This window comes from Streptomyces sp. YIM 121038, from assembly GCF_006088715.1.
GTDB lineage: Bacteria > Actinomycetota > Actinomycetes > Streptomycetales > Streptomycetaceae > Streptomyces.
In genome coordinates, this window is the sequence record NZ_CP030771.1 from 460,106 (window position 1) to 516,502 (window position 56,397).

At 73.1% G+C, this 56,397-nt stretch carries 52 protein-coding genes (2 of these 52 only partly in view); 34 read left to right on the plus strand and 18 right to left on the minus strand.

Annotation, left to right across the window (positions count from 1 at the left end; translation table 11 throughout):
- From panD to asnB, 5 genes are all read left to right on the plus strand, one after another.
- Positions 1 to 339, plus strand: partial view of an aspartate 1-decarboxylase gene (gene panD / locus C9F11_RS01925; RefSeq protein ID WP_138957587.1) — the 3' portion only. 99 nt of this gene lie to the left of the window's left edge; 339 of the gene's 438 nt are visible here — the last part of the coding sequence; its start codon lies off the left edge, out of view; its stop codon occupies positions 337 to 339.
- A complete protein-coding gene (locus tag C9F11_RS01930; protein WP_138957588.1) occupies positions 336 to 1,718 on the plus strand; it encodes a DUF6002 family protein in 1,383 nt (460 codons plus the stop codon). Before panD ends, C9F11_RS01930 begins: the two co-directional genes overlap by 4 nt.
- A 9-nt stretch (positions 1,719 to 1,727) precedes the next feature.
- Positions 1,728 to 2,981: a GNAT family N-acetyltransferase gene (locus tag C9F11_RS01935; RefSeq protein WP_138957589.1), complete on the plus strand. Its 1,254-nt coding sequence runs from the start codon at positions 1,728 to 1,730 to the stop codon at positions 2,979 to 2,981.
- Entirely contained in the window at positions 2,978 to 4,078 is a 1,101-nt protein-coding gene (locus tag C9F11_RS01940; protein ID WP_138957590.1) for a potassium transporter TrkA, read from the plus strand. Before C9F11_RS01935 ends, C9F11_RS01940 begins: the two co-directional genes overlap by 4 nt.
- Positions 4,079 to 4,161: 83 nt before the next feature.
- Entirely contained in the window at positions 4,162 to 5,991 is a 1,830-nt protein-coding gene (asnB, locus tag C9F11_RS01945; protein ID WP_138957591.1) for an asparagine synthase (glutamine-hydrolyzing), read from the plus strand.
- 31 nt (positions 5,992 to 6,022) lie between these two features.
- Here the strand turns inward: asnB and C9F11_RS01950 are convergent, their stop codons facing one another.
- The 3 genes from C9F11_RS01950 to C9F11_RS01960 all read right to left on the minus strand — a co-directional run bounded on the left by C9F11_RS01950 (position 6,023) and on the right by C9F11_RS01960 (position 7,816).
- Positions 6,023 to 6,520: a nucleoside deaminase gene (locus C9F11_RS01950; RefSeq protein ID WP_138957592.1), complete on the minus strand. Its 498-nt coding sequence runs from the start codon at positions 6,518 to 6,520 to the stop codon at positions 6,023 to 6,025.
- A 119-nt stretch (positions 6,521 to 6,639) separates the two neighbouring features.
- Positions 6,640 to 7,110 (minus strand): cyanase, encoded by a 471-nt coding sequence (cynS, locus tag C9F11_RS01955; RefSeq protein ID WP_138957593.1) that lies wholly within the window; start codon positions 7,108 to 7,110, stop codon positions 6,640 to 6,642.
- Positions 7,111 to 7,213: 103 nt separating this feature from the next.
- Positions 7,214 to 7,816 (minus strand): carbonic anhydrase, encoded by a 603-nt coding sequence (locus C9F11_RS01960; protein ID WP_138957594.1) that lies wholly within the window; start codon positions 7,814 to 7,816, stop codon positions 7,214 to 7,216.
- 124 nt (positions 7,817 to 7,940) lie between these two features.
- Between C9F11_RS01960 and cynR the strand changes: the two genes are divergently transcribed.
- Complete coding sequence (gene cynR / locus C9F11_RS01965; protein ID WP_138957595.1) at positions 7,941 to 8,834, plus strand: transcriptional regulator CynR; 894 nt, start codon at positions 7,941 to 7,943, stop codon at positions 8,832 to 8,834.
- A gap of 31 nt (positions 8,835 to 8,865) precedes the next feature.
- Entirely contained in the window at positions 8,866 to 9,810 is a 945-nt protein-coding gene (locus tag C9F11_RS01970; RefSeq protein ID WP_249401551.1) for a PhzF family phenazine biosynthesis protein, read from the plus strand.
- 54 nt (positions 9,811 to 9,864) lie between these two features.
- Here the strand turns inward: C9F11_RS01970 and C9F11_RS01975 are convergent, their stop codons facing one another.
- Together C9F11_RS01975 and C9F11_RS01980 are read right to left on the minus strand one after the other, a co-directional pair.
- A complete protein-coding gene (locus C9F11_RS01975; protein WP_138957596.1) occupies positions 9,865 to 11,172 on the minus strand; it encodes a lanthionine synthetase C family protein in 1,308 nt (435 codons plus the stop codon).
- Positions 11,169 to 14,456, minus strand: coding sequence for a lantibiotic dehydratase (locus tag C9F11_RS01980; protein ID WP_138957597.1), 3,288 nt, complete (start codon positions 14,454 to 14,456; stop codon positions 11,169 to 11,171). Before C9F11_RS01980 ends, C9F11_RS01975 begins: the two co-directional genes overlap by 4 nt.
- Before the next feature lie 197 nt (positions 14,457 to 14,653).
- Here C9F11_RS01980 and C9F11_RS47210 point away from each other — a divergent pair, with 197 nt between their 5' ends.
- The 3 genes from C9F11_RS47210 (at position 14,654) to C9F11_RS01985 (ending at position 16,436) form a co-directional block, all read left to right on the plus strand.
- Positions 14,654 to 14,797 (plus strand): hypothetical protein, encoded by a 144-nt coding sequence (locus C9F11_RS47210; RefSeq protein WP_171075609.1) that lies wholly within the window; start codon positions 14,654 to 14,656, stop codon positions 14,795 to 14,797.
- Positions 14,798 to 15,089: 292 nt separating this feature from the next.
- Positions 15,090 to 15,236 (plus strand): hypothetical protein, encoded by a 147-nt coding sequence (locus tag C9F11_RS47215; RefSeq protein ID WP_171075610.1) that lies wholly within the window; start codon positions 15,090 to 15,092, stop codon positions 15,234 to 15,236.
- Positions 15,237 to 15,305: 69 nt separating this feature from the next.
- Positions 15,306 to 16,436, plus strand: a complete 1,131-nt coding sequence (locus C9F11_RS01985) for an FAD-dependent oxidoreductase (RefSeq protein ID WP_138957598.1) — start codon at positions 15,306 to 15,308, stop codon at positions 16,434 to 16,436.
- A gap of 114 nt (positions 16,437 to 16,550) precedes the next feature.
- Here the strand turns inward: C9F11_RS01985 and C9F11_RS01990 are convergent, their stop codons facing one another.
- Together C9F11_RS01990 and C9F11_RS01995 are read right to left on the minus strand one after the other, a co-directional pair.
- Positions 16,551 to 17,231, minus strand: a complete 681-nt coding sequence (locus tag C9F11_RS01990) for a pyridoxamine 5'-phosphate oxidase family protein (protein ID WP_249401552.1) — start codon at positions 17,229 to 17,231, stop codon at positions 16,551 to 16,553.
- Positions 17,232 to 17,399: 168 nt separating this feature from the next.
- Complete coding sequence (locus C9F11_RS01995; protein WP_138957599.1) at positions 17,400 to 17,981, minus strand: TetR/AcrR family transcriptional regulator; 582 nt, start codon at positions 17,979 to 17,981, stop codon at positions 17,400 to 17,402.
- Between the two features lie 326 nt (positions 17,982 to 18,307).
- On the opposite strand from C9F11_RS01995, the gene C9F11_RS02000 reads away from it, so the two are divergent.
- Entirely contained in the window at positions 18,308 to 19,486 is a 1,179-nt protein-coding gene (locus tag C9F11_RS02000) for an agmatine deiminase family protein (protein ID WP_138957600.1), read from the plus strand.
- Between the two features lie 69 nt (positions 19,487 to 19,555).
- On the opposite strand, the gene C9F11_RS02005 is transcribed toward C9F11_RS02000, so the two are convergent.
- From C9F11_RS02005 to C9F11_RS02020, 4 genes are all read right to left on the minus strand, one after another.
- Positions 19,556 to 21,019, minus strand: coding sequence for a WGR domain-containing protein (locus C9F11_RS02005; protein ID WP_249401553.1), 1,464 nt, complete (start codon positions 21,017 to 21,019; stop codon positions 19,556 to 19,558).
- Between the two features lie 157 nt (positions 21,020 to 21,176).
- Entirely contained in the window at positions 21,177 to 21,470 is a 294-nt protein-coding gene (locus tag C9F11_RS02010) for a hypothetical protein (RefSeq protein WP_138957601.1), read from the minus strand.
- A gap of 231 nt (positions 21,471 to 21,701) precedes the next feature.
- Positions 21,702 to 22,217 carry a DinB family protein gene (locus C9F11_RS02015; protein WP_138957602.1) on the minus strand — a complete coding sequence of 172 codons (516 nt, stop codon included), beginning with the start codon at positions 22,215 to 22,217 and terminating at the stop codon, positions 21,702 to 21,704.
- A gap of 11 nt (positions 22,218 to 22,228) precedes the next feature.
- The gene (locus C9F11_RS02020; protein WP_138957603.1) at positions 22,229 to 23,032 is read right to left on the minus strand and encodes a tRNA-dependent cyclodipeptide synthase; all 804 of its coding nucleotides are present in this window, start codon (positions 23,030 to 23,032) and stop codon (positions 22,229 to 22,231) included.
- A 423-nt stretch (positions 23,033 to 23,455) separates the two neighbouring features.
- Between C9F11_RS02020 and C9F11_RS02025 the strand changes: the two genes are divergently transcribed.
- Positions 23,456 to 24,115: a DUF4360 domain-containing protein gene (locus C9F11_RS02025; RefSeq protein ID WP_138957604.1), complete on the plus strand. Its 660-nt coding sequence runs from the start codon at positions 23,456 to 23,458 to the stop codon at positions 24,113 to 24,115.
- Positions 24,116 to 24,238: 123 nt separating this feature from the next.
- Here C9F11_RS02025 and C9F11_RS02030 read toward each other — a convergent pair whose 3' ends face one another.
- Positions 24,239 to 24,898 (minus strand): DUF1707 domain-containing protein, encoded by a 660-nt coding sequence (locus tag C9F11_RS02030; protein WP_138957605.1) that lies wholly within the window; start codon positions 24,896 to 24,898, stop codon positions 24,239 to 24,241.
- A 287-nt stretch (positions 24,899 to 25,185) separates the two neighbouring features.
- On the opposite strand from C9F11_RS02030, the gene C9F11_RS02035 reads away from it, so the two are divergent.
- From C9F11_RS02035 to C9F11_RS02045, 3 genes are all read left to right on the plus strand, one after another.
- Positions 25,186 to 27,594, plus strand: coding sequence for a hypothetical protein (locus C9F11_RS02035; RefSeq protein ID WP_138957606.1), 2,409 nt, complete (start codon positions 25,186 to 25,188; stop codon positions 27,592 to 27,594).
- Between the two features lie 313 nt (positions 27,595 to 27,907).
- Positions 27,908 to 28,681: a hypothetical protein gene (locus C9F11_RS02040; RefSeq protein ID WP_138957607.1), complete on the plus strand. Its 774-nt coding sequence runs from the start codon at positions 27,908 to 27,910 to the stop codon at positions 28,679 to 28,681.
- 151 nt (positions 28,682 to 28,832) lie between these two features.
- Positions 28,833 to 30,005 carry a serine hydrolase domain-containing protein gene (locus C9F11_RS02045; protein ID WP_212767788.1) on the plus strand — a complete coding sequence of 391 codons (1,173 nt, stop codon included), beginning with the start codon at positions 28,833 to 28,835 and terminating at the stop codon, positions 30,003 to 30,005.
- Between the two features lie 44 nt (positions 30,006 to 30,049).
- Here the strand turns inward: C9F11_RS02045 and C9F11_RS02050 are convergent, their stop codons facing one another.
- The 3 genes from C9F11_RS02050 to C9F11_RS02060 all read right to left on the minus strand — a co-directional run bounded on the left by C9F11_RS02050 (position 30,050) and on the right by C9F11_RS02060 (position 33,321).
- On the minus strand, positions 30,050 to 30,538 hold the full coding sequence (locus tag C9F11_RS02050) for a hypothetical protein (RefSeq protein WP_138957608.1): 489 nt from the start codon (positions 30,536 to 30,538) through the stop codon (positions 30,050 to 30,052).
- Positions 30,539 to 30,664: 126 nt separating this feature from the next.
- Complete coding sequence (locus C9F11_RS02055; protein WP_138957609.1) at positions 30,665 to 31,699, minus strand: sulfotransferase; 1,035 nt, start codon at positions 31,697 to 31,699, stop codon at positions 30,665 to 30,667.
- Positions 31,700 to 31,842: 143 nt separating this feature from the next.
- Positions 31,843 to 33,321, minus strand: coding sequence for an MFS transporter (locus C9F11_RS02060; RefSeq protein ID WP_138957610.1), 1,479 nt, complete (start codon positions 33,319 to 33,321; stop codon positions 31,843 to 31,845).
- Positions 33,322 to 33,553: 232 nt separating this feature from the next.
- Here C9F11_RS02060 and C9F11_RS02065 point away from each other — a divergent pair, with 232 nt between their 5' ends.
- Complete coding sequence (locus C9F11_RS02065; RefSeq protein ID WP_138957611.1) at positions 33,554 to 34,558, plus strand: YdcF family protein; 1,005 nt, start codon at positions 33,554 to 33,556, stop codon at positions 34,556 to 34,558.
- A gap of 48 nt (positions 34,559 to 34,606) precedes the next feature.
- Here the strand turns inward: C9F11_RS02065 and C9F11_RS02070 are convergent, their stop codons facing one another.
- Entirely contained in the window at positions 34,607 to 35,530 is a 924-nt protein-coding gene (locus tag C9F11_RS02070; protein ID WP_138957612.1) for an LLM class flavin-dependent oxidoreductase, read from the minus strand.
- A gap of 109 nt (positions 35,531 to 35,639) precedes the next feature.
- Here C9F11_RS02070 and C9F11_RS02075 point away from each other — a divergent pair, with 109 nt between their 5' ends.
- From C9F11_RS02075 to C9F11_RS02095, 5 genes are all read left to right on the plus strand, one after another.
- On the plus strand, positions 35,640 to 36,080 hold the full coding sequence (locus tag C9F11_RS02075; RefSeq protein ID WP_249401554.1) for a MerR family transcriptional regulator: 441 nt from the start codon (positions 35,640 to 35,642) through the stop codon (positions 36,078 to 36,080).
- Between the two features lie 331 nt (positions 36,081 to 36,411).
- The gene (locus tag C9F11_RS02080) at positions 36,412 to 37,158 is read left to right on the plus strand and encodes a VCBS repeat-containing protein (protein WP_138957613.1); all 747 of its coding nucleotides are present in this window, start codon (positions 36,412 to 36,414) and stop codon (positions 37,156 to 37,158) included.
- Between the two features lie 101 nt (positions 37,159 to 37,259).
- A complete protein-coding gene (locus tag C9F11_RS02085) occupies positions 37,260 to 37,916 on the plus strand; it encodes a response regulator transcription factor (RefSeq protein WP_138957614.1) in 657 nt (218 codons plus the stop codon).
- 160 nt (positions 37,917 to 38,076) lie between these two features.
- Positions 38,077 to 38,754, plus strand: a complete 678-nt coding sequence (locus C9F11_RS02090) for a DUF4255 domain-containing protein (RefSeq protein ID WP_138957615.1) — start codon at positions 38,077 to 38,079, stop codon at positions 38,752 to 38,754.
- On the plus strand, positions 38,751 to 40,778 hold the full coding sequence (locus tag C9F11_RS02095; RefSeq protein ID WP_138957616.1) for an ATP-binding protein: 2,028 nt from the start codon (positions 38,751 to 38,753) through the stop codon (positions 40,776 to 40,778). The genes C9F11_RS02090 and C9F11_RS02095 overlap by 4 nt, the downstream gene beginning before the upstream one ends.
- Positions 40,779 to 40,828: 50 nt before the next feature.
- Here the strand turns inward: C9F11_RS02095 and C9F11_RS02100 are convergent, their stop codons facing one another.
- The gene (locus C9F11_RS02100) at positions 40,829 to 42,232 is read right to left on the minus strand and encodes a hydrolase (RefSeq protein WP_138957617.1); all 1,404 of its coding nucleotides are present in this window, start codon (positions 42,230 to 42,232) and stop codon (positions 40,829 to 40,831) included.
- Positions 42,233 to 42,488: 256 nt separating this feature from the next.
- Here C9F11_RS02100 and C9F11_RS02105 point away from each other — a divergent pair, with 256 nt between their 5' ends.
- From C9F11_RS02105 to C9F11_RS47220, 4 genes are all read left to right on the plus strand, one after another.
- Entirely contained in the window at positions 42,489 to 44,084 is a 1,596-nt protein-coding gene (locus C9F11_RS02105) for a phage tail sheath subtilisin-like domain-containing protein (protein WP_138957618.1), read from the plus strand.
- Positions 44,085 to 44,156: 72 nt separating this feature from the next.
- Complete coding sequence (locus C9F11_RS02110) at positions 44,157 to 44,600, plus strand: phage tail protein (protein ID WP_138957619.1); 444 nt, start codon at positions 44,157 to 44,159, stop codon at positions 44,598 to 44,600.
- Positions 44,600 to 45,106, plus strand: coding sequence for a hypothetical protein (locus tag C9F11_RS02115; RefSeq protein ID WP_138957620.1), 507 nt, complete (start codon positions 44,600 to 44,602; stop codon positions 45,104 to 45,106). The genes C9F11_RS02110 and C9F11_RS02115 overlap by 1 nt, the downstream gene beginning before the upstream one ends.
- On the plus strand, positions 45,103 to 45,261 hold the full coding sequence (locus C9F11_RS47220) for a DUF6760 family protein (protein ID WP_171075611.1): 159 nt from the start codon (positions 45,103 to 45,105) through the stop codon (positions 45,259 to 45,261). The genes C9F11_RS02115 and C9F11_RS47220 overlap by 4 nt, the downstream gene beginning before the upstream one ends.
- 83 nt (positions 45,262 to 45,344) lie before the next feature.
- On the opposite strand, the gene C9F11_RS02120 is transcribed toward C9F11_RS47220, so the two are convergent.
- On the minus strand, positions 45,345 to 46,247 hold the full coding sequence (locus tag C9F11_RS02120) for a hypothetical protein (RefSeq protein ID WP_138957621.1): 903 nt from the start codon (positions 46,245 to 46,247) through the stop codon (positions 45,345 to 45,347).
- A gap of 1,675 nt (positions 46,248 to 47,922) precedes the next feature.
- Here C9F11_RS02120 and C9F11_RS02125 point away from each other — a divergent pair.
- From C9F11_RS02125 to C9F11_RS02165, 9 genes are all read left to right on the plus strand, one after another.
- The gene (locus C9F11_RS02125; RefSeq protein WP_138957622.1) at positions 47,923 to 48,429 is read left to right on the plus strand and encodes an extensin; all 507 of its coding nucleotides are present in this window, start codon (positions 47,923 to 47,925) and stop codon (positions 48,427 to 48,429) included.
- A gap of 52 nt (positions 48,430 to 48,481) precedes the next feature.
- Positions 48,482 to 48,904, plus strand: coding sequence for a phage tail protein (locus C9F11_RS02130; protein WP_138965916.1), 423 nt, complete (start codon positions 48,482 to 48,484; stop codon positions 48,902 to 48,904).
- Between the two features lie 42 nt (positions 48,905 to 48,946).
- On the plus strand, positions 48,947 to 49,666 hold the full coding sequence (locus tag C9F11_RS02135) for a LysM peptidoglycan-binding domain-containing protein (RefSeq protein ID WP_138957623.1): 720 nt from the start codon (positions 48,947 to 48,949) through the stop codon (positions 49,664 to 49,666).
- Positions 49,666 to 51,549: a VgrG-related protein gene (locus tag C9F11_RS02140; protein ID WP_138957624.1), complete on the plus strand. Its 1,884-nt coding sequence runs from the start codon at positions 49,666 to 49,668 to the stop codon at positions 51,547 to 51,549. Before C9F11_RS02135 ends, C9F11_RS02140 begins: the two co-directional genes overlap by 1 nt.
- Positions 51,550 to 51,581: 32 nt before the next feature.
- A complete protein-coding gene (locus C9F11_RS02145) occupies positions 51,582 to 52,031 on the plus strand; it encodes a GPW/gp25 family protein (protein WP_138957625.1) in 450 nt (149 codons plus the stop codon).
- Positions 52,031 to 53,989: a putative baseplate assembly protein gene (locus tag C9F11_RS02150; RefSeq protein ID WP_138957626.1), complete on the plus strand. Its 1,959-nt coding sequence runs from the start codon at positions 52,031 to 52,033 to the stop codon at positions 53,987 to 53,989. The genes C9F11_RS02145 and C9F11_RS02150 overlap by 1 nt, the downstream gene beginning before the upstream one ends.
- Positions 53,990 to 54,017: 28 nt before the next feature.
- Entirely contained in the window at positions 54,018 to 54,575 is a 558-nt protein-coding gene (locus C9F11_RS02155; RefSeq protein WP_138957627.1) for a phage tail protein, read from the plus strand.
- Positions 54,572 to 55,900, plus strand: a complete 1,329-nt coding sequence (locus tag C9F11_RS02160) for a discoidin domain-containing protein (protein ID WP_138957628.1) — start codon at positions 54,572 to 54,574, stop codon at positions 55,898 to 55,900. Before C9F11_RS02155 ends, C9F11_RS02160 begins: the two co-directional genes overlap by 4 nt.
- A gap of 178 nt (positions 55,901 to 56,078) precedes the next feature.
- On the plus strand, positions 56,079 to 56,397 hold the 5' end (the start) of the coding sequence (locus tag C9F11_RS02165) for an FAD/NAD(P)-binding protein (protein ID WP_138957629.1). It continues 1,697 nt past the right edge of the window; only the first 319 of its 2,016 coding nucleotides appear in the window; the start codon lies at positions 56,079 to 56,081; the stop codon falls past the right edge of the window.

A 56,397-nucleotide genomic window follows, 5' to 3' on the forward strand; every position in this document is an offset into this window, starting at 1 on the left:
GACGCGGCCGACCTGTTGCCGGGCGAACAGCTGGACGTCGTCGACATCAACAACGGCAACCGGCTCAGCACGTACGTCATCGAAGGCGAGCGCGGCAGCGGTGTCGTCGGCGTCAACGGCGCCGCGGCACGGCTGATATCGCCCGGCGACCTGGTCATCCTCATCGCCTACAAGACCGTGCCGGAGGACGAGGCACGGCGGTTACGGCCGCACGTCGTGTTCGTCGACGAGGACAACCGGCCGCTGGACATCGGCGCCGACCCCGCCCACGTGCCCACCGCCCCGGCCGCCGCCCCGCTGCTGCGCGGCGACACGCTCGCGCGGGGAGCCGTCCGATGACGACCGCCTACTCCCGGCCCGCCGCCGACACGGCCACGCCCTCGGCCACCGGCGCGGACACCGGCCTCTGCCGCGTCCTCGTCCGGTACTACGACGAACTCGCCGCCACCCTCGACCACACCCGGCGGTCCAGTCGCACGGACGCCTTCAGCCCCGGCTGGGACCTGCCGCCCCTGAGCCCCGCCCTGGAGGTCTTCCTCGCCCCGGCCGCGATCAGCGCTCCGGAGCTGGGGACCTACGGTGACACCCGCCTGACCCTGCTGAACCTGATGCACAACCCGGACACCCGGACCACCAAGACCCTCGCCTCCCTCATGATCGTGGCCCGTGCGGTCGCCCACATCCAGCGCACCGGCGAAGCCGTCATGATCATCACGCCGTCGAGCGCGAACAAGGCCACCGCCCTGCGCGACGCGGTACGACGGGCCCACGAGACCGCCCTGGCCGGTCCCGAGCAGCTGCGCATCGTGTGCGTGCTCCCCGTCGGCTCCTGCCACAAGGTGTGGCGTTCGCCGCTCACCGACGACGAGGCCCTGCGGGCGCGGAACCCGCTCGCCGTGCGTGACACCACGGGCGCCGACGAGGTCAAGAAGCTGGCGCGGGCCGTCGCCGACCAGGAGGCCGACGCCGTGTTCGCGCGGCACGGCGTACGGCTGTGGCACACCCTCGACCTCGACAACTACATCGTGGCCGACACCGCGAGGGCCCTGTTCGAACGCGACCGGCTGCCGTCGGTCCCGCGCGTCCACGCCCACGCCGTCTCCAGTGCCTTCGGGCTGCTGGGCCACTTCTACGGACAGCAGCGGCTCACCGGCCGCGCCTGGCCCGACACCGGAGCCCGGTACTTCCTGGTCCAGCACCTGGACACGGCCGACATGGTGGCCAGTTACCACCGCGGGGCCTTCGACTACCGGCCCGCGTGGCAGTACGAGGACGGCGTCTACACCCAGGACGCGGATCCGCGCTTCCCGCAGCGGGCCTTCGCCCCCGACGAGCGGCTCGACCCCACCTTCTACACCCGCGCCCCCGTGACCTCGACCCGGATGAACGAGATCATCCGGCACCAGGGCGGCGGCGGGATCGTCGTCTCCCTCGCGGAGTGCCTGGACCGCTACCCGTACCTACGGCGTCTGCTCGCCGCCGTGGACGTCGAACTGCCCGCCGATCCACGGCAGTTGCGGGAGTGGTCCCTGGTGATGGCGCTGACGGGCGTCCTCAACGCGCTCGACCGCGGTCTGCTCGACGGACCCGAGGTGCTCGTCCACGGCTCCGGCTCGTACCACGCGGGCCACTACCGGCCGCCCGAGAGCCACCAGGTGCGTCCGGTCACCGGTTACGAGGACCTGCGCGACCTCGTGCACGCCGCGGCGAGCGGCTGAGGGCCCGCCATGACCACGCAGCAGGACGCCGCACGTCCCGCGGTCGCGGCCCCGCCGTCCGGTGCCGCCCGGCCCGGCGGCGGGGCCGCCCCGGCGCCCCCGCATCCGCTCGGCCCCCTGCGGGCCAGGCTCGCCTACTGGTGGAACAACACCCCGTCCCCGGCCGGGCGCGCCGCCCGCCGCGCCGCCGACGGTCTGCCCGGCGGCGCACCGGCGCTCGTCTCCCACACCTCGGCCGACGGTGTGACCATCGCCTACGCCGGCCTCCCCGTCGGCCGCACCAACATCCTGCAACTCCTGGAACAACAGCGGGCGCGGCTCGGATCGCCGACGACGCACCGCACGGCGGCCACCGTCACCCGGCGCGACCTCGCCCCGGGCGTCCGCGGGGACGCCGACCTCCTCGTCCTCGGGGCCGAGGAGCACCGGCTGCGGCGGCTGCCCGACCTCGGCACCGTCACCGCGCCGTTCCGTCTGCACCTCGTCGTGGACGTCCCGGACACCCACGAACAGCTCCAGCGGCTGATCTCCAAGCGGGAACGGTGGCAGTTCCGGCGCGACCAGAGGCAGCGCGGCTGGGTCCTGGAGGAGGACCCGTCCCCGCGGGCCCTCGCGTTCTTCTACGAGCGTCTGCACACGCCGACCATGCGGCACCGGCACGGCGAACGCAGTCGCACCGAACGGTTCGAGGTCGTCCGGCACGCCGTGCTCCCGCGCGGCACGCTGTTCTTCCTCAACGAGGGCGGGACGCGGGTGGCCGGAGCGCTGTGCCACTGGTCGAAGGACCGCCGCACGCTCACCACCCGGCTCCTCGGCGTCCTCGACGGACGCGAGGAGCACTACCGCAGCGGCGCGTTCAAGGCGCTGTACCACCATCTGCTGCGGTGGGCCTGTGAACACGGCGTGCCGCGCGTGGACTTCTTCGGCACCGAGGCGTTCGTCAGCAAGGGGATCTTCCAGTGGAAACGCAGGCTGGGCGCCCGACCCGAGCTGCCCGCGAACCACTTCGCCACCAAGCGCGTGCGGATCTACCCACGGCGCGACACGCCCGCCGTCCGCGACTTCCTCGTGGCCAACCCCCTGCTGCGGATCGGCCCGCGCGGCGGCCCTCTCACACCGGTGTACTTCACCGACGACGACCGCCCGCCCCGCCTCGACCTGAGCGCGCGCTGCCCCGGCCTCGCCGCCCCGGAGACGGTCCACCTGGACACCTTCCTGGCGGCGGACCTGCGGCGATCCAGTCCCCCTGGAGGCTCTGCGTGAACCGGCCGCACGATGTCGTCGTCCTCGGCACCGGCGCCTTCGCGGGCGCCCTGGTACGGGCCCTCGCGCAGCGGGCGAGCGGGCCGACCCGGGTGCACCTCGCGAGCCGGGACCGCGACCGGGCCCGGAACCTCGCCGGGCTCGCGCAGGCGCACGCCGTCCTCGCCGACCGGCCCGTCCGGTTCCGCTGCCACCGCCTCGACGTCGGGGGCGGCGCCGATCTGCGGCCCCTCCTGGCCCGGCAGCAGCCGCACGTCCTGGTGGTCTGCACCTCCGACGTCTCGCCCGCCGAGACGCGGGGGCCCGCCTCCGCCTGGACCGGGCTCGTCCGGGCCGCCGGGTTCGGGGTGACGCTGCCGCTCCAGGCGGCGACGGCGCTGCGGGCCGCGTCCGCGAGCGCCGAGGCGAGCCCCCGTACCGCGGTGGTCAACGCCTGTTTCCCCGACGCCGTCAACCCGCTCCTGTACGCGGCGGGGCTGCCGGTGCGGTGCGGTCTCGGCAACGTCGCCACGCTCGCCGGGCTGCTCCGGCGCGACCTGTTCCTCGGTGACGAGTCACGGCTGAAGGTGCTCGCCCACCACGCCCTGCTGCACAGCCCGCCGGCACCCGCCGACGAGGCCCGGGCCTGGCTCGACGACGAGCCGCTGACCACGACGTACGAACTCCTGGAGCGCGGCCGCCGGCACCCGCGCGCGGACCTCAACGAGATCGGTGCGGTCGCGGGCGCCGTCGTCGTCGACGCGTTCGCACACCCGCGCGCGCCCCGAGCGGCACACGTCCCTGCACCGGATGGGCTCCCCGGCGGCTATCCGGTCCTCCTCACCGGCCACAGCATCGCCCTGCGGCTGCCGCCGGGTCTCTCCGCACGCCAGGCGGTCGCCCGCAACGAGCGGTGGTCCGGCCTCGACGGCGTCACCGTGGACCGGCGCGGCGAGGCCCGCTTCACCCCCACGGCACTGCGAGCGCTGCGCGAGCACTGGCCCGACGCGCCCGCGGCCTTCGCCGCGCGGGACGTCGAGGAGCTGCGCACGCGCCAGCTCGCGCTCCGCGACCGGCTGCGCGGGCTGCCGCAGGCGCCCGTGGCGATCCCCCTCTGACAGCGGCCGGGGCCCTCCCCGTACCGGGGACGCCCGCCCGACACCCAGCGTCCGCCGCACCGGCGGGCGCGGAAAGGACGCCCATGTGCGGCATCGTCGGCTGGACCGACTTCACCCGCGACCTCGGCCGGGAACAGGCCACCCTCCAGCGCATGACGGACACCATGGCCCTGCGGGGCCCGGACGACAGCGGCACCTGGCTCGGCCCGCACACGGCCCTCGGCCACCGGCGCCTGTCCGTCATCGACCTGGAGGGCGGCACCCAGCCGGCCGTCGCCGCGGCGGGCGCGCACCGGGAGCCCGTGGTCCTCGTCTACAGCGGCGAGGTCTACAACTTCCGCGAGCTGCGCACCGAGCTCATGCAGCGCGGTCACCTCTTCACCACGCGCTCGGACACCGAGGTCGTGCTGCACGCGTACCTCGAATGGGGCGCGTCCTGCGTGGACCGGTTCAACGGCATGTTCGCGTTCGCCGTCTGGGACGCCTCGCGCGAGGAGCTCGTCCTCGCCCGCGACCGCATCGGCGTCAAGCCGCTGTACTACTTCGCCTATCCGGGCGGCATCCTCTTCGCCTCCGAGCCCAAGGGCATCTTCACCCACCCCCTCTTCCGGCCCGTCGTCGACGAGGAGAGCCTGCCCGTCCTCTTCAACGCCCGCCTCGCCCTGCCCGGCGAGACGCCGCTGCGCGGGCTGCGCGAGCTGCGGCCCGGACACGTGCTGCGCTTCTCCCGGAGCGGCGGACACGAGTATCCGTACTGGCGTCTGGTCAGCCGTGAGCACCGCGACGACCTCGCCACGACCGTCGCCACGGTACGGGAGCTCATGGAGGACATCGTCGAACGGCAGCTCGTCGCCGACGTGCCGCGCTCGGCGATGCTGTCGGGCGGCCTGGACTCCACCATCATGTCCGCCCTGGCCCACCGGCGCCTGAGCGACGCGGGCGAGGGGCCGCTGCACACCTTCGCCGTGGAATTCGCCGGGGACGACACGGACTTCAGGCCGACGGAGCTGCGGCCCGAGCGCGACGCCCCCTACGCCCGGCTCGCCTCCCGCTACCTCGGCACCCGGCACCACGAGGTCGTCCTGCGCACCGACGACGTGCTCGCGGCCCTGCCGACCGCCCGGCGCGCCCGCGACCTGCCCTCCCTCGGCCAGTTCGACACGTCGATGCACCTGCTGTTCAAGGCCATCCGCGGCGAGTCGACCGTGGCGCTGTCCGGCGAGGCCGCCGACGAGGTCTTCGGCGGCTACCCCTGGTACCACGACGAACGCCTCGTCCGGCGCGACCGCTTCCCCTGGCTCGGGGACGCGCCGCGCCTGGCCGACGCGTTCGCCCCCGACCTGCACCGCCGCGTCCGCCCCGCCGACGCCGAGCACGACCGCTATCTCACCCTCAAGGCGGAGGTGCCCCGGCTGCCCGGCGAGGAGGGGCTCAACGCGCGCATGCGCGAGGTCATGTACTACAGCCTCAAGGGTCCGCTCGCCTATCTCCTGGACCGCAAGGACCGCATGAGCATGGCGGTCGGCCTGGAGGTGCGGGTGCCGTACTGCGACCACCGGCTGATCGAGTACGTGTGGAACGTCCCCTGGGACATGAAGAACGCCGACGGCCGGTGGAAGAGCCTGCTGCGCCTGGCCTTCGCCGACGTGCTGCCGCAGGAGACCCTGGACCGGCCCAAGAGCGGCTACCCCGGGACCCATGACCCCGCCTACAACGCGGACGTCATGCGCTCCATCGACAAGATCCTCAGCGATCCGTCCTCACCCCTGCACGGCGTCTTCGACCCCCAGCGCATCGACGCCCTCACCCGGACCGGCTCCAAGACGATGACCTGGCTCAACTCCAGCCATCTGCTGCTGCCCATCCTGGAGGTGGACGCGTGGATGCGTGCGTACGGGGTCGCTCTCGCCTGAGCGGAGCGCGCTCGCGGGGCGGCGGGCCGGGTCAGGCGGTGGGGGCACCGGCCACGCGGCGCTCGCCGCCGTTGCGCTCCTGCCAGAGCCGGTACACCGCGGTGGCGTCCTCGCGCGCGTCGTGGCGCATCGGCAGGCGCCGCTCGGTGTAGTGCTTGGCGAACTCGGCGTAGAAGGTGTCGAGTTCGAAGTACTTGCGGTCGTCCACGTAGTGGGGCTCGTAGGCGTCGCGGGTGGTGAGGAAGACGACCTCGTCCGGTGAGCAGTAGTAGAGCGAGCCCAGGCACATGGGGCAGGGGTGGGCCAGGACGTAGATGGTGGTGCCGGTCAGGTGCTCGGTGCCCAGCTTCGTGCAGGCCTCGCGGATCGCGAGGATCTCGGCGTGGGCGGTGGGGTCGCCGGTCTGGGCCACCCGGTTCGGGGACTCGGCGAGGATCTCGCCGTCCTTGACGATGACGGTCGCGAAGGGGCGGCCGCCCTCGGCGACGTTCTGCCGGGCGATGTCGATGGTGCGCTGCGCGAAGTCCACGGGAGTCCTCCAGAAGGGAGCGGGTGCTGCCGCGCCCGTTTCCGGGCGGGGCGTGCGGAGAGGGGGCCGGGGCGGGCCTGACGGGGTCGTGGTCCGGCCCGCCCCGGTGTCCGGGCTGCTCAGAAGGGCTTGGTCGGGAGGTACTTGCCGTCCAGGGTGATGACCGCGCGCTCGCCGCCCTCGGGGTCGGCGACCTTCTTCACGTCCAGCTTGAAGTTGATCGCGGAGATGATGCCGTCGCCGAACTCCTCGTGGACCAGGGCCTTGAGGGTGGTGCCGTAGACCTGGAGCATCTCGTAGAAGCGGTAGATCGTCGGGTCGGTCGGGACGCCTCCGGGGATGGAGCCGCGGGTGGGGATGGTCTGCAGCAGCAGCGCCGCGTCGTCGTCCAGGCCGAGCAGTTCGGCGACGGCCTGCGCGGCGGGCTCCGGCAGGGCGTGCTGGCCGAGGACGGCGGCGGTGACGAACGCGACGGACAGGCCCGCGGCGTCGGCGATCTGCTGCCAGGACAGGTCGCGGCGGGTCTTGGCCTCGACCGCGGCGATCGCGAGCTGCTGACGGGCGCTGTTGTCGAACTGGGCGTGCACCATGAGAGGGGTTTCCTTTCGTACGGCCCGTCCCCTGGTTGTCGCGGGGATCGGGCGGAGGGGCCCCGGGGGACCGGGCGGGCCGGGCCGGGAGGGGGAAGGCGGGTCAGGCCGCGAGGGCCGCCGGGCGGGCGTCGGCGGTGAGCTCCTCGACGGTGCCGGTGGGGATGTCGAAGACCCAGCCGTGCAGCCGTACGCTGCCCTCGGCCAGGGCGCGGGCCACCGCGGGGTGGGTGGCCAGGTTCGCCAGCTGTGCGGCGACGTTCTCCCGGATCAGCGCGGCGATCCCGTGGCCGTCGTCGGTGGCCGCCGTACGGGCCCGGGCGGCATCGGCGTGGCGCAGCCATCCGGCGATGGCCGGGGCCCCGCTGAGGTCGTGGCCTTCGGCGAGGGCCGTCATGGCTCCGCAGGCGGAGTGCCCGCAGACGACGACGTCCCGTACGCCGAGGACGGCGACCGCGTACTCGATGCTGGCGGCGACGCCGTCGGCGCCGGGGGTGTGGGCGGGGACGAGGTTGCCCGCGGTGCGGATGACGAACAGTTCGCCGGGGTCGGTCTGGGTGATCAGCTCGGGGACGACGCGGGCGTCGGAGCAGCCGATGAACAGCGTGCCGGGCTGGTGGGTGGTGGCCAGGTGGGCGAAGAGCCCGGCCCTGGCGGGGAAGGCCTCCCGCTGGAACCGGTCGATTCCCTGGGCGAGGTGACGCATGGCCCTGACTCCCTTCGTTCGGTCTGTCGGTCGGGCCGACGTCATTCACTGTGCACGACCTGCACCTATAGCGTCCAAGACCTGCTATCACTCGCTGCTATTGCTCCCATCTATAGTTGGGTGCATGAAGCCGGAACTGCGTCATCTGCGCTACTTGCTCGCGGTCGCCGAGCACGCCAACTTCACCCGCGCCGCCGAGGAGCTGCGCATCGCGCAGCCCACCCTGTCCCAGCAGATCAAGCAGCTGGAGAAGGCGGTGGGCGTCCAGCTCCTGGAGCGCACCGGCCGCACCGTGCGCCTGACCGACGCCGGGGCCACCTACGCCCACTACGCCCGGCGCGCGCTACGGAACCTCGCGGCGGGCGAGCGTGCGGTCCTCGACGTGCGGGACCTCTCGCGCGGGCACCTCCGCCTCGCCGTCACCCCCACCTTCACCGCGTATCTCACGGGACCGCTCGTCGCCGGCTTCTACACCCAGCACCAGGGCATCACCCTGGACGTGCGCGAGATGACCCAGGACCGCATCGAGGCCGACCTCCTGGCCGACCGGCTCGACCTCGGGATCGCCTTCAGCGGCGACCACCTTCCGGGCATCGAGGCCACTGCCCTGTTCACCGAGGCGCTCAGCCTGGTCGTCGGCCCCCACCACCCCGACCTCGGCGCACCCGGGCCCCTGCCCGTCACCGGCCTCGGCGAACGTCATTTCGCGCTGCTCAGCGGGGACTTCGCCACCCGCAGGCACATCGACCAGCACTTCGCCGACCACCACGTGCGGCTGCGCATCGCGCTGGAGGCCAACTCCATCAACGCCCTCACCGAGATCGTGGCGCGCGCCCCGCTGGCCACCGTCCTGCCCGACGCCATCGCCCACGACCACACCCATCTCACCCCCATCCCCCTCACCCCCGCGCTCCCCTCCCGCACGGTCACGCTGCTGCGCCGCGAAAGCACCTATCGGAGCGCCGCGGCCCGTGCCTTCGCCGAGCGGGCCGTCGCATGGGCGCAGGCCCTGACATAGGGCCGCTCCCGCCCCGTCTACGCTACGGCCCATGCCCATGACCGAGGGATCAGCGAACCCCCGCACGAGCAGCCGCGGCCTGCCCGTCGCCGTCGTCAGCGCATGTCTGCGCGACGGGCGCGGCGGGAGCCCGACCGCCGTGGTCGACGGAATGCCTGCCACCGAGGCCGAGCGGCGGCGGATACCGGTCCTCCTCGGCACGTCCCACGCCGTGTTCGTACGCGAGGAGGACCGCGCGGAGGGTCACGAGGGCGGCCTCCCCCCTGTGTCCTTGCGGTTCGCGACCGCTGAGGGTGATCTGCCCGCGTGCGGCCACGGCACGGTCGCCGCGCTCGCGGTCCTCGCGGAACGCGCGGGCACGGCCGAGTACCGAGCCGTGCTCCGCACCGCGCAAGCCACGTTCACCGGCCGCGCGGTGCGCCACCCGGGCGGGCTCGTCGAGGCCGCCTTCGAGACGGACTCGGTCACGCTGCGCGCCGCCGACCCCGCCGAACTCGGGCTCGTCCTGCCCGCCCTGGGTCTCGACGCGGCCGCCGTCGGCGAGGCGTACGTCGCCACCCTCGGACGGCCGCGGATGCTGCTCCCGCTCCCCTCCCGCGAGGCGCTGGCCGGACTCGCCCCCGATCCGGACCGGCTGCGTGCCGCGTGTGACGCGTTCGGGCTGCTCGGCTGTTACGTCCACTGCGAGCCGCACGCCGACGGCCGCACCGCCGCGCGCCTGTTCGCCCCGTCCATCGGCGTCCCGGAAGACATCGCGAACGCCAACAGCACGGCGTGCCTCGCCGCGCTCCTGGCGACCCGCGGGATCGACCGCGTCGCGGTCGACATGGGCGATTCCCTCGGCCACCCCGCCACGATCACCGCGGGCAGCAGGACGGGTCCGCTCGGGCGTCTCGTCCACGTCGGCGGGACGGCGAGGAACGATCGCACACTCGCCCTCGGCTCACCGGACGCTCCGCCGCCTCGGTCCGGGTGATCAGCGCTTTCCGCGCCGCGCTTCCAGGGTGATCGCTCCCAGCGGCTCAGCAGGTCAGCAGAGCATGAGCGCCGCCTGCCACGGCAGTTCGCCGAGCGGGGCGTCGGGGGCCGTCGCGCAATGCAGGGCCAGCGCGGCGCCCGCCGCCCCGTCGAGGAAGCCGGGGCGGTGCACGACGGCGGGGCCGCCGGGCGCGGCGGCGGGCCAGAGGAAGGGGTGCGCCGGATCGGCCGCGCGCGCCAGGGCCTCGGTCAGGTCCGGTACGCGCGAGGCCAGTTCGGCCCCACCCGGCTCGCGGGCCATCAGGGCGACGATCGTGGTGAGCCCCGCCAGGCCGTGGCAGAGCGTGGGGTCGGTGAAGGCCCGGGCTCCGCCCGGCCGGTCGCACACCGCGGCGACCGCGGCGACCGCCCGGCGGTTCCACTCCGGCTCCTTCAGCGCCAGTGCGGCCAGTTGCAGGGCGCGGGCGACGCCGGGCGTGCCGTAGCACCAGCCGGTGCGGGCCTCGGCCAGCGCGGGGCGGCCACCGGAGGCGGCCGCCACCTCCGCGTCCAGCGGGACGATGTTGGGCCATCCGTTGCCGTCGGGGCTGCGGCGGGCAAGCAGCCACCCAACGATGGTGCGGATGGCCTGCTCCTGGCCCGGCACGCGCACGCCCGCGCGGTGGGCGACGGACAGCAGCGCGAGCGGGCCGGGGATGCCGTGGGCCAGGCCGGCGTTGAAGTGCCCGCCGGGGATCCCGTCCGGCTCGCTGAGCAGGATCGGGTCGCCGGTCCACCACCCGGGCACCGTCCTTCCGCCCGGTTCGGTGACCGGGCGGGTGAGCGCGACGAGGTGGGCGAGGACCAGCTCGGTGGTGCCCCGGTGCTCGGGCCCGGCCGCCAGGAGCAGCCGGCCGATGCCGGAGAGCCCGGCGACCACGTCGTACCCGGCCATCCTGGCCCCGCCCCGCGCGGCGGCCGTCCGGGGCGCGTCCTCCGCCACCAGGCGCCGCGCCAGCAGGGCGGCTTGGGCGTCCAGCTTGGTGAGGAGCGCCGCGTACTCGCCGGGCCGGGTCACGGCGGTCCGCGCGGCGAAGGCGACCGCGGGCAGGCCCGCGTACAGGCCCTCCCGCGCGGGCCTGCGCACGCCGGTGACCGCGGCCGACAGATGGGCGTGCGCGACCTTGGCGTACGCGGGCTCGCCGTGCGCCAGCGCCGCGAACAGGAGCGCCACTCCGGGGTGGCCGTCCGCGAGGGACTGCGCGTGCCACAGGGAGCGGGTCTCGGCCAGCTCGGGCGTTTCGGCTGCGGTCACCCGGGCCGCGAGGGCGACCGGGTCGGCGAGACGCTCCGCGAGCCGCGCGACGGGGTTCTCGGTCATGCTCCGGCCCTTTCCCGGTCGAGGTGCGCCTGGACCGCGCCGCGGGCCACGGCCAGGGTCTGCGCCTCGGCCGTACGGTCCGTGCCCAGGCGCCGGTTGCAGTGCATGTGGACGAGGGAGGCGAGCACCGCGTCCGGGGAGACGCTCGGCGCGCCCCGGTCCTCCTCGGCGCGGACCAGGCGTCCGAAGCGCTCCGGCGCCGCGTGGTACGGCTGCGCCGCCGGGTCCGGCACGCCGTCCGGGGTGATCCTGGCGAGCGCCGCCCGCCTGCGTGCCGCGAACGCCTTGTGGTGCCGCTCGCGCTTGGGGTACGTCCCGGTGAGCCAGTGCCGCCAGTCGCCGCCGTAGCCCCGGTGGAAGGCACGTACCAGCTCGGTCACGTCGTACGCGGTGGACAGGATCCGGTCGTCGGCCGGGGTCGCCAGCCGCTCCAGGACCAACTGGCTGTCCGCGTGGAACACCGCCTCGGCACCGGCGAGGAGCGTCGGGCCGCCGTAGCGCTCGGTCTCCGGGGCGTAGCTGTCGAGGCGCAGCCCCCGGGCGAGCCCTTCGGACGACAACTCCCCCACCAGGTCGTGCAGTCGGGGCAGGACGGTGCCGTTGAGCAGCGCCGGGTCGCCGTGCAGGCGCAGCCTCAGGTGCGGGTCCGGGTCGGCGTACCGGATGAAGAACCAGCGGTCGACGCCGGACGGCCCGGCGGGCGGGGAGCCGAGGTCGGCGAGGAAGCGGCGCAACGGCCCGGTCAGGAGCTCGTCCTGGCGTTCGGCGGAGGTGTAGAGCGTCGCGTACAGCCAGGGGCCGCCGGGCGGGATCTCGCCGGTGCCGCGCCGGATCACCGGGCGCGTGGTGCGCGCGGGCGCCTCAGCGGGCTCCGGAAGGCGGGGCGTCAGCGTCACGACGGCCTCCGCCTCGTGGGCGCCGCCGGGGCCGTGCAGCCACCCGCTGTCGGTGTCGTGGCCCAGCGGCAGCTCGTGCACCACGGCCGCGCCGGTCCGCTCGCACGCGCGGCGCAGGATCTCCTGGTGCGCGGGGACGGTGAGGTTGAGGGGGATGCGGTGGTCGCCGATGGTGAGCTGGACGTGGTCGGGCACGTGCCACAGGGCGCGCCACTCGTCGAGGGGCAGGCCGGTCGCGTCCAGGCGCCAGCGGGCCGGGCTGAGGACGGTGCGCCCGGTGCGCACGGCGGGCAGGAACGGCAGGTCCTCCGCCGCGCCCCACTCCCACAGCCGCCACTGCTTGCGGCCGAACGCCGCGGCCTCGATGAGGAAGCGCACCGCGTTGGGCGCGGTCAGTTCGCGGTTGAGCACGTGGAGGGCCGACGGGGTCAGCTCGCGCCCCAGTGCCGCGGACACGATCCGGAAGCCCTCGGAGTCGGCGCCGACGGCGATGTCGTCGAGCGTGAGGTCGGTGACGCCGGGCGCGGCCGGGCCGGGGTGGACGCCGATGGCCAGGCGCGTGTCCAGCCAGGTCGGCACCTGGGCGACGTTGGCGTGCCGGTGGTGCGACGCCTGGTGGTGGACCTGGACGGGCAGCCGTCCGGTGGTCTCGCGCGCGGCGCGTGCCGTGTGCCGGATCGCCTCGGCCTGCGCGGGCGGGAAGAGATGGGCGAAGCGGCCCGTGAAGCCACCGGACGCGGTGGCGGCGCCGACGAGTACGAGCGTGAAGTCGCCCCGGTCCACGGCGGCGGCCGACTCCGCCGCGATCTGTACGACGAGTTCGAGCGAGGACGGCCGTACGGAGTCGGCGGACTCGTCCCGGTCGGTAGCCTCGAAGCCGCGCAGCCGTTCCTCGTCCAGGACGACCTCGCGCGCCCCGCGCGCCTGCGCCTCGGCCGCGAGCCCCAGGAGCAGGCGCTGCCGTGCGGCACTGAGGGGCGCGGGGCCGGGGTCGGGGCGGTGGCTCGGGGGCAGCCGGTATCCGGCCGGGGCGCCCAGGCCGACGTCGGGGTCGAGCAGTTCCTTGACGGGCACGTAGCGCCCGAGGCCGTACCGCTCCACGAAGTCCTGGTGGTACGCGGTCAGCCGGCCGGGCCCCGGGGGCGAGAGGCGCCACAGTGCGGCGGCGGCGCGCTCCAGCTCCTCGGCCACCGAGCGCGAGAGCACGGCGGTGCCGTCCAGACGCAGGTCGACTTGGACGGCGTGGGCCGGGGCGGCCGGGTGCGCCGGGGGTGCGGCGGGGCGCGCGGCCGCGCTGGGGCCCAAGGCCGCGCCGGGAGGTGCGACCGAGTCGGGCCCCGGGGCCGTGTCCGGCCCGGCGCCCGTGTCCGGCCCGGCGCCCGTGCCGGGCCCGGTCGCCGCGTCGGGCCCGGTGCCCGCAAGCTCAAGTGCCCTGCGCCAGGCCGCCCTTCCCTCGCCCAGCGGGGTGCGGCGGTAGTCGGCCAGGGACGCGCGCAGTGCGGCGGTCCACCGGGCGGCGGGCGTGGCGGCCGGGAGCAGCGCCTCGACGTGGGCCAGCGGATCGGGGGCGTCCAGCGGCGGGCGCAGCTCCGTGAGGAGCACCTCGGCGCCGATCAGCTGGGCGACGAGACCGGCCACGGCTCCTTCGGGCGCTCCGGGGAACCGCGCCTCGACCTCCCGGATCAGGTCGCCGCAGGGGACGGGCCGCGCGGCCGCCTCGGTCACGGCGCGGACGACCGGGGTGCAGCGGAGCGTCCGGAACGTGGGCCGGTCGCCGGCCACCCCTCCTGACGGGCCGTCGGACGCGGCGGGGCCCGGGCCCGCCCCAGCCGGGGCGAAGGGCAGGACCAGACGGCCGCCGCGCACGAAGCACAGGCCGTTCACCACCACGCTCAGGCCCCGGTGCACGGCCGGGTCCCGCTCCCACTCTGCGATCAGCCGGGCCAGCCAACCGGCGTCGGGCCGTGCCGCCCTGTGCCCGGCGCCGGTGAGTTCCCCCTTGGTGGCCTCGCCGAAGGAGCCCCACAGGACGCCCGCGAGCAGGCCGAAGGGGGTGGGCCGGGACGCGGCCCTGAGCAGGTAACGGGTCACGGCCCGGTGGGCCTTGCGCAGATCGGACGCGGCTACGGGCGCGTCCGTGAGGACGGCGTCGACCGTGCGGGCGAGCGAAGGGCTGGAGACCTCAAGGGCTTCCCGGAACCTCGCGTCGGCGAGCAGTTCCACGAGGTGGGCCCGGAGTTCACCGGGCTCCGCTCCGGTCTCCCCCGGCCGGGCCGCCGCACCGTCCCGCCAGGTCGCGCGGACCCTCGGCCGGGCCAGGAGCGGCGCCCTCAGGAGCACTCCGTCCGCGCAGCGAAACACCGGTTCCGCGCTCTGGTCACGCCGCATCTCGGCCGCGCCCCCTTACTCGATGCACCATGAAACGGACTGCGGAATTCCCCATTCCGCCTTCCACTGGAATGCCGTCACACTAACTCCGACACGGCCGCCCCGGAACCCCTTGACTCCGTCCGCTATCCGTACCTAGATTCCGATTCTGCCGCCGGAGGGCGGCGATTCGACAGGTTCCAGAGGAAGGAATTCCCATGTCTGAGAACATGACGCAGGACCTCTTCGACATCGACCTCACCGAGACCGCCATCCAGGACGTCGCGTCCGAGAGCGCCGCGGGTGCCATTTCCGGCGAGGAGTCCTGCTTCCGCACCTGTACGACCTGTTCGATCTGCTGACGCAGGCCGGATGGAGGGCCGGTCCCGGTGGTGTCCCGCACCGCCGGGGCCGACCCCTCGGCAATTGCCCTTTCGGGCAGCGCTTTCCGTAATGCGGCGGCAAATAATGCCCTCCTTACATGGGGCATAACCCTATCGATTCGCCTACTGAATCCGCCCGCGAGCCGCAGCGACGGATAAACCCGCGCATGCTTCAGGATTTCCCCTGTGCACTTTTGGGCAGGGCTCCACCCGGGAGCGGGGCGCCGCCGAGCCCGCACTGATCGACGAGTCGGTCGCCAGAGCCGGGCCCGTGGAAGCGGGCGGCGAGCGGGCGTTGGTGACGTACCACCACGGCGTACTGCGCCGGATCGGCCGCTTCGAGGTCGTCGGCGGCCGGATGACGCCGGTCCGGCGGGTGGCCCATCCGGAGAAGTTCGCGCACGCCTGTCACATCTGACGCTCCTGTGTTGTCTCCCTGGCGGACCCATCGGCGGACCCCTCTCGGGATCCGGACCAAGGAGAGAGCATGCATCACATCGTGATCGTCGGCGGCGGCTTCGCGGGCGTCTGGAGCGCCGCCTCGGCCGCCCGGGTGCGCGGCGACGCCGCCATACGGATCACCCTCGTATCGCCCGGCACGGACTTGGTGTTGCGACCGCGTCTGTACGAGGCCGAGCCGGAGCGGGCGCTGGTGCCCCTGAAGCGGATCCTGGAGCCCGTCGGAGTCGAGCACGTCCAGGCCACGGTGACGGAGATCGACACCGCGGGCCGCCGTGTCGTCACCGGCGACGGCGAGGTGCTCGCGTACGACCGTCTGGTGCTCGCGACGGGCAGTCAGCTGATCCGTCCGCAGCTGCCCGGGGCGGAGCGCGTCTTCGACGTCGACACCCTGGACGGGGCCGTCGCCCTCAGGGACCATCTGCGCGGCCGCACCGGCTTCACCGCCGTGGTCGTCGGCGCCGGATTCACCGGCCTGGAGGTCGCCACGGAACTGGCCGGGCGGGGCCGGGTGATCCTGGCGGACCGGAGCGCCGTCGTCGGCCCGGAGCTCGGTGACGGGCCGCGCCCGGCGATCGAGGCGGCCCTCGACCGGCTGGGCGTGGAGCGGCGCCTCGGCACCACCGTGACCGAGGTGAAGGACGGCTCCGTGCGGTGGGCGGACGGCACCTGGAGCGAGGCGGACGCGGTGATCTGGACCGCCGGGCTGCGGGCCAGCCCGCTCACCGCGCACGTCGAGGGCCCCCGGGACCGGCTCGGCCGCCTGGAGGTGGACGCCCGACTGCGGGTTTCCCCCGACGTGTTCGCCGCGGGCGACACGGCCGCGGCACGGCTCGACGCCGGTCACGTCACCGTGCAGAGCTGCCAGTACGCGGTCCCGATGGGAAGGACCGCGGGCCACAACGCCGCCGCCGACCTCCTCGGCCTGCCGCTCATCGACTTCGCCCCCGGGCCGTACGTCACCGACATCGACCTCGGCGGGGCGGGCGCGGTCTTCACCCGGGGCTGGGACCGCCGGGTCGAGTCCACCGGGGCCGACGGGAAGCTCGTCAAGCAGTGGATCATGGAGAAGATCCACCCGCCGGTCGACGACGCCGAGGAGATCCTGAACGCGGCGGCATATGTGTACGTCGTCATTCCCGGAGCCCGCGAACTGTGACGGCTCCCGGAGCCCACGAGCTGTGACGGCCTGAGCCGACGCGCGACGGGAGCAGCCGTCGGCCGCCCGCGGACCTCCGCGCACGGCCCGGCTGCTCCCCGGTCCCGGGGCGCGCTATCCCGCTCGGGTGGTGCCGCGGGCCGCGATGTGCGCGGGCGGGGCGATGCCCTCGGGCAGGAGGGGGTCGGCTTCCGGCTCGCCCCACGTGGAGTTCAGCGGCAGCACGCCCGCCCAGATGCCGAGGGCGGCGTCGGGCCCGTCCCCGTCCTCGGGCGCGCCGGTGCGTATCTTGACCGACGCCTCCTCCAGCGAGAGCGCGAGCAGCGCGGTCGCCGCCAGTTCCTTGCGGTTGGGCCGGCGGGCGTAGTCCCACTGTCCGGGCGCCGCCTGCTCGGTGAGGCGGCGCAGGCCCGCCAGCTTCTCCTGCGGGTCCGTGACGAGGCGCGGGACGCCGTAGACCATCGCGCTGCGGTAGTTCACGCCGTGCTCGAACACGGAGCGGGCGAGCACCAGGCCGTCCACGTGCGTGACGGTCACGCACACCGCCGCCTCGGGCGAGGCGACCAGGCTGCAACTGGCGACGGAGCCATGGAAGTAGAGATTCCGGCCGTCACTGCCGTAGACGGTCGGCACGACCATCGGGACGCCGTCGACGACGACACCGAGATGGCAGACGAATCCGGCCTCCAGGACGGCGTCCAGCAGGGCGCGCTCGCGGCTTCCCTGCTCGCGCAGGCGACGATGGCGGGTACGGGCCGTCTCCGGGAGCACGGACGGCAGTTGTTCGTCGGTCACGTCGCCTCTTTCTCAACGCCACTGTTCGGCACGGGTCGTGGGATTACGATATCCACTGCCACACTTCTGGAGTGCAACGAAATCCGCACCAAGTTCCCCTACCGGGAACGAAATCCCTTCGAGCGACCGTCGCGTCATTCCGGCACCGGCGACGCGGACCGGGTCGCGTCACGGCTGGCCGAGGCGGGCCAGTTCCGCGTCGACGGCTTCCCGGACGAGGCCGCGCGCGTGCTCCAGGGACAGACCGCCGCTCAGCCAGCGCATGCTCAGGCCCTCCAGCAGGGCCGTGAGGCGTTCCGCGGCGGCGGCGAGCGAGGCCGCAGGCACCAGTGGCCGGACCCGCCCGAGCAGCCCGGCCACGTCCTGCACCCAGACCAGGGTCGCCCGGGCCAGGTCCTCGCGCAGAGCCGGGTCGAAGACGGCGCTCGCCCGCAGTTCGCCCCAGGCGGTGCTGTTCTCCCGGACCTCCGGGGTGTCCTGGAACTCGAGGAGGAGCGCCTCGTCCAGTTCCTCCCGGGGGCTGAGCGGCGCGCCGCCCTCGGCGCGCGCGGCGGTGTAGCGCTCGGCCCGCTCGTTGATGAACTCCAGCGTGTGCCGCAGGATGCCCGTGCGGTCCTTGAAGTGGTAGTAGATCAGGCCGGTGGAGACCCCGGCCTCGGCCGCGAGCTCCTCCACGCGGAGCCCGCGGACACCGCGACGGGCGATCACCCGCGCGGCCGCTTCCAGGATCTGAGTACTGCGTGACGCCATGACCATGAACCCTATCCGGACACCTGTCAGCGCCTGTCCCGCGGGCCGCCGGGGCCGTCCGCACCGGCAGTCGCGACTGCCCACGGGGACGGACGCACCCGTGCACCCGCACCAAGAATCACCGGACTGACCTACTTTTCAGTCGAGGCCGGACCGACCGGGCCGCACTCGCCGTCGAGCCTCGACGCACGCCATCGAGAATCACCATAAACTTGGACAGACTATCCCAGTAGTTTGACTGAAAATCCAGTCAGGTCCACAGTGGGGTCACAGTCGCCTGTCCCCCACCACTGGACAGCTCGTCGGTCCACGAATCGGAGCGCACCGTGTCCCACCTCTCCCCCTCCCGTCGCGCGGCCCTGCGCGCCTTCGCCGCGATCGGCGGCGCGCTGGGCCTCGGCGCCACCGCCGCCTGCGGCTCCGACAAGCCCTCACGGACGGGATCCGACACCGGCACCGGTGTCGGCACCAAGCGGGCCAAGGCCACGGACACCGGGCGCCGCTTCGGCGCGGAGTGGGAGAGCCACACGCGCACGTTCATGTCGTGGCCCGCGCTCGCGTCCGTCTGGGAGGAGGACCTGCCGTACGTGCGTGAGGACATCGCCCGCATCGCACGGGCCGTCGGGGAGTACGAGGCCGTCGTGATGATGGCGCGGCCCGACCAGCAGAAGGCGGCGCAGCGGGCGTGCGGCTCGCAGGTCGAGGTCATCCCGCTCGCCGTCGACGACCTGTGGGCCCGCGACACCGTCCCTGTCTTCGTGGAGGAGGACGGCGAGACCGTCGGCGTCGACTTCAACTTCAACGGCTGGGGCGACAAGCAGGAGCACACCAACGACGCCCGCGTGGGACGCACGCTCCTGCGCGAGTACGACATCCCCCGCGTCAAGGCGCCGCTCGTCTCCGAGGGCGGCTCCTTCGAGACCGACGGCGAGGGCACCCTGCTCATCACCGAGAGCTCGATCGTCAACGACAACCGCAACCGCGGCAAGACCCGCGACCAGATCGAGGACGAGCTGCTCGAAACCCTCGGCCTGGAGAAGGTGATCTGGCTGGCGGGCGTCCGCGGCGAGGACATCACGGACGCGCACGTGGACAGCCTCGTCCGGTTCACCGAACCCGGCGTCGTCCTGCTGGACCAGGCGTTCCCCGGCACTCCCCCGGACTCCTGGTCGCGCTCCGCCGACCAGGCGCGGTCGGTGCTGAGCAAGGCCACCGACGCCCGGGGGCGGCGCTTCGAGATCGTCGACCTGCCGCAGCCCGACCTCGACAGGATCACGGGCGAGGGCGACGACTTCGTGTCGACGTACGCCAACTTCTACATCGCCAACGACGCGGTGTTCATGCCGAAGTTCGGCGACCGGAAGGCCGACGACCGCGCGCGCGGCATCCTCCAGGACCACTTCCCCAAGCGGGACGTCGTGCCGGTCCGCATCGACACCATCGCCTCCGGCGGGGGCGGCATCCACTGCTCGACCCACGACGAGCCGGGCAAGCCCGCCGACTGACGGGCCGGGGCATCGGTCCACGGGCGCGGCGTGGTCGCCCGCGCGGGCGGCCACGCCGCGCCCGGCCGGTCACAGGAGCCGCTGGATCTCCCCGCGCACGCGGTAGAACCCGCCCGCCGCCGCGTGCAGGGCGGCCACGGCGTAGCGGGCCCCGGGCTCCCGCATGGCGCGCGGGAACTGGACCCTCCAGGAGGAGTCGTAGCCCTCGGACACCACGTGCACGCGCAGTCGGCCGCCCTCCTGGACGCACTCGACGACGACCGCTCCGGCGGGGGCGTGGGCGACGGTGGTCACCGCGGCCGCCGCGCTGCCCGGCGCGTAGGTGGGCACCGCGGCGGCCAGCTTGACGTCCCGGGCGACCGGGACCGTGCCCTGCTCCGCGGCGGAGACGGCCGCGTCGCTCGCGTCCACGCACACCAGTGAGCCGTCCGTGGTCACCAAGTACAGCCGCTCGTCGTGGTACTGCATGGACAGGGCCGAGCCGCCGCCCGTGCCGAGCTTCCACAGCCGGGTGCCGTCCCGGTCGAAGCAGTACACGGACGAGGCCGCGTCACCGGCGAAGACGAACCGGCCGCCGGGCGAGGTCGCGCAGGAGTACACCGCACTGTCGCAGGCGTACGTGGCCTCGACGGCGCCGGTGGCCTTGGCGAGGCGCTGGACGGCGCGGTGCGCGGTCCCCGCGTACACGGCCTCGTCCTCCTGCCAGCCGAACAGCACACCGCCACGGGTGGAGGTGTGCCACAACTCGCCTCCCCCGTCGGGCGCGTAGGCGGTGACGCCCCGGGAGTGGCCGTGGTAGACGGCCCGGCCGTCGGCGCGGACCATCCAGGCGTGCTCGCCCCCGCTGCGGCGGGCCCACTGGTGCTCGTCCTCGTGGTCGATGACCGTGAGCCGGCCCTCGCGGTCCGACACGTTCAGCAGGCCCTCGTGGATGTCGAGCCAGAAGATGTCGACGTCCGCCGCGATGTCGTACGCGGCGAAGGGCAGCTTCGACGACAGGTCGTACACCCGGCCGTCGTCGCAGCCCGCGTAGATCCAGAAGTCGTCGGCGACCAGGCACTTCACGCCGTCCGGCAGGCTGAACCTGGCCAGGACGCCGCCGTCGTGGTCCAGGGTGTAGACGTCCCCCGACTGGTTGCCGACCCAGCAGTGGTCGGCGTCGACGTGGATGCCGAACGCCGAGGAGCCGGTGCGGAACCGCCACAGGACCGGAGCCACGGACCGCGCGGTGGACGGGGCGGAGGTCACCTGGCGCCGCGTCACCGGACGCGGGGCGCGCTGCCCGGGGATCGCGGGGGCGTACCCCTTGCGGACCTTCTCGCCCACCTTCTTCGCGGCGGCGGCACGGGCCTTCTCCGCCGTGGCGAACGTGGTGCTCTGCGTCTGTCCGTCGGCGCCGATCCTCCCGTACCGCACCGTCACCGACTGGCCCGCGACGGTCACCTCGTAGAACTTGTGCGCGCCCCCGCCGTCCTGCGACAGCTCCAGATACGTCGTCGACTCCGGCGCACCGGACATGGCGGACCCAGACATGGCAGACCCCTCCCCAGAGCGGACCCACGGCCGTTCCGGCGGGTCCCACTGCTCGAACCGTAGGAGGTGCCACTGACAATCGGCCCCGACCGCGCACGCGAACGCGAACGGCCCGGCGCGGGCGCGCCGGGCCGCGGTGGAGCGCTGGGCGGTGCGGTCAGCCGGTGACGACGTTGTGCGCCGGGATGATCTGCGGCTCGCCGTCGGCGTGGCCCAGGTCGGCGAGGATCGGCTGGAGGATCTTGGAGAAGTTCTCGAGCGCCTCCTCGGACTCCCATACGTCGACGACCCGCCAGCCGCCGTCGACCGGCCCGGCCACGTGGGAGATCAGTCCGGGTGCGGGAATGTCGGCGAGCGAGGTGAACTCGCCGCCGTCGGTGAGGCGGTCGATGACGGCGTCGTAGAGCTCCTGTCCGACGCCGGGGATTTCGAAGGTGACGATGATGGCCATGTGGTCCCCCCACTGCCCGTTCATTGGGTCCGCCGCCCGCTCGTGGCGCGCGGCGAGATCGCTCCGGTCGGCGCGACCCCCTCATGCGTACCCGACCCGCCGTCCGGGCGTCGACGGATTGCGGGCGGTGGACCGAGGGAGCTGAGGCGCGCCGGGGGTTCCCGCGCCCCTGGCGAGCCGACTGCCACCCCGGGCGCACGCCGCGCCGTCACCGGGGTCGCGACGGACGGGTCAGTAGTACCCCTTCGTCCCGTCGAGCAGTTCCCTCACGATGTCCGCGTGGCCCGCGTGCCGCCCGGTCTCCTCCACGAGGTGGACGAGCATCCAGCGGAGGTTGGCGCCGCCGGAGCGGAAGCCGCGGTGGCGGCCGACGTCGTCCAGGGAGGCCGCGGCCACGATCTCGTTGCTCCGGGCGCACTGGGCCTCGTACTCCGCGAGCAGCTGTGCCAGCGGGATGCCTTCGGTCCGCCAGTCGGCGTCCTCGTCCGTCTCGTCGAAGGACGGGTTCCGCGTCTCGTCGCCGCCGAGGAAGAGCACCTCGAGCCAGGTGTGTTCGGTCCACCGCATGTGGCGGACGAGCCCGGCCATCGTCATCGCGGGCGAGGTGGGCAGGACGGAGCGGTGCGCGTCCGCCTCGCTCAGGCCCGCGCACTTCCTGCGCAGGATCTGCCGCTGGAGATCCAGCCAGCCGACGAGCGCGGTGCGTTCGTCGGCCAGCAAGGGGGGACGTTCGAGTGAAGAGGTCATGCCCGGGGACGCTAGTTTTCCGGGGCCCCCGCTGTCGCCCGGTTTTCGTCCGGGCGCAGGACGAGATAGCCCTGGTGGGGGCTGGGCGACCAGGGCAGGCGGTGCGCGAAGAGGGCTTCGACGAACGGCGTCGTGCGGTGGTAGACGTACACCGAGGTCTCCACCCCCGCGATCCGCGGGGTGTCGATGAGCAGGGGGATGTCGGCGAGGAAGTACCGCACCGCCTCCTCGACCTGCCCCTCGGCCGGCTCGCCGGGCATGCGGTGGGCTAGCACGCGGCGCGAGGCGTCCAGGCACATGGCACGGAAGGCCGGGTCGGCGGCGAACCAGTGCCGTGCCTGCCGGTGCAGCTCCTGGAAGGCCTCGTTCGCCCGCAGGTGCTCCCAGTCGAGCAGGAACGGGTCGGTGTCCACGTGCCCGGTGGCGAGCCCGGCGGCGGGTCCCGTGGCGTGCCCGGTGGCGTGTCCACCGGTGCGGGCGAGACCGTCGCGGATGCGGTTGCGCATCTTCAGCCCGTTCTCGTGCGCCCGCCTTCTGGCCTTGTCCGCGGCCATGCCCGTAGCGGTGAGGGTGTACTGGGAGGGGCCGTCCGGGAGATGGAAGTGGACCCGCTCGAAGCGGGGCAGCACCCACTGGCAGAGCTCCGCGACGCGTGCGCGCTTGAAGTAGGAGTTGAACGGGCTGATCCCCACGCAGGCGTGCTGGGCCAGCTCGGCGAGGCCGCGGCAGCGGGCGGTGAGCGGTTCGGCGATGAATCCCCCGCGGCTCCCGCGCTCGCCGCAGCCGTCGAAGAGCGCGTTCCGGTCGGTGCTCACCCGCGTACCCTAAGCACCGCATGGCCGCCACGACGGCTGTACCGGGCCGGTGCCCCTCGAATCACGTACTCCCGTACGCCTGCGGGATCCGCACGGGAGGACGGACCGGTTCGACCGGCGGCGCGAGAGCCCCACCAGGAAGCAGACGCCGCGTCTCTCGCGCCCCGTCGCGCACCGGCAGAACGCCCACGGATCTGAAGGCGCTTCCGGCGCCGTACTTGGCCGAACTTCCCCTAGGCACCCGCACTCTTGGTACGTACCATTCGTGTCGCCTGAGGCCCTCAGTCAGCGGGCGGCCCGCTCGTCCCCCATGCCCGCCCGCTTGGCATGCCCCACCTGATTCCTCGTGGGCACATGCCCCCGCTCCTGAAACCGCTCATGTCACCTTCAGGATCCAGGCTCCATCAACGCGATAGGAAAACCATGGCCGGTGGACTTTTCGCGAGCGGCGCGCTGACTGCGTTGTTCGCCATGGCTCTGGCTCCACCCAGCACGTCCCAAGACGTCCCCACGACTCCCCAACCGCCCGCCGAGAGAATCCGGGTCGAGGTCGCCACGGTCAACGGATCAGGCTGTCGGGAAGGCACGGTCGCCGTGGCGGCCGCCCCGGACAACTCGGCGTTCACCGTCACCTACAGCGACTACCTCGCCAGTGCGGGAGAGCAGTCCGATCCCGTCGACTTCCGCAAGAACTGCCAGCTCAGCCTGATCGTGCACGCCCCGGTGGACTACACCTACGCGATCGCCAGCGTCGACTACCGCGGCTATGCCTCACTGCAGTCCGGTGCCAACGGCGTCGAGAAGGCGTCGTACTACTTCCAGGGCTCACCCGACACCACGTCCGAGAGTCACCGATGGCGCGGCCCGTACGCCGACAACTGGCAAGCGACCGACTCGAAACCGTGGGAAGACCTGGACTGGGCGCCGTGCGGCTCCAGGCGGAACCTCAACGTCAACACCGAGCTGCGGGTCCTGCTCGGGTCCTCGGACCCCGGCAGGACGAGCTTCATGACCATGGACTCGACCGACGCCAAGGTCAGCAGCGTCTACCGACTCGCCTGGAAGCCGTGCCCGGGCAAGTAGCCGGCTTCCCCGAGCGCACCAGCGCAGCAGTACCCGTACGACCGCTCGGCGTGGAACTCTGAGCCGAGGGCGAGCGGGAGGCCCCGTCCGCGGGCCGGGTCTCCCGCTCTACCGGTGGTGACCTCACGCGCCCGTGGCCAGGGACGCCGGCCTGCGCAGCAGCCACTGTCCGAACGTCCGGCGCGGAGGCCGCACCACCACGCGGCCGTGCGCCTTCTGACCGACCAGCTCCACCCGCAGGGTGACCGGCGTGCCCGGGTCCGCCGGTGCCTGAAGGTGCTTGACCTTGCTGTGCACCAGGTGCAGCCCGTCCGTATCGACCACGACGCCCGGCCGCGTGATCAGCGTCAGGGTCTTGCCCGTCATGCCTACGTCGATCCGCAGGGTGTCGTGCGTGATCACCGCGTCGGTGAAGTCCAGGGTGACGGCGCAGTACATGACCGCGAGCTCCAGCTTCCGCGGCACCACCCAGCGTCCCGTGCGCTCGATCGCGCCGCTGTGGACCTGCTCGAACCGCACCACGTCCTTGGCCTCCACCGCGGCCGTGTCGGCTCCGGCCGACGCGGGCGGCAGGTCGGCGGTGAGCGCGGCCAGTTCGCTCAAGGTCCGCGCAGACAGGGCGACTTCGAGGCGCTCGTCCAGCTCGTCCCCCGTCAGCAGGCCGTCCCCCGCCGCGACGCGCAGCACCTCCACCACGCGGTCCCGGTCCGCGTGCGAGGCACGCAGCGCGGGCGACGAGCCGGGCCCGGCGGACTTCCCGGTGGGTGAGATCTCTCCCGACATGTTTCCGTCCTGGTCCTGTCGAACGTCTCCGCGCGACACCGGCGGTCACGCGCGTCGAAGGCTAACGCTATATCGCGATAGGGATCCCGGCCAGACCCTGTCGGCGGAAGCCCGCCGGACCCGGCCGGTCTGCCCTCAGGCATGCCCTCAGGGCCCTCCCGGCTTCCGGGCGTGGCTGACTACAACGACGTGGCGAGGGCGGTCCGGACCAGGAGCTGCCGGCCGACCTCGGGAAGGGGCACATTCCGTACGGCTGTGGGCCCGAAGGCGACCGGACGGGACACGTCATGCGGCGGCACGAAGAGCGAAACGAGAACAAGAGCGCGGGCAAGGCGCAGCCGCTGCCCCGGGCGGCGGCCGTGCCTCCCGTCGATGTCGGCCAGGGGCCCATCACCCCGGCGCGGGCCGTGGCGCTGACCGGCCTGGTCGGCAATCACGTGATCGCGCGGATGGTCGACGCCACCCGGGGGTCCCGGGCACCCTCCAGCGGCACCCCGGTCGTGGCCCGGGTCAAGGACAAGAAGGGCAAGGGGAAGGCGTCGGGGAGCGGTGGCGAGGCCTCGTGGGAGCAGCGCGCCAAGGCCATCGCCGAGATCGGCAGACAGCACACCTGTGAGCAGCCGAACAGGTCGTGGGGCCGGGTCCGCGACGAGATCACCGTCCGGTACCCGCGTTCCTACAAGCACCAGCCGGACGAACAGAGCCTCCGGCACATCGCGCGGGCGCTGTACAACGCCGTCGAGCACCAGGAGCGACAGGCCCGGCGGAGGGGCCGGAAGGAGGACGGCAAGCAGGCGAAGCCGCAGGGCGTGCAGATGGTGGGTGACCCGAACCAGGAGGTCCAGGTCATGCTGTACAACGGCCACTTGGTCGTCACCGCCAATCAGGACGCCTCCCTGGACCTGCTCCACCAGTGGCTCCTCGACGACGCCAGGCAGGACGGGGCGACCGCGCAGGACGCGCCGGGCCACCGGCTGCGGGAGGTCCTGACCACCGACTTCAACGACGAGGGCCACGAGGCGGACCTGGAGGAGGACGCGGAGGAGGCACCGGCGGAACGGGGCAAGCGCCCGGCACCGGCGAGCGGTCACACGAGCGCCAAGCGCCGCAGGACGGGCGACGGAGACGCCGGGCGGGCGCCGTCGAAGGGCGAGGACCCCGACCGCGCGTACCGCGACCGGCAGGCGCGCTTGAAGATCGGTGAGGGTCTCCGTCCGTCAGGGCAGGAACAGCCGGGCACGCCGATGGACGTGGACGGCGACGCCGCCGCGCAGACCGGTCCGTTCGTACGGGACAACCGCGCCCTCCAGGCGCTGCGGGGCGTGAAGCACGTGCGCAAGGTCGATGTCTCCAATGAACTCGCGGAGGATCCCGCCTACCGGCAGCACCTGGCCATGCTGCTCTCCGCCAAGGCCTCGGGATATGCGTATCTGCTGTACAACAGCGGATCCGACGGGGTGCAGCACGCGGAGCAGAAGCTGCTGATGATGCTCAACAACGCGGACATCACCGGCGAGAACGCCGAGGGCGACGTGCTGATCCGCGGCCGGAAACGACCGTGTCAGGCCTGCCTCGGTCTTCTGAACTACTTCAAGAACGAGATGGGAATCGACATCCGCTACAACGACAGGGGCAATCACTACTTCATCAACGCCGTCGAAACCGCCACGCAGAGCTTCCCGGGGCAGGACGCGGACACCACGGAGTCCGTGGACGGCCACCTCGGAGAGCAGGTGCGCCACGGCCGCATGTTCGCCGCGGCGCCCAGCGGGGCCACGCCCGCACCCGCCTTCCCCGAAGAGGGAGTTCACGAGCCTGTCGTGGGCGCCGAGGGCGGCATGGAACAGCGCAAGCAGCTCAAGAAGTACACGACGGCGGACGGCAGGACCGGGCGCCTCTATCCGCGCAACGCGGGGCTCAAGGGGCCGCTGGACACCCCTTCCACCAGCGAGGTCGAGGACCCCGCCGCGGCAGGGGGCACCCGGGGCGCCTTGGAGGCCAACTTCCGCCAGCTGTCCCTCCGGGACACGAAGGAGACAGCCGGGACGAGCGCCCTCGAGTCCGCGCCCGACAACAGGGAACAGCGTGCGCGGGAGGAACAGGAAAGGCGGCAGGCACGGTTCGAAGGGGAAATCGTGCCCCAGTTGCGCACAGCGGCCGGTGCGGATTTCTGGAAGGTGGTCGAACAACGCACGGACAGCGGAGGAAAGTTCGGGACGGTCTTTCCCGACGCCCTGCGCCGGAAGATCGAGGAACTGACGAGGGCGGACCCCGAGCTCATCCATCCCATCCGGCAGCGTCTGCGCGTCTCCCTGCCGGCCATGACGAAACAGCTGGGCAGGACCGGTCAGAACACGCGCAAGCTCGCCCGCCCGATGAAGGAGGTCCCGGGGGCGGAAGGCGCGATCGAGGCAGCCATGCCCGAGGGGTTCCGCAGCGGCTGGCTGGAGCTGAAGAGGAAGAACCAGGGAAAGAAGGGCAAGGAGATCGAGAAGTGGAATCCCAAGGAGAATGTCCTCACCGAGGGATTCGACCGCTCGCTGTACGGGATCATGTTCGAGAGTGAGCACCCGGTGTCCGCCAACTCCGTGGCGGACAAGCTGTTCATCCCGCAGGAGACGTTCAAGCGCCGGGTGAAGAAGATGAAGGAGAAGTACGCCCGGGACGAGACCGGGGAGAGTTCCGCCCAGCATTGACGGGGCGAGCGCCGGTGCCGCCCCGGCGGCTCCGCTCCGGCCGCCGACCGGATCAGCGCGGCGGTCAGCCCGGAAATCTCCGGCGCCAGCGCCGCCAACCCGCGATCCGACTCCGCGTCCACCGGCCCGCACCTCCTCGACCGCTACGACCAGGACGGCCTCAGCCCACCGCAGAAGCCCCCTCCGTACAGGCGATCCCGGCACCGCACATCCGAGCGAACGAGGGCCGCCGCCGGTCCTGGCCGGATCGCGCGCTTGTCGGCGTGTCCGCCCCTCGCGACGCTTGCCCTTTCCACCAGGCAGAGGGGGGCGCATGCCGTTCTTCAACAAGGGGCCCGACCACAGCGAGCCGCTGCGGCAGATCCTGCGGGAACTCGGTGAGCTGCGGCAGCGCGTCGACAGCCAGCAGCACGCCGTCGACCAGGCCCGGCAGGACGCCAACGCCGCCATCACCACCGGGCTCGCCGAGATCCGGTCCGTCGTCCGGGACGGGCTCGATCGCGGCAGCGACACCGTCCGCGACCCGCTCACCCGGATCCACGCCGAACTCGTCGCCATCCGCGCCGCCCTCACCGAGCTCAACCGTGCGGGGCCCGCACCACAGCGGCCCCACACCGTGTCCGCGCCCGTCTCCGCGCCCGCGCCCGACGAGGACGATGAGGACGAGGACTACGGCAACGGCAACGGCCATCCGGGCGAGAACGGCAGCGCTCACACCGACCTCCTCCGCAAGGCCGCTGGCATCTCCGCCGCCACGCTCCAAGTGCACCGGGACACCTGGGCGTTCCTCGTGGCGCACGCCGGGCAGGACCGCCACTTCCACATCCCCGGAGCCGTCAAGGAAGAGCACGGGACCGTGACCGTCGACGTGTCCGGCCTCAGCCTCGTCGCCACCCTCACGCGTCTCCGCGACACCCAGCACGCCACAGGGGTCGATCCCGGCACCGCGGCCATCGCCCACCACCTGTACGAGCGCGTCGCCGCCACCGTGCGCTCCCTCGCCGCCACACCACACCCCGACAACCAGCCCGTCACCATCGCCATCGACGACCGCGCGGCACCACCCGACGACCAGGACCGGCCATAGCCGGACGCGCCGAAAGCCGTGGCGCGGCTCCTACGGCTCGTAGGGGTGGCACGGACTTCCGCGTTGGGGCCCCGTAGCCACCCGCGCGGTCGTCGCACACCCGTACACTTCCCCAGTCAAATGATCTTCATCGACCCTGGGGGGACTACGCATGTCCAAGCGTGCGACGCGGAAGAGCCGGGCCTTTCTGCGCGGTGTGGCCGTGGCGATCGGCGCGGCGATGGCCTTCACCTGCGCCACCGGCACCGGGAGCGCGGCCGAGGAGGCCGGCCGGCACGACGCGACCCAGCAGGCCCTCAACGCGCTCGAGCGGGCCGGGATGCCGGGCGTGGCCGCCGAGGTGAGCGGGCCGCGCGGCAAGTGGTTCGGGTCCGCCGGTTACGCCGACACCGCGACCCAGCGCAAGCGCACCCCCGCGGACCACCTGCGGGCGGGCAGCAACACCAAGTCCTTCATCTCCGTGGTCCTCCTCCAGCTGGAGGCCGAGGGCAGGCTGAGCCTGGACGACTCCGTCGAGCGCTGGCTGCCGGGCGTCCTCAAGGGCAACGGCTACGACGGCACCAAGGTGACGGTGCGTCAACTCCTCAACCACACCAGCGGCGTGCACGACATGGTGTCCACGCCGGAGTGGCGGGAGCACATGAACGGCCCCGGCTTCCTCGCCCACCGCTACGACGCCTGGACGCCGCAGCAGATCGTCGGTCTCGCGCTCACATACAAGCCCGACTTCGAGCCCGGCACCGGCTGGAACTACTCCAACACCAACTTCGTGCTCGCGGGCATGGTCATCGAGAAGGTCACGGGAAACACCTACGCGCACGAGGCCGAGCGGCGCATCCTCAAGCGCCTGAAGCTGCGCGGGACGAGCTTCCCCGGCACCGACCCCAAGATGCCCGCCCCGTACGCGGTCGGGTACTCCAAGCTGTACGCGGCGAACCCCGGGCCCGAGATCTACGACGCCACCGAGTACAACCCGGCGTGGTCGGGCGCGACCGGCGAGATCATCAGCACCACGGGCGACCTCAACCGCTACTACAGCGCGCTCCTCAAGGGTGAGCTGCTGCCTGCCGCCCAGCAGCGCGAGCTCCTGGACACGGTCAAGACGGGCACCTTCTTCGACTACGGCGCCGGGCTCATCGTCCGCACCCTGTCGTGCGGCGTGAAGGTCTACGGCCACGACGGCATCGTCTGGGGCTCCCTGACCAGCACGGCGACCACGGCCGACGGCAAGCACACCCTGACCTTCCACCTCAACGGCGACTGGCTGGAGGACGGCAAGCCCTACGAGGACGTCTTCGAAGCGGAGTTCTGCGCGAAGGGCTGACCACAGGCCGATGCCCGGGGGGTCCCGGGCATCGGCGCGGTCAGTCAGATGCCCATGGAGGCCATCTCCATGGCGGTCCGGTAGTTCCGGGCCACGTTCACGACACAGATGCGGTAGGTGCGGTTCTCCTTGACGACGAGGAAGTAGTCGCGCAGCTGCTTCCAGTAGTTGCGCAGGTAGCTGAGCCCCGGCAGGAACGCCGGGGGTCTGGGCACGAGCGCGAACGCCTCGGAACAGCGCAGGATCTCACCGGTGGCCTGGGACAGCACGTCGGCGACGTCGGTGTTCATGTCCCAGCCCGCGGCCTGGTCCGGCCAGATCGCGGCGGCGATCTGCCGCAGCTGCTCCTGCTCCTCGGGCGGCAGGGAGCCGAGCGGGACGCGCTGTTCCGTCGCCGGGCCCGCCGCCGTCGTGGCGCCGTGCGCCGCCGTCGTGTCGGCCGCGCTCGCGACCGAGGCCGTGCCGGTGGCCAGCAGGCCGCCGACGACCAGGGCCGCGACGGCGGGTACCAGACGGGTCCGCTGCATGCTCATCTCTTGCTCCTTCGTTTCGATCCGCTGCACGTGCCAGCCGACCGTCACACGCAGGCGTGGGCGGAGCAACGGGATCTTCCGCCGCTGTCCGAGAATCGCCCTGCAAAAGGCGCTCGCGCGTCCGGCTCACCGGCCCCGGTGCCCCGCCAGGACGCGGGTGCCCGCGGCGCAGCTCTCCCTCAGCTCGTCGAACTCCGCGTCCGTCAGCGCCCGGGCGGAGCCGCGCCGACCGTGGTCGAGCAGCGCGCAGGCGCCGTCCAGCCACTGCGGGAGCGGTGCGACACCGACGAACGCGGCCAGCCGGGTCAGCTCTTCGCGGGGAGCGTCGAGGAGGTCCTCGTAGGCGAGCGTGGCCCGCTGATCGGCGGGGAGCCGGTCCAGGAACTCCGCGCCCTCGGTGACGAGTTCCGACCACAGGCGGCCGAACGTCCGCAGGGGGATGGGCCGGTCGCGTACGAGAGCGGCCTCGAAGCGGTCCCCGAGCAGCGGCGAGAGGTCCGCGGGCAGCGCGCGTACGTGTGCCTCGGTCAGGTCGGCGAGGTCCTCGACGCCCGCCCTCGCCTTGATCTCGCGCAGCAGGGAGATCGCGCGGTAGCCGGTGTGGCGGCTCATGGACAGGGCGCAGTCCGGGCCGTCGCGGAACAGGTGCACGAACCGTGCCTGCGGGAAGGCGGCCCGCAGCACGGGTGCCCGGCCGGTCGAGTAGCCGGAGCGCTCCACGACGGCGGTGCGTCCGAACCGCGCGCGGAGCAGGTCGAACAGCGCCTCGTGGTGTTCGGCGGCGGTGCGCTCGGGCCAGGGGGCGACCGCCGCGCCGAGCTCGTCGAGGAGGCCGTCGGGGTCGTCGGTGAGGTGGGGCAGGACCATGAGGGAGAGCGCGGGGATGCCGGTGGTCTCCGACGCGTACCGTCCGGGGCGGCGCGTGTAGAGGAACTCCGGCAGCGGCACCCCGCTGCGGATCATCCGCTCGAAGTGCGGGGCGGGCCGGAACAGCGCCTGCCAGAACTCCTCACCGGTCACTTTCCCTTCGGGGAAGGCCGCGTCGCCCACGGAGGCCACGAACTCGTTGAGGCTGAGGACGTCCGGGTGCGAGTTGAGGATGCGGGACAACGCGGTCGAGCCGCTGCGGCCGGTACCGATGACGAAGCTCAAGGTGCGCACGGTCACTCTCCTGGAGCATGGGGACATGGATGACACCACCCGCCAGTGATCCTCCCCCGCCCCGCCCTCGCCCACCCGCTCCGGCGGGGTTGCGCACGCGGCGCGCCGAGCGGCCGGGACCTCCGTCGGGGCACCGAGGGGGATCAGCTCCGCGCGCCCGTCGGGGCCGCGGTCGACAGGGGGGCCGCGATGTCCTCCAGGGAGCGGCGTTCGGCGTTGACGGCCAGGGCCGCGGCCGCCAGACCGGCCAGGGTCATCAGGGCGGCACCGATCCGGAAGGCGAGGGCCGTGTCCGCGACGACGCCCGTCTCGGTCAGCTTCGAGAAGAGCAGGGGGCCGCTGATGCCGCCCGCCGCGGTGCCGATGGCGTAGAAGAAGGCGATGGCCATGGCGCGGGTCTCCATCGGGAAGATCTCGCTCGCGGTGAGGTAGGCCGAACTGGCCCCGGCGGAGGCGAAGAAGAGGACCGCGCACCAGCACGCCGTGAGGGTCTTCGCGGTGAGGTGCCCGCCGTCGAAGAGCCAGGCGGTGCCGAAGAGCAGCAGCCCGGAGAGCACGTACGTACCGGAGATCATGACGCGGCGGCCGAGCGTGTCGAAGAGGGGGCCCAGGAGCAGCGGCCCGAGGAAGTTGCCGACCGCCATCACGGCGAAGTAGTAGCCCGTCGAGCCGCTCGGCACGTCGTAGAACGTGGTGAGGATCGCGCCGAAGCCGAACGTGATCGCGTTGTACAGGAAGGCCTGGCCGATGAAGAGCGAGAAGCTGAGGGCGGCGCGCTTGCGGTAGGTGGACAGGACGGTGCGGGCGATGACGCCGAAGCCGATGCCCGCGCGCGGATGGACGGTGATCTCGCCCTCGGCTGCCGGGAGCGGGCGGCCCGTCTCGGCCGTGATCCGCTCCTCGATGTCGGTGACCAGTTCCTCCGCCTCCTCGCCGCGGCCGTGCAGGAACAGCCAGCGCGGGCTCTCCGGCACGTTCCGCCGCACCAGCAGGATCACCAGGCCGAGGACGACGCCGAGGGCGAAGGTCAGCCGCCAGCCGACGTTCATCGCGAAGAGGTCGGTGTCGAGCGCGAGCACCGAGAGGAGGGCACCGCCCACCGCGCCCAGCCAGAAGCTGCCGTTGATGACGAGGTCGACGCGGCCCCGGTACCGGGACGGGATGAGCTCGTCGACGGCGGAGTTGATGGCCGCGTACTCGCCGCCGATGCCGAAGCCGGTGAGGAAGCGGAAGGCGAAGAACCACCAGCTGGAGAAGGACACCGCGGTCAGCGCCGTCGCCACCAGATACACGGCGAGGGTGATCAGGAAGAGCTTCTTGCGGCCGTAGCGGTCGGTGAGCCAGCCGAAGAACAGCGCGCCCGAGCAGGCGCCCGCCACGTACAGGGCCGCGGCGATGCCCGTCACCTGCGCCGCGCTGACGGGCAGTCCGCTGCCCTCCTCGGACAGGCGGCTCGCGATGCTGCCGACGACCGTCACCTCCAGGCCGTCCAGGATCCACACGGTGCCGAGCCCGATGACGACCGTCCAGTGCCAGCGCGACCACGGCAGCCGGTCGAGGCGCGCGGGCACGGAGGTCGTGATCGTGCCGGCCCGCGCGTCCACCGGGTCGTCCGTCGCCATCGCCGCCTCCTTCGTCCGCGCGGCCGGGAACCTGCTGTCCGGTGTCCCCGGGCCGCGCCCCGTCCGCCGCGCAGCACCGCGTTCCCGCTGCGCCCCTGTGCACACGTCCCCGGAGACCGTACGCCGGACAAAGGTGACAACCTACGACATCCGCCCCGCCCTCCCGGGCCCGTGGCGGTGGTGTGCTGCGGGAACGGCCGTCGGCTCGTGCCGGGCCGCCTACGCTGTGCGCGTGTGGGTATACGCGCCGGCCGTGCTGCTCTTCCTGGTCTTCTGTTGGCGGGTGCTGCGTGAGCGCCGGAAGTTCAGCAACGCGGTCCTCCTGGGTCTCACCGCGCTCAGCGCCCTCGTCGCGTGGGTCGCGGAGCTGATCAGGTCCGGTTCGGCCTCGGGGACGCTCGTCGCCGGGGCGTTCCTCGCGGTCGGGGCCCTCGGCATCCTGCTGCTCACGTGTCTGCTCTTCCTCAACGGCCTGCAGATGGTGCGCAAGGAGGGCCGCAGCCTCACGAACCTGTTCTCGCTGATGGCCGCGGTGGCGGTGCTCTCGGTCATCGCCCTGCTGATCACGGCGGCGGTGGCGGGGACGCCGGTGCTGCTCGGCGTGGGTGCGACGGCCCTCGGCCTGACCTGCTACCTCTCGTTCCTGTTCCTGTGCTTCGTCGGCTACTCCTTCCTCTACGGCCGTCTCTACGTCCGCCGCAAGGCCGACTACGTGGTCGTGCTCGGCTCGGGCCTGATCGGCGGGTCCACCGTTCCGCCCCTGCTCGCGAGCCGTCTCGACCGGGCCCGGGAGGTGCACGCGCGGCTCACCAGGCGCGGCAACTCCCCGGCCGTGATCACCTCGGGCGGGCAGGGGCCCGACGAGGACCTGCCGGAGTCCCACGCCATGGCCGCCTATCTGACGGACCGGGGCTTCCCCGAGGACCTGATCCAGCGGGAGGACAAGTCGACGACGACGGAGGAGAACCTCCGGTTCAGCAAGGCGATCATGGAGAAGGCGAACCCCGACTACCGGTGCGTCATCGTCACGAACAACTACCACGCCTTCCGCGCCGCCCTCACCGCCCGGCGGATGGGGATCCGGGGGCAGGTGGTGGGCTCGCCCACCGCCACGTACTTCTGGCCGAACGCGACCATCCGCGAGTTCACCGCCCTGCTCGCCGCCTACAGACGGACCAACGCCGCCGTCCTGCTGCTGTTCGTCGTCGGGGGCGTGCTCGTGTGGGCGACGCGCTGACGGCCGCCGTGCCGGGCCGTTCCCACTCCGGGGAGCGGGTGCGCCGGCTCAGCACAGCAGGAGCTCCCGGGTGCGGGCGAGCAGGTCGTACTGCCGACGCAGGCCCCCGCCGGACAGATTGACGACGAAGGTGCTCGCACCCTCCCCGCGGTACTGGTCGAGCCGCTCGGCCAGCAGCTCGGGAGGGCCACTGACGACCAGGCGGGCAGCCTGCTGCTCGGACAGCCCCTCCTCCCCTGTCAGCGAGCGCAGATGGCGGACCAGGCGCCGCCTCTCCCGACGGTTCTCCTCGGGGTCGCTGCCCAGGGCGGCGAAGACCGTGGTACCGACCTCGGGTGCCCGCGTGCCCGCTTCGGCCGCCAGCTCGGCCAGCCTGCCGACCCGCTCGCCAAGGCGCACGGGTTCGAGCAGCGACGCGAGCCAGCCGACGCCGTGGTCCAGGGCGCGCCGCAGCGCGCGGTCGGACATGCCGCCCACCCACACCGGTGGCGCGGGAACAGCGGGGTCCAGCGTCAGCACCGGCCCGTCCGGCTCGGTCAGCAAGGCCGTCGGCCTGCCCGCGAACAGCTCGGGCAGCGCCCGCAGCACCGCATCGGTCCTGCGGCCGCGCCCGGCGAACGGGACCCCGCCGAGGGGCCAGTCCTCGGGGTGGACGCCCGCACCGACCCCCAGGACCACGCGGTTGCCGGACAGGTACTGCAGCGACGACAGCTGTTTGGCCGCCCAGGCCTGCGGCCGCAGCGCCAGGAGCATGACGGCGAAGCCGATCCGCACGCGCTCGGTGGCCGCGGCGGCCGCGCTCAGCGCGACCACGCTCTCCAGGAACGGGGTACGCGCGCACAGGCGGTCGCCCGCCCACACCGCGTCCAGGCCGACCTGCTCGGCGTGGCGGGCCAGGGCGGGGATCTCCCGGAGGCTCCCTTCGCCACGCGCCGCGAAGGTCGGAAGGCAGACTCCAAGTTTTATCGACATAGGGATCCTCATTCGTGAGCGCGGCCGCGGTCGGCAACGGGAGCGGCGGCCTCCGGCGTTCGGTCAGGCGACCTTGCCCGCTCAACCGGGGTTGAGTTCAACTGGCGCGATGAACGACCTGGCTTCGCTTGGCGCGATGAACGGCCTGGCTTCGATCCGGCGCGTCGCCGACCACTTCGACCTGCCCGTGTCCACGCTGCACTACTGGGAGCGCCGCGGACTCCTCACGCCCCACCGGCGCTCCGGGCAGCGCCACTACAGCGCCGATCAGTGCTACCGGATCGCGCTCATCCGGCTGTGGCGGAGCACCGGGCGGATGTCCCTCGACGAGATCGGCGCGCTCCTCGCCGCGCACGCGGAGACTCCCCACTGGCGGGAGACGGTCACCGCCCGACTGGCCGCCATCGAGTCCGAGATGGCCCGTCTGGACGTCGCCCGCGCCTATCTGCGCGGCCTGCTGACGTGCTCCCGCGAGGACGCGCTCGAGCACTGCGCGGGCTTCCGCGCCCTGGTGCCGCTCCCGGTGGACGCTCCCCTCAAACAGAGTTAGAGCACCTCGCGGCAGGACTGGTTGCCTGAGGTGCGGGAAGCTTGTGAAGCCGATCTTCCGCTGTTCTTCCGCTGTTCTTCGCGCGGTGCGAAGCGTCCCACGCCCGCATTCCAGGCGACTCGCGTTTCCCCTGGCCAGGGCCTGTTTTGGCGTTCCACTGTCCCCAACTTCCCGGCGTTCCTGGCGGTCGGGGCAGGTGAGCGCACATGCTCGAAGGGTGCTCATCGGACGGGTCCCTACGTCCGGCGTCGGGCTTCCTCACCGCACGGGACGCGGGGCGAAGCCCGGTTCGGGAGCACGACAGAGCAGCAATCACTTGAGGAGTTCGTAGATGTTTCGCAAGCGCTCACGTCTGATCGCCGCGCCGGTCGCGGCTGTCGCCCTGACCCTGACGGTCGCCGGTTACCAGGCCAGCGCGGCCGGGTCGTCGGGTTCGGGCGACGCGGAACGGTCGGGCGCGGCCGCTCGGGCGGCGGCCGCGTGTCTGTCCGGCACCACGACGCTGCTCGGCGACCTCGACGGCGACGGCCGGGCGGACAGGATCAGCAACCCCGGCCACACCGGCACCAAGATGACCGTCCAGTGGGGCAAGGCCGACGGCACGTTCGGCAGCAAGCAGAACGTCAGCAAGCTCGTCGGCGCGCGCACCGGAGAGGTCGCGACCGCCGCTGTCGCCGACTTCCAGAACGACGGCAAGCTGGACGTCGTCGTCAACATCGTCAAGCCGTCCGGCGTGGACGACCCCGCGACGGCCCGCGTCGCGGACTACCGTCCCGGGCCGCTCAAGCGCTCCAACCTGAGCTCCACGCGCACCCGGCACCTGGACATCGGCGACTCCACCGAGGTCAAGGAGCTCCGGGTCGCCAACTACGGCGGCGACGCGTACCCGGACCTCGCGCTCCTCAGCAACGCCGGTGACGGCGTCTGGGAGCGGAACGTGCGCCTGACGAAGGCCAGCAGCGGACCGGGCAAGTACGACTACGAGCAGCAGCAGCGGTACGGCGCCACGGGCACCCCGGCCGAGCCGCCGTCCATGCCCAAGAGCGGCTGGAAGCACTTCTACAAGCCCTGCTCCTGACCCCCACGGGCGCCGCCGGCCTTCCGGGCACCGGCGGCGCCCGGCCCCAGCTGCGGTCGCAGCCGCGGTCGCAGCCGCAGTCGCTGAATTGAGGATTCCGATTGTCCACCTCGTCCCCGGCCCCCGTGACCTCCGCACCGAAGCCGAACCGGGTCCGGATCACCGTCACCGCTCCCGATCCGATCAGCCGCGAGGGAGTCCTCAGCCAGCTGCGCCGCTACCCCGAGATCGAACTGTCCGAGGACCCCGGTCCCGCCACGGTCGCCCTGCTCATCGAGGACGTGCTCGACGAGGGCGCGCTCGCCCGGCTGCGCCGCACCGTGCGCAGCGAGGGCACGCGCGCCGTGCTCGTCGTGGGCACGGTCCGCGAGCACGAGCTCCTGGACGTCATCGAATGCGGCGTCGGCGCCATCGTCTGGCGCCGCGAGGCCACCGCCCGCCGTCTCGTGCAGGCCGTACTCACCGCCGCCAAGGGCGGTGGGGACTTACCCGCTGACCTGCTGGGACGGCTCATCAGCCAGGTGGGACGCCTGCACCGGGGCTGCGCCGACCAGCCGGGCGGCTTCCTCGGGCTCACCCAGCGCGAGGTGGACGTCGTACGGCTCGTCGCCGAGGGCCTCGACACCTCGGAGATCGCCCTCAAGCTGTCGTACTCCGAACGCACCGTCAAGAACGTCATGCACGGCCTCACCACCCGGCTGCACCTGCGCAACCGGGCGCACGCGGTGGCCTACGCGCTCCGCGAGGGCTACATCTGACCGGCCGGGCCATCCGGGCCGCCCCTGGGGGCAGCCGCACTGCCCCGCCGCCGTCCCCGCCGTGCCTGCGATCCGGTGAGCGCGGGGAGCACCATCGAGGGCCGGGCCCGAACAGTCGGCAGGGCGCGGACGCCGGGCGGGAGCGCGAGAGTGATGCAGAGTGATTCATGAGGTGGACGAGGTCCTCAAGGGCCTCATCGGCGGGGGGACGCTCGCCGGTTCCGGCATCGACGTCTCCTTCGACGTGCCCACCCGCGACTGGGCGGCCCGGCGCAACGCTCCCGTGGTCAACGCCTACTTGTACGACATCCGGGAGGACGTCTCGCGGCGCCAGCGCGGCCGTACGGCGCTGCGGGACGACCGGGCCGTCGTCGTGCGCCACCGCAGGCCCCCGCGCTGGTTCCGGCTCTCCTACCTGGTGACGGCCTGGACGAAGACGCCGCAGGACGAGCACCGGCTGCTGTCCGCGGTCCTGGCGACGCTGCTGCCCCACGAGCTGGTCCCCGCCGACGAACTGCCGGGCGCGCTCGGGCGCCTCGGCCTCGCGGTGCCGATGGCGGTGGGCGACTTCCCTACGGAGGCCCGCTCCCTCGCCGACGTCTGGTCCGCGCTCGGCGGCGAACTCAAGCCTTCCGTGGACCTCGCGGTGACGGTCCCGTTCCCGGCCTACCCCGACTACGACGCGGGTCCCCCGGTCACGGAGGGCGCGACGGTCCGGGTGAGCGGGATGGACGGCACCCCGGCCGCCTCCACGGAGCGCGCCCATCGGCCCCACCAGGTGGCGGCCGCCCGCGCCGCGCACGAGCAGGCGGCGGGGAGCCGCACGGAGCAGCCATGAGCACCTCGTCCCTGGGCACCCCGTCGCCCGCGGCCGAGCGCCCCGGCGCCCCGGATCCGGCGCGCCTCCTGCTCGGCCGCCTCGCCGCGCTGCGGCAGTCGGTCACGGCCCTGGTCGCGCACCGCTCCGCCGACGACCCCACCGCGCACGACCCACTGCGCGGCCTGTACGTGTCCCAGGAGGCCGTGAGCCGACTGCTGCGCGCCCCGCAGGCCGCGCCACCCGACGGGGACGTACGCCTTGACGGCCCGGACGGCGGCCCCGACGACCGCCTCGCCCGCACGGCCGCCCGCCTCGGCCTCACCGACCTCGACACCGCCGTGCTGCTCATCGCCCTCGCGCCCGACCTCGACCGCGCCTTCGAGCCGCTCTACGGCTACCTCAACGACGACGTGAGCCGCCGCCGCGCCACCGTGGGGCTCGCCCTCGACCTGTGCGGCACGCCCGCGCAGCTGCCGGGCGCGCGCGCCCGTTTCCATCCGTCGGGGCCGCTGCGTGCCCTGGGGCTCGTGACCGTCGAGGACGCCGACCGCCCGCTGCTCACCCGCTCGTTGCGTGTTCCGGACCGGATCACCGCCCATCTGCTGGGCGACGACACACCGGACGCCGCGCTCCTCGGCCTCCTGCGGGGCCTGCCGGATCCGCGGTCCGCCGGGCATGACGACGAGCCGTTCGTGCGGCGGCTCGCCGCCCGGCTGAGCGACGGGCCCGTGCGCGCCTATCTGCGGGAGCACCGCGCGGGCGACGCACAGGCCGCTCTCGCCTCCGCCCTGCACGCGGCGGGGCTCGGCGCGCTGTCCTTCTCCGGCTGCGCGGACCGCGTGCCCGAGCTGCTGCGGGAGGCCCGCCTCAGCGGCCGCGCGGTCGTGGTGTGCGGCCTGCCGGAGCACCCCGGCCCGATGGTGGCCGAGCTGACCGCGGCCGCGGACGTGACCGTGCTGCTCACCGACCCCCGCCCCTACGACCCGCAGTGGTCCGCGCACGACCCGCTGGTGCTCCAGGCCCCCCGGCACGCGGCGGGAGGGACGGTCGCCTGGCGGGCCGCGCTCGGCCCGGACGCCGACGGGTTCGACCTGGCCGCCACCGTCGCCCCGTACCACCTGGGGGGTGAGCGCATCGCCAGGGCCGCGCGCGCGGCCCTGGCCCTGGCCGCGTTCGACGGGGCCCCGCTCGCCGCCTGCCACGTGCGGCTCGCCGCGCGGCAGCAGTCGGCGTCGGGGCTCGAACAGCACGCCCGGCGGATCCGTCCCGCGGTGGACTGGGGCGACCTGGTCCTGCCCGACGCGCCCCTCGCCCAGCTGCGGGAGCTCTCCCTGCGCGCCCGCCACCGCGACCGGGTGCTCGGCGACTGGCGGCTCAGCGCGGGCGGCGGCCGGGGGCACGGCGTGCTCGGGCTGTTCGCGGGCGAGTCCGGCACCGGCAAGACCCTGTCCGCGGAGGTGATCGCCGCCGACCTCGGTGTCGACCTGTACGTGGTCCAGCTGTCCTCGATCGTGGACAAGTACGTCGGCGAGACCGAGAAGAACCTCGAACGGATCTTCACGGAGGCCGACCGCACGGACGCCGTGCTCCTCTTCGACGAGGCCGACGCCGTCTTCGGCAAGCGCTCGGAGGTCAAGGACGCCCACGACCGGTACGCCAACATGGAGAGCGCCTACCTGTTGCAGCGCCTGGAGTCCTTCGACGGCATCGCCCTGCTGACCACCAATCTGCGGGCCAACATCGACGACGCGTTCACCCGCCGTCTCGACCTGGTGGTCGACTTCCCCTTCCCGGACGCCGGTCAGCGGCTCGCGCTGTGGCGGCACGGGCTGTCGCACGTGCCCCGCGCCGAGGGCATCGACGTCGGCTCCCTGGCCGAGGAGTTCGAGCTGGCGGGCGGTTCGATCCGCAGCGCGGTGGTCACCGCCGCCTATCTCGCCGCGGGCCGGGACGGGCCGGTCGCGGCGGCCGACCTGTGGGAGGGCGCCCGCCGCGAGTACCGCAAGGCGGGGCGCCTGGTGCCGGGGGAAGCGAGCTGGTGAGGGGGCGGACGGCTGCCGTCCGCCCCCTCACCCGTGCGCAGCGGGCCGGATCAGGCCCTGAGGCGGATGCCCTCCAGCTGGCGGTCCTCCTCCATCGGCGCGCCCGCGTAGAAGTCCTTGCCCTCCGGGGTGCACACCTCCTGGATCCACTCCGTGTCCTTCGCGTACGCCTCGAAGCACACGGAGCCGTCGGGGACGCTGATGCTGAACCCCTCCATGGGGTGGTTCGAGTCCTTGTCCCCGATGTACAGGTCCTCCGTGTCCCCCGCGTTCTTCCAGTCGTCCCCCGCGCGCCAGTGCTCGGTCACGTAGGCGGCGGTGGCGTTGACGCCGCCCGTGCCGGACACCGCGATGTTGAGGGACCGGATCGGCTTGTCCTCGCCCACGGTTCCGGCCTCGGCCCCGTCGCACACCGGGTCCTGCCAGCCGTCGTCCTGCACGTAGGCGCGGTAGCAGATGTGCCGGCCCTCGCCGTTCGCGGCGAGTTCACGCACCGCGTCGGCCGCGGTCCGCTCCTCGGGCTCGTCCTCCTCGGAGTCGTCTCCCCCGCCGCCTCCACCGCCGTCCTCCGGCTTCTCCTTCGGGCTCTCCTCGGGCTTGTCCGCGGGTTCGTCGTCCTTCTTGTCGGACGGCGGCGGCGCGCTGCTGATGGGGGCGGAGGGGCTGACCGGCTTGATCTTCCCGGCCTCCACGGGCTTCTCCCGCGCCACGCTCTTCACCTGCGGCTGGTACGAGATCCAGATCATCACGAAGGCGATGGCCACCGCGACGAGCAGCCCGAAGGTGGTGGCCAGCCAGCCCGGCAGGATCCCGCGCTGCACGAAAGTGCCGTCCACGTCCTTCGGTTCGGCCCCGGAGCGCCGCACCGAGAGCACGTACGGCTGCTCCTGCTTGGATCCGAACCAGGTGATCTGCCGGGGCCGCAGCGTGACGTTCACGAAGGCGGCCCGACCCGGCTCGATCTGGACGTTGCCCGGCTGGAGGTCGTAGGAGATCCGGTCCCCGGTGTCGCTGCCGCCGAGGGACGCGGTCACCTTGGTGTTGCCGAGGTTGTCCACGGCGAGCTTGGGCCGTCCCCGGAACCGCCCCTTCACCGTCGGCGGCACCAGCTCGGCGCGCACCTCGGAGAAGGGGGTGATGGTGAGGTTGCCCTCGGGGACGACGACGGCGTCCGGATGTTCCGTCGGCGTGACCCGTACCGCGTACGGATTCGGGCCGGCGGTCGCGTCCGGCGTACGCGGCGGTGCGAACGTCAGCTCCACGGTGCCGGTCGTCCCCGGGTAGAGCCGCAGCGTTCTCGGCTCGACCGTGGTCCAGGGGGCGAGGTCACCCACCGGTTCGAAGTGGTACTCGTCGACGATGTCACCGGTGTTGCGCACCCGCAGCCGCACCGTGGTGCTGTCTCCGGGGTCAACGGTCGCAGAAGCAGGTTCCAAAGAGGTCCAAAGGCTCACGCCCCGACGCTAGGAGGGGCCGCTGCCCCCGTCAGGAGGCGGCCGGGCAGACCCCGTTGCCCCCAGGGGCGGTGGTGGGTGCCCCTGGCCGCGTCCCGCTCCCCCGCCGCCCCGAACGGCACGGCGGACGGGGAACGCGCGACGTGCCCCTGAGGGCAGGGGAGTTGCCCGGCGTCCGGCACTCGAGGACGTTTCGGCGACGGCATGCACCCGTCAGGGTGAAGAGGTCCCGTCTCGTACCCGAGGAGAGCAGAGCATGCCGTCCTACCTGTCGCCCGGCGTCTACGTCGAGGAGGTGGCCAGCGGTTCGCGCCCGATCGAGGGAGTGGGCACCTCCGTGGCGGCCTTCGTCGGGCTCGCGCCGACCGGACCGCTGAACGAGCCGACCCTGGTGACGAACTGGACCCAGTACGTCACCTCCTTCGGTGACTTCACCGACGGGTACTACCTGGCCCACGCCGTGTACGGCTTCTTCAACAACGGCGGATCCGCCGCGTACGTGGTGCGGGTCGGTGGCTGTGCAGAGGGCGGCGCCGGTGACGGCGGGGCCCCCGCCGAGGTGGCCGGGGCGGCGGCTCCGGCGGCCCTGCCCGCCGCCGAGCCCCGGCAGCTGGGCACGTTCTCCGTGACGGCCACGGCCCGGGGCGCGCACGGTCCGCTGACGGTGGAGGTCGCCGACGCCGAGGGCGAGGGCCCCGCCGAGCGCTTCAGGCTCGTCGTCAAGGACGGCGACAAGCCGGTCGAGACGCTCGACGTCAGCGCCAAGAAGGGCAACCGGTCCTACGTCGTCACCCAGGTGAAGGAGCGCTCCAAGCTCATCACCGTGACGGAGGCGGCACCCGCGGCGCAGCTCGCCCGCCCCGAGAACCAGACCGTCACGCTGGCCCTGCCCCCGGCCCCCGCCGCCGCGCCCGCCCCCGTCGAGCAGGACGCGACGGCGCACCCCGGCCCGGCGCAGTACCTCGGCGACTCCGCGGACCGCACCGGCTTCGGCGGCCTGGAGGCCATCGACGAGATCTCCATGGTCGCGGTCCCCGACCTCATGGCCGCCTACCAGCAGGGCACCATCGACCTGGAGGCCGTCAAGGCCGTGCAGCTCGGGCTCATCGCCCACTGCGAGCTGATGGGCGACCGCGTCGCCGTCATCGACCCGCCACCGAGCCTGAATGCCCGTCAGATCCGGGTGTGGCGCCAGGAGACGGCGGGTTACGACTCCAAGTACGCGGCCCTGTACTACCCCTGGGTGAAGACCTTCGACCCGGCCACGGGCCGGGCCCGGCTGATGCCGCCGAGCGGCCACGTCGCGGGCATCTGGGCCCGCAACGACTCCGAGCGGGGTGTGCACAAGGCGCCCGCCAACGAGGTCGTGCGCGGAGCCGTCGACCTGGAACTCCAGATCACCCGGGGCGAGCAGGACCTCCTCAACCCCATCGGTGTCAACTGCATCCGCGCCTTCCCGGGCCGGGGCGTGCGCGTCTGGGGCGCCCGCACCATGTCCTCCGACCCCGAGTGGCGCTATCTGAACATCCGCCGGTACTTCAACTACCTGGAGGAGTCGATCCTCATCGGCACCCAGTGGGTGGTGTTCGAGCCGAACGACCACGCCCTGTGGGCCCGCATCCGGCGCAACATCTCGGCGTTCCTCGTCAACGAGTGGCGCAGCGGCGCCCTCTTCGGCCGCCGTCCGGACGAGGCCTACTACGTGAAGTGCGACGAGGAGACCAACCCGCCGGAGTCGGTCGACCTGGGCCGGGTCGTGTGCGAGATCGGCGTCGCCCCGGTCAAGCCCGCGGAGTTCGTGATCTTCCGCCTCTCCCAGTTCTCCAGCGGCAGCGGGGAGTTGGAGGAGTAGCCGCCCCGGCCGCCCCCGACCGCCCCGGCGCGCCCGCTCGACCACCATCAAGCCTAGAAGGACAGCGAACCCATGAGTCTCATGCAGGGTGACTCCCTCACCTCACACAACTTCGGTCTGCAGATCGACGGTGTGATGGTCGAGTACCTCTCGGAGGTCAGCGGCCTCTCCATCGAGCAGGACGTCATCGTCAGCCAGCAGAACACCGCGCAGGGCCAGATCGACATCAATCTGCTGCCGGGCGTGCAGAAGAACGGGCAGTGCACCGTGGTGCGCGGCATGACCCAGTCGGCCTCGTTCACCCAGTGGATCAACGACTCGATCAGCGGCCGGATGAGCACGGCCCGCAAGAACGCCTCGATCATCATGATGGACTTCGAGGACAACCCGGTGAAGCGGTACAACCTGCGCAACGCCTGGTGCAGCAAGATCGACGCGAGCACCCTCAAGGCGGGCGAGGCCTCCGCGCTCACCGAGACCGTGACCATCGTCTTCGAAGAACTGGTCATCGAGTAATGCGACGCACGGCCGTCGGAGCACCGGGGCGGGGCCCGGCCGCCGCGGCTCCGCCCGCTCCCCCGAGCGCGGTGGCGGGAGCGGAGTCCCCGTCTTCGTCTCCCGCCACCGCTCCCGCCGACACGGCGCTCCGGGAGCTGCGCACGGAGTTCCCCTTCCAGCTGCCGCGCGGCTACGTCGACGAGGCGGGGACCGTGCACCGGGACGGGGTGATGCGCCTGTCGACGGCCCGGGACGAGCTGGTCCCGCTGCGCGACGTCCGCGTCCAGGAGAACCCGGCGTACCTGTCGGTGGTGCTCCTCGGGCGCGTCATCACGCGCCTGGGCACGCTCGCCACGGTGCACGACGGGACGGTGGAGAACATGTTCGCCTCCGACCTCGCGTTCCTCCAGGACTTCTACCGTCAGATCAACGCCGAGGGCCACACCCGCGCCGCAGTGGAGTGCCCGCACTGCTCCGAGCCGTTCGAGGTGGAACTCGGCGGGAGCCGCCTGGGGGAATCGTGACGTACGCGACCGACCGACTGCACGAGGAGATCGCGTACGTCGCCTATCACTTCCACTGGAACCTGGAGACGATCCTGGACCTCGAACACCACGACCGGCGCCGCTACGCGCACCAGATCGCGTCCTTCGTGGCCCGCGCCGGGGCGGAGGGCTGAGCGGTGGGGTTCTTGGACCGGCTGCGCGGTGCGCGGGGGCGCGGGGGGAACCAGGGCGGAAGCGGAGACGCCCCGGACGGTGGTCAGGCGCCGCTCGGCCACGGCCCGGCCGAGGCGGGTGGGGCTCCGGTCCCGCCCTCGGGCTCCGCCCCGGCCGCGGGTGCTGGCTGGTCGGCGCTGCCGCCGATCCAACGTGCCGTGGCGGGCGGGGAGACCGGGGTCGCGGACGCCTCGTTCGGCAGGCGGCTGCCGACCTGGCAGGACCCCTCCTTCACGGTGGCCTCCGCCCGCACCGGGGTCCTGGACGGCACCGCCGGAAGCCTGCTCTCCGCGACGCCGCTGGCCGACTCGGCGCGGCCGGTCACGGGGCTCGAAGGGGCCGTGAGTACGGCGTCCTGGACGATTGCCGCGCGGGAGCCCGCGGGGCGGCGGGTGCCTGTGGCTCCACTGCGGGCTGTGCCCGGGGTGGAGCCGGGCTCTCTCACTCCGCCTGCGGCACCGCCGTCGCCTTCGCCGTCGGCGGAGCCGTCCTCGCCTTCGCCGTCCGCGGAGCCGTCCTCGCCGTCATCGTCTGCGGAGCCGTCCTCGCCGTCCTCGTCTTCCTCTTCGATGTCCTTGCCGCCTTCGTCGCCGCCTTCGACTCCGTCGGCCTCGTCGCCGTCTTCGCCCTCGCCCTCGTCGTCTTCCCCATCGATGTCCTCGCCACCCTCGTCGCCCTCGTCGCCTCCTTTCTCTTCGTCACCTTCGCTGTCTTCGCCTTCGTCGTCTTCGTCTTCGTCGTCTTCGTCTTCGCCTTCGTCGTCTCCGCTCTCGGCTTCCCCTTCGTCGTCCTCACCGTCTTCCTCCGCGTCCTCACCGTCCTCGTCGTCTTCGTTGCCCTCCTCATTCGGGGTGTCGTCCGCGTCCCCGGCGGTGACCGTCGCGCGGGCGTTGGGGCCCGGTACACCCGGTGGTGCGGGCGTCGCTGGTGGATCCCGTCGGTTCATGGGGGCCGGTGGATCACCGGAGCCGAGCCGTACCGCAGGGCGTGCCGTGCCCGTGGGCCCCGGCATCCGGCCGGGGCCCACGGGTTCCTCGGTGTCGCCTGGGCCCGGGCGCCCTTCGGGGACCGCTGCGCAACCTCCTGTCGTGCAGACGAAGCGGAGCGCGCGACTCGTGCCCGAGGGGCGGCCTGCGGGGGCGGGCCGGGTGCCGACCCGCGCTGCGCCCGCTGCGCCCGCTGCGCCCGCTGCGCCCAGGAACGATCGGCCGAGTGCCGTGAGCCCGGCGCCGCCCTCGCCTTCGGCGCCGTCTTCCGCCCCGGCACGCGGAGTTCGCGCGGCGCCCCCTGTCGCGGCCTCGCCCCGGGCCCTCACCAAGTCACCGGCCGTGTCGACGGCCGTGCAGCGTCGTGTCCTGCCCGTGGCACGCCGGGAATCGACGACGCCGCGCGCGACGAGCGGTGGTTCGAGCGAGGGATCCGCCGCGGCTGAAGGCGGCCGAGGCGGAGATCACGTGCCCTCCGTCTCCGACCTTCCTACGGTGGCCGCAGCGGAGGCCCCGGTGAGCACCGGCGGTGTTCGTACGCCGGTCGGTGACGCCCCCGTGCAGCGCGCAACGGCACAGCCGGTCCGGCCCGGCAGAGCCATGGCCAGCGGGCCGACTGCGTCCGGTGCGTCTGGAACGACACAGCCCTCCGGTGACGCCGCGCGCGGCACGGACGACCAGAATGAGACCGACTCCGCCGGCAGCCCGCAGCCCGTGCAGCGAGCCATAACCCAACCACCCCAGCCCGCCAACACCACGACCCCCAGCCCAACTTCGCCAGACCCGATGCACAGCACGGGCAACCCCACTCCCCCGGCCCCTCGCACCACCCCCACCAACGGCCCCCAGCCAGTGCGACGCGCCGTCACCCAACCGGTCCGGCACGACAACACCACAGCTGCCGGACCGGCTTCCTCCGACACACACGTAGCGACGCCGCGCTCCGGCCACGAGCCGCACGGCACGAGCGACCACACCGCTCCCACCGACAGCCCACACCCGGTACAGCGAGCCATCGCCCAGCCGACCCGGCCCGTCAAGACCACGGCCACCGGCCCGGCTTCCTCCGGGACACACCCGGTCCAGCGAGCCGTCACCCCGGGAAGCACGGGCACATCCGGCGTACGTCCCGCAGTGCCTGGCAGTACGGCAGACCGACGTGGCACACCGAGCCGCGCGGCCGATGGCCCGCCCATACCGCCGGCGCAGCGAGCGCGGCCGCAGGCCCAGCCCTCAGCAGAGCCGCGCCCTCCACGCCCCGCCCACCCGAGCCCGAGCGGAACTTCGAAGCCGGACCCGTCGACGGCCTCCGCCTCGCCCTCGCCGAAGGCCTCACCGCACGGCGGCGTGCCCACATCGGCCGGTCCCAGTCCCAGCAGCACCCCCTCGCGCCAGACGACTTCGCACAACTCGGTGCCCTTCCAGGCGAGTTCAGGGGCGAGCGACGCCCCGGTCCAGCGGCGCGCGCTCCCGGCCCGCCTCGGTAGCACCGGCCCCGGACCCCACACCCCGGCGACCGCCTCCACGAACCCGCCCGCCGACGCGCCTTCGGCCGCAGCGGCAGCCCCCGGCCCCACCGGCGTAAGCACCACAACCGGCGAGCCGAGGCCCCTCCGTCAGGGCCTCGGTGCCCCGGTGGCCTCCGTGCAGGCCCCGGTCCAGCGCGCTGCGGCGCCCGTGCAGCGGCGGCGTACCCCGCTCGGCGCCCCGATCACCCCGGTGGAGCCATCAGCCGCCGCGGACGGGGAACTCACCGTTCAGCGCAGCCCGTTCAGGCGGAGTCACCACTCGGCGGTCGGGGCCCTCGCCGCGTCGGCGGCCGCGACCGTCGCCGACACCCTGGGGCGTGTCGAGCCACGGGGCACGGAGCGCCCCGAGGACCCTCCACCGGCCTACAGCCCGGCCGCCGTGGACGCGGCGCCACCCCCGTACACCGTGGGCTCGACGCCGGTCGCGTCCGACGACGAGGCGCCGCCCGCCTACACCCGGGTCCCCGAGGGCTCCTTCGACCCCAAGGGCCTCTCGGACTTCCAGGTGGACGAGCTGGTGCACCGGATGGTCGGCCGCATCACGCGGCTGATCCGTACCGAACTCCGCATGGACCGCGAGCGGATCGGCAGGCTCCGTGACGACCACCGCTGAGCCGCGGCTCTCCTCGTACGACCAGCAGAAGCGACAGAAAGGCCCCCGCACGATGCCCCGTCAGGACCCGGGCTCAACGATTTGGTTCCGCCTCTCCATCGACGGCGAGAGCCTCGGCTACTTCAACGGATGCGAAGGCCTTTCGTCTCAGGTGGAGATCGAGCGCCGCCAGGAGGGCGGCAACAACGGCTTCGTGTGGCAACTGCCGTCCCGCGTCACGTTCTCCACCATCCGGCTGACCCGTCCGCTCACCCCGGACACCGCGAAGGTCGCCAAGTGGATCTCCTCCGTGCAGACCGGGATCAAGCGGCCCACCGCCGAGATCGCGGCCCTGCGCGCGGACGGCTCCGAGGTCGCGCGCTGGGGCCTGATCGACGTACTGCCGGTCAGCTGGCAGGGCCCGCGGCTCGACCCCGGAAGTCCGGCCGTCGCCACGGAGGTCCTGGAGATCACCCACCACGGATTCACGGACTGAAGACATCGCGGCGACCGGAGAGAAGAGCGGGAGACCCACCCCATGCCCAAGAACAAGGGCGCAGGCAAGAGCCTCGTACGCGCCAGCCTCGCCATCCACGAGCCCCCCATCGGCACCAGCACCATCCCGGGAGGGCTCATCAGGACGTTCGCCTTCGACTTCAACCCGGCGCAGCTGACCATCGGCCGCCGCGCGAACTGGACGGTGACGCCGACGGCGGCCAACCGGGACGGCGCGATGCCGGAGTTCATGGGTTCGGAGCCGCGCGAGATGAGCGTGGAGATCTTCCTGGACTCCTCCGACCAGCCGACGAGCAACGAGGTCCTCAAGAAGGTGCAGGCGCTCCTCGACTGCTGTGGGGTGACCGCCAAGAGCAAGGACGCCGACCAGCCGTCGCCGCCGTGGGTGATCTTCCAGTGGGGGTCGTTCAAGACCGCCCGCTTCACCGCCTACGTCAGCTCCGTCGACGCCTCGTACACCCTGTTCGGCACCTCGGGCATGCCCCTGCGCGCCGCCTGCCAGCTGCGCCTGCACGAGATCCCGGGCGACCCCATGGGGCAGAACCCGACCTCGGGCGCGCTCACCGCGCAGCGCGTGCACCGGGTCGTCGCCGGTGACTCGCTGCAGTCGCTCGCCTGGCGCGAGTACGGCGACGCCACGGTGTGGCGGGCCATCGCCGAGGCCAACGGGATCGACGACCCGTCCGTCCTCGCCTCGGGCACCGAACTCCTGCTCCCCGCGCCGCAGGAGGTGGGCCGCTGATGGGCAGCACCGCGTTCTCCAGCATCATCAAGGTGAGGCTCGGCGGCACCGAACTCACCGACGAGCAGGCCCGGACGCTCGTCGACGGCTGGGTCGACCAGGGCGCCGGGATGCCCGCCGCGTTCCGCCTCACCTTCCGCGACCCGCACCGGCTGCTCCTGAAGGAGCTGGGCGTGACGTTCGGCACCGACGTGGTGCTCACCCCGGTGGCCGACGGGCAGGGCGCGGGCGACCCGCTCTTCACCGGCGAGGTCACCGCCCTGGAGGCCGACTACGACGGCACCGGCTCCTTCACCGTCATCCGCGGCTACGACCTCGGCCACCGCTTCCTGCGCCGGCGCCGCGTGGTCGCGTACACGAACGAGACCGCGTCCTCGATCGTGCGGAAGCTGGCCGGGCTCGCGGGCGTGCCCGTGGGGACGATCGAGTCCTCCGGCGCGAGCTACGAGTTCATCAGCCAGGCCAACGTCACCGACTGGGACTTCATCGCCCGCCTCGCGGACGAGAACAACATGGTGATGTCCCTCGACGCCGAGGGCCGGTTCAACTTCGTCTCGCCGAAGCCCTCGTCGGGCGCGCCCTCGCCGAAGAGCGAGAAGAACCCCCTCGTCCTGAAGTCCGGGATCGACATCCTGCGCCTTCGCACCTCCGTGACCGCCGCCGACCAGGTGGCCGAGGTGGAGGTGCGCGGTTACGACGTCGCCACCGCGCGCGAGATCGTGGAGACGTCGAGCAGCGCGAAGAATCCGGTCTTCTCCCTCGGCACCTCGCCCCGGCGCGCCGCGGGCGCCTTCAAGAAGACCAAGCTCGTGCAGACCTCGATGCCCTACGACAAGCGGCCCGAGGTCAAGCACGCCGCCGACGCCCTCTACGACGACGTGTCCTCCTCCTTCTCCGAACTGGAGGTGCTCGTCCACGGCAACCCCAAGCTGCGCCCCGGGCTGCCCGTGGCGCTCGGCGACGTCGGCTGGCCCTTCCAGGGCAAGTACACGACGACGTCCGTACGGCACGTGTTCGGCAACGGGCAGCGCTACGAGTCCTGGGTGACGGTCAGCGGCCGCCAGTGGCGCTCCCTGTACGGGCTCACCTCGGGCGGCACGGCGAGCGAGCCGCGGCTGCCCGGCGTGGCCAACGCCGTGGTCACGGACGTCGACACGAAGGACGAACAGGCCCGTGTGAAGCTGAAGTTCCCCTGGCTGGACGACACGTACGTCAGTGACTGGACGCGCTGTGTGCACCTCGGCGGGAAGCGCGGCGGCGGCATCTTCCCGCTGGACGTGGGCGACGAGGTCCTCGTCGGCTTCGACCGGGGCGCGCTCGACCACCCCTTCGTGATCGGCGGCCTCTACAACGGCAAGGACAAGCCGACCCGGAACAAGGCCCCGCTGTACTCCGGGGCGCGCAACCAGGCCAGCCGCCACACCATCTCCGACCGCACCGGCAACCGCGTCGACCTGCTCAGCCAGCGCGTGGGCGCCCACCGGGGCGTCAGGCTCGCCACGGGCGACGACAAGCTGACCGTCCACCTGGACCGCGCCAAGACCGAGATCACCGTGGACAGCAAGGGCTCGGTCACCATCAAGGGCGGCCGCTCCGTGTCCGTCCAGGCGGGCGCGGACCTCAGCCTGAGCGCCAAGGGCAACGTGTCCATCAAGAGCGGCGGAATGCTCAACATGCGGGCCGCGAGCGCGGTCAACGTGAACGCGGGCGGCGGCGGTTTCAGCGTCAACGCCTCGTTCCTCAACGTGCGGGCCGGCGGCCTCGCGACCATCAGTACCGCCGGGATCCTGTCGCTCACCTCCGCCGCCGGCATGACGCTGACCTCGTCCAACATCAATCTGACCGGCGCGGTCCTGATCAACCGCAAACCGCTCCCCTTCTGATGAGGACTTCTGATGAGGACAGGTGATCCCTGATGGCCGAACAGTTCGTCGGCTCCGGCTGGGCGTTCCCGCTGCGCATCGGGCCCACCGGCGGCATCGCCCTGGTCAGCGGGGAGCGCGAGATCGAGGAGGCCATCCGGCTCGTCCTCGCCACCGCGCCCGGCGAGCGGCCGATGCGCCCGGAGTTCGGCTGCGCCATCCACGACCTGGTGTTCGCCCCGGTCAACGAGCAGACCGCGGGCCGCATCCAGCACGAGGTGCACCTGAGCCTGGACCGCTGGGAGCCGCGCATCGAGGTCCGGAGCGTGGAGGTCAGCACGGGCACCGACCAGAGCGTGCTCTACATCGACGTCCGCTACGCGATCCGCGGCACGAACAACCCGCGCAGCCTCGTCTTCCCCTTCTACGTCATTCCCTCCCACGAGGAGCCCGGGGCCCCGGAGGCGCCCGCCGGCCCCGGCTCCCCCGAAAGCGACCGCTGATGCCCCTGCACTCCCCCAACCTCGACGACCGCCGCTTCCAGCAGTTCGTCGACGACGCCAAGCGCTACATCCAGCAGCGCGCCCCGGAGTGGACCGACCACAACGTCTCCGATCCCGGCGTGACCCTCGTCGAGACGGTCGCGCACATGGCCGACCAGATCGTCTACCGGCTCAACCGCGTACCGGAGAAGAACCACCTGGCCTTCCTCGACCTGGTCGGCATCACGCTGTTCCCGCCGACCGCCGCGCGTACGGACGTCACGTTCTGGCTCTCGGCGCCCCGGGAGGAGGCGGTGGCGGTGCCGGTCGGAACCGAGGTGACCACGCTGCGCACGGAAGCCGAGGACGCGGTCGTCTTCGCCACCGAGCGGGAGCTGCGGATCGTGCCCTGCGCGCTGGCGCGCCTGGTGGTGCAGCGCCGCGGCGAGGCCGTCTCCGACCGGAGTGCCGACCTCGCCGAGGGCAACGACGTGCTGTGCTTCGCCGAGGCGCCGCAGCCGGGCGACTGCCTGCTGTTCGGCCTGACGGCGGCCGTCCCGCACTGCGCCGTCGCGCTGGAACTCGACAGCCGCGTCGACGGCGTCGGCGTCGACCCCCGCCAGCCGCCGCTCGTGTGGGAGGCCTGGACCGCGGACGGCTGGCAGCCGTGCGAGGTCCACCGCGACACCACCGGCGGCCTCAACCGGCCCGGGGACGTGATCCTGCACGTGCCCGGCGGCCACGTCCTGTCCCGCAACGCGGGCCACGAGGGCGGCTGGCTGCGCTGCCGCGTCACCGAGCCCCTGGCGAACCAGCCCTTCTACGCCGCCTCGCCGACGGTGCGTGCCGCGGAGGGCTGCACGGTCGGCGGCACCACCCGGGTGGTCCACGCCGAGACGGTGTACGACGAGGCCCTCGGCGAGACCACGGGGCTCCCCGGGCAGCGCCTGCGGCTCGCCCACGCGCCGGTCGTCGGTGACGACCCGCCGGTGCTGCTCCAGACCGCCGAGCACGACGGCTGGCAGGACTGGACGGTGGTTCCGCACTTCGCCGAGTCCCGCCCGGACGACCGGCACATCACCCTCGACGCGGCCACCGGCGACATCGCCTTCGGCCCCGCGGTCCGCGAACCCGACGGCTCCCTGCGCCAGTACGGCCTCGTCGCCCCCAAGGGGGCGGTCGTCCGCGCCCGCCGCTACCGCACCGGCGGCGGCCGGACCGGTAACGTGGCGCGCGGCGCGATACGCGTCCTGCGCACCTCCATCCCGTACGTCACCGAGGTCGTGAACGCGGAGGCCGCGCACGGCGGCGTCGACGGCGAGACGGTCGAGGAGGCCAAGGTCCGGGCGCCGATCACGCTCCGCGCCCAGGAGCGCGCCGTGACGCTGCGCGACTACGAGGAGCTCGCCCGCCGTGCCGCCCCGGAGACCGCCCGCATCACGTGCCTGGAGGGCAGGGTCGACGACTACGGGGCGCACGCGGTGCGCGTCCTCGTCGTGCCGCAGGCCGTGCCCGACCCCGGCGGGCGGCTCCGCTTCGAGCAACTCGTGCCGGGCGACGCCCTGTTGGAGCGCATCACCCGCCACCTCGACGAGCGCCGCCTCATCGGCACCAGGCTGGCCGTGGGCCCGCCGTACTACCAGGGCGTCACCGTGGTGGCCACGGTCCACGCCTTCCGCGGGGTGGAGACCGACCAGGTGCGGCGCGCGGCCCACGACGCCCTGTACCGCCATCTCGACCCGCTGACCGGTGGCGCGGACGGCCGCGGCTGGCCCTTCGGCCGTCCGGTCCAGGCGGGCGAGGTCTTCGCCGTGCTGCAACGGGTGCCCGGCGTCGAGCTGGTCGACGAGGTCGTCCTGCACCCCGCCGACCCGCTGACCGGCAAGCGCGGCGACCCGACCGGCCGCATCGACCTGGAGCGGTCCGCCCTGGTGTTCTCCTTCGACCACCGCGTCCGCGTGATCGGAGACGCCGCATGAGGCGCCCGCCGCACCCGGGAGGCAGCCGATGAGAGGGTCGGTCGACGGCCTCGGCTCCTCCGCGCCGATCGGCACGATGCTCCCCGCCGTCTTCGCCGACGACGACCTCGCCCAGCGCTTCGTCGGGGGCCTCGACGACGTCCTCGCGCCGATCCTCAACGTCCTCGACTGCCTGGACTCCTACTTCGACCCCGCCCTCACCCCGGTCGACTTCGCCCAGTGGCTGAGCGTCTGGGTCGGGGCGGAGACCGACGGCACCGAACCCGAGGCACGGCTGCGCGCCGCCGTGGCCGCCGCCGCGAGCCTGCACCGCCTGCGGGGCACGCCGCGGGGCCTGTCGGAGGCGGTCCGGCTCGCGTTCGGCACCGAGCCGGAGATCACGGAGAGCGGGGGCGCCGCGTGGAGCGCGCGCCCCCGCGGCCCCCTGCCCGGCAGACCGCGCCCCCATCTGCACGTCACCCTCCGGCTGCCCGAGCCCACTCCGGCGGACACCCACCGCCTGGACGGGCTCGTGGCCGCCGCCCGTCCCGCACACATGCCCTACACCGTCACCGTGACGGCCGCTGAAAGGACCCTCGAACGATGACCACGCAGAACTGCGCCGAGTGCGACTCCCGCGTGGAACCCGGGCAGTCGTTCTGCGATGCCTGCGGTGCGGTCCTGAGCTGGGACCGGGCGGGGGCGCGCAGCGCGGCGCCGACGGCGTCCGGCCCCGGGTCCGGCCCGGCCCCGGCCCCGGCCTCCGGGAGCGGCTCCGGCTCTGGCTCCGGCTCCGGCTGGGACGCCTCCGCCCACGCCGCCGGGCCCGCGCCCGCGACGGGCCCGCCCCGGGGCGCGCCGTCGCACGGGGCCCCGGGACACGGCGCGGGCGTCGGCGCCGCCGGGCCCGCTCCCTTCGCCGCGGCGACCGGCGCGGCCCCCGGCGGGCCCCCGTACCCGTCCGGCGACCCGGACCTGACGGACACCACCCCCCACACCCCGGCGGCCGACCCCGGCGCCCTGTCCGACCGGGCGCGTTCCCTGCTCGTCCCCGTCTCCGAGCCGGAGGCCGGGCCCGCCGGGCCCCCGCCGTCCGTGGCCCCGGTCCTGCCGGGGCGGCCCGACACCGAGCGGCCGCGCGTACGCGTCCCCGGGCCGCAGCAGGGAACCGGGCACGGCGCGTCCTGCCCCTGGTGCGCCACGCCGAACCACCCCGAGCGCCACTTCTGCGCCCGCTGCGCGATGCCGCTGGCCGAACGCGCCGGGCGCGGCGAAGGACCGCCCGCCCACCGCCCCTGGTGGCGGCGTCTCTTCGGCCCCGACAGGAACGAGACCCCGTGGGCGGGCGACCGCCCCCGGCTCCGCCGCGTGTTCGACCGCGTCGGCACCTGGGTCACCGCGGCCATCGTGCTGCCGCTGCTCGTCTTCGGCGCGGTGAACATCCCCGACGGGGTCCAGGCCACGCGTGACCACTTCGCCAAGCGCGCCCCGGTCGAGCCGGACGGGATCCGCGCCTCGCGGTCCTACGAGGGGCACGGCCCGAAGCTGGCCTTCGACAAGCTCAACAACACCTGGTGGGGCCCCGGGGTCGCGCAGTCGGGCCAGGGCGAGTGGATCGAGGTGAGCTTCGCCCGGCCGACCCGCCTCCTCGACGTCATCATCACGCCGGGCATGTCGATCCGCGCCGACCAGCTCGGCAAGTCGGCGCTGCCGCACCGCGTCAAGGCGACCATCACCAGGAAGGACGGCTCGACCGTGACCCGCGAACTCACCCTGGACCCGGGCGCGGGCGGCCAGCGCCGCGCCTTCCGCGTCGGCGAGGTCACCCGGGTCCGCTTCACCGTCGAGTCGGCGCACGCCGCCTCCGACAAGAAGCAGGTGGCCATCGCCGAGATCGAGCTCTTCGGCCGCTCCGGCAGCGACCGGTCCTGACCGGAGCAATCGCCTCCGCCCCCCCCCGGGCCCTCGCCGGGGAGTGACGACTTCGGCGAGTTGCCACGGTGAAACGGGCTTCCTTGCCCGCCCCCGAGCCCGCCCAGAATGCTGAACGCGCCACCGGGCCGATGACTGCTCACTTTCCTGAGGGGGGATTCCGGTGCCTGGAGTCAGCGTGCGCGTACCGGTGGACGACCGGACTCCCGGTCCCGCACCGCTCGCGGCCCAGCAGGCGCGGGCCGGGAGCCCGGACCCCGCACCGGCCGGCCTCGGGGGCGGATACGCGGTCGCCGTGGTGGGCACGGGCCCGCGCGGCATCTCCATCCTCGAACGCCTGGGGGCGCGGCTGCTCGGCAAGCGGCCCGCGCGCCCCCTCACCCTCTACGCCATCGACGCGGACGAGGTCGGCTCCGGCCGGGTCTGGCGTTCGGGCCAGCCGCGGTGGCTCTCCATGAACAACCGCTGCGGCGAGGTCACCATGTTCTCGGGCCCCG

Bases quoted from the DNA above. Each gene is read 5' to 3' on its own strand.
- C9F11_RS02105 (WP_138957618.1), top strand. From the start codon at position 42,489: ATGCCGTCCTACCTGTCGCCCGGCGTCTACGTCGAGGAGGTGGCCAGC.
- C9F11_RS01995 (WP_138957599.1), bottom strand. From the start codon at position 17,981: ATGGCGTCACGCAGTACTCAGATCCTGGAAGCGGCCGCGCGGGTGATC.
- C9F11_RS02150 (WP_138957626.1), top strand. From the start codon at position 52,031: ATGCCCCTGCACTCCCCCAACCTCGACGACCGCCGCTTCCAGCAGTTC.
- C9F11_RS02135 (WP_138957623.1), top strand. From the start codon at position 48,947: ATGCCCAAGAACAAGGGCGCAGGCAAGAGCCTCGTACGCGCCAGCCTC.
- C9F11_RS01975 (WP_138957596.1), bottom strand. From the start codon at position 11,172: ATGACCGAGAACCCCGTCGCGCGGCTCGCGGAGCGTCTCGCCGACCCG.
- C9F11_RS02015 (WP_138957602.1), bottom strand. From the start codon at position 22,217: ATGACCTCTTCACTCGAACGTCCCCCCTTGCTGGCCGACGAACGCACC.
- C9F11_RS02095 (WP_138957616.1), top strand. From the start codon at position 38,751: ATGAGCACCTCGTCCCTGGGCACCCCGTCGCCCGCGGCCGAGCGCCCC.
- C9F11_RS02040 (WP_138957607.1), top strand. From the start codon at position 27,908: ATGCCGTTCTTCAACAAGGGGCCCGACCACAGCGAGCCGCTGCGGCAG.
- C9F11_RS02070 (WP_138957612.1), bottom strand. From the start codon at position 35,530: ATGTCGATAAAACTTGGAGTCTGCCTTCCGACCTTCGCGGCGCGTGGC.
- C9F11_RS01980 (WP_138957597.1), bottom strand. From the start codon at position 14,456: ATGCGGCGTGACCAGAGCGCGGAACCGGTGTTTCGCTGCGCGGACGGA.
- C9F11_RS02080 (WP_138957613.1), top strand. From the start codon at position 36,412: ATGTTTCGCAAGCGCTCACGTCTGATCGCCGCGCCGGTCGCGGCTGTC.
- C9F11_RS02005 (WP_249401553.1), bottom strand. From the start codon at position 21,019: ATGTCTGGGTCCGCCATGTCCGGTGCGCCGGAGTCGACGACGTATCTG.
- C9F11_RS01960 (WP_138957594.1), bottom strand. From the start codon at position 7,816: ATGCGTCACCTCGCCCAGGGAATCGACCGGTTCCAGCGGGAGGCCTTC.
- C9F11_RS02025 (WP_138957604.1), top strand. From the start codon at position 23,456: ATGGCCGGTGGACTTTTCGCGAGCGGCGCGCTGACTGCGTTGTTCGCC.
- C9F11_RS02155 (WP_138957627.1), top strand. From the start codon at position 54,018: ATGAGAGGGTCGGTCGACGGCCTCGGCTCCTCCGCGCCGATCGGCACG.
- C9F11_RS01985 (WP_138957598.1), top strand. From the start codon at position 15,306: ATGCATCACATCGTGATCGTCGGCGGCGGCTTCGCGGGCGTCTGGAGC.
- C9F11_RS02120 (WP_138957621.1), bottom strand. From the start codon at position 46,247: ATGAACCGACGGGATCCACCAGCGACGCCCGCACCACCGGGTGTACCG.
- C9F11_RS02035 (WP_138957606.1), top strand. From the start codon at position 25,186: ATGCGGCGGCACGAAGAGCGAAACGAGAACAAGAGCGCGGGCAAGGCG.
- C9F11_RS02060 (WP_138957610.1), bottom strand. From the start codon at position 33,321: ATGGCGACGGACGACCCGGTGGACGCGCGGGCCGGCACGATCACGACC.
- C9F11_RS02115 (WP_138957620.1), top strand. From the start codon at position 44,600: ATGCGACGCACGGCCGTCGGAGCACCGGGGCGGGGCCCGGCCGCCGCG.
- C9F11_RS01930 (WP_138957588.1), top strand. From the start codon at position 336: ATGACGACCGCCTACTCCCGGCCCGCCGCCGACACGGCCACGCCCTCG.
- C9F11_RS02075 (WP_249401554.1), top strand. From the start codon at position 35,640: ATGAACGACCTGGCTTCGCTTGGCGCGATGAACGGCCTGGCTTCGATC.
- asnB (WP_138957591.1), top strand. From the start codon at position 4,162: ATGTGCGGCATCGTCGGCTGGACCGACTTCACCCGCGACCTCGGCCGG.
- C9F11_RS02050 (WP_138957608.1), bottom strand. From the start codon at position 30,538: ATGAGCATGCAGCGGACCCGTCTGGTACCCGCCGTCGCGGCCCTGGTC.
- C9F11_RS02110 (WP_138957619.1), top strand. From the start codon at position 44,157: ATGAGTCTCATGCAGGGTGACTCCCTCACCTCACACAACTTCGGTCTG.
- cynR (WP_138957595.1), top strand. From the start codon at position 7,941: ATGAAGCCGGAACTGCGTCATCTGCGCTACTTGCTCGCGGTCGCCGAG.
- cynS (WP_138957593.1), bottom strand. From the start codon at position 7,110: ATGGTGCACGCCCAGTTCGACAACAGCGCCCGTCAGCAGCTCGCGATC.
- C9F11_RS02140 (WP_138957624.1), top strand. From the start codon at position 49,666: ATGGGCAGCACCGCGTTCTCCAGCATCATCAAGGTGAGGCTCGGCGGC.
- C9F11_RS02030 (WP_138957605.1), bottom strand. From the start codon at position 24,898: ATGTCGGGAGAGATCTCACCCACCGGGAAGTCCGCCGGGCCCGGCTCG.
- C9F11_RS02045 (WP_212767788.1), top strand. From the start codon at position 28,833: ATGTCCAAGCGTGCGACGCGGAAGAGCCGGGCCTTTCTGCGCGGTGTG.
- C9F11_RS01970 (WP_249401551.1), top strand. From the start codon at position 8,866: ATGCCCATGACCGAGGGATCAGCGAACCCCCGCACGAGCAGCCGCGGC.
- C9F11_RS02145 (WP_138957625.1), top strand. From the start codon at position 51,582: ATGGCCGAACAGTTCGTCGGCTCCGGCTGGGCGTTCCCGCTGCGCATC.
- C9F11_RS01935 (WP_138957589.1), top strand. From the start codon at position 1,728: ATGACCACGCAGCAGGACGCCGCACGTCCCGCGGTCGCGGCCCCGCCG.
- C9F11_RS47210 (WP_171075609.1), top strand. From the start codon at position 14,654: ATGTCTGAGAACATGACGCAGGACCTCTTCGACATCGACCTCACCGAG.
- C9F11_RS02010 (WP_138957601.1), bottom strand. From the start codon at position 21,470: ATGGCCATCATCGTCACCTTCGAAATCCCCGGCGTCGGACAGGAGCTC.
- C9F11_RS02160 (WP_138957628.1), top strand. From the start codon at position 54,572: ATGACCACGCAGAACTGCGCCGAGTGCGACTCCCGCGTGGAACCCGGG.
- C9F11_RS02130 (WP_138965916.1), top strand. From the start codon at position 48,482: ATGCCCCGTCAGGACCCGGGCTCAACGATTTGGTTCCGCCTCTCCATC.